Below are 56137 nucleotides of genomic sequence, written 5' to 3' on the forward strand. Positions count from 1 at the left end.
TTGGGGTTGGCAGTGCAAAAGAAATGGGTCTGAAATGGTGATCAGGCCTGGTCGTCTTCAGAGCTGCGGCAGAAGCGAGGCGTGCACCAGCTGCGCCAGCCGCTCCAGGTGTTCGGCCCTGGTGTGGGGGTTGCCGAGCACGGCCTTGAGGTGATGGCGGCCGCCGTACAGGGGCCGCGACAGCATCAACTGCTCGGCCAGAAGGCGCTGGCGGGTTTCGGCGCTCCAGTGGGTGGCCTGCTCGGCGTCATAGCCGGCGGGGCAGAAGGCGAGAAGGTGCAGCTGGCCGTCCTTGAGGTCGAGCCGGTCACCAGAGGCCAGCAGCTGGCGCAGATGTCGCCGCCGCTCGATGGCGCCATCCAGCACCGCTTCGATTCCCGCCAGGCCCAGTTGCCGAAGGCCCAGCCAGAGCTTGAGGATTTCGGCGGGACGGGTGCCCTGCAGCCCTGCCTCGCCGCCATGGCTGCCCCCCCAGCTGGGCTCCATGTAAGGAAGCCCCGTGCCGAACACCTCCTCCAGACCTGCCGGATCAGCCAGCAACAGCAAGGAGGAGGTTTTGGTGATGCCCAGAAGCTTCTGGGGATTGAGGGTGATCGAATCCGCCTGAGCCAGACCCGCCACCCGGTGGCAATGGCGATCACTGAGGGCGTACACCGCTCCGATCGCCCCATCCACGTGCAACCAGATCCCCTGGCGCCGGCACAGATCCGCCACCGGCTCGAGGGGATCCACCGCTCCCCGCACGGTGGTGCCGGCGGTGGCCACCACAGCCAGAACCGGCACTCCCTGGGTTCGCAGTGTCTTCAGCCTGCTCTCCAGAGCCTCGATGGCAAGACCGCCCGAGGCATCGGTCGGCAGCGTGAGCAGGGCCGTGGCCGGCAGTCCCATCACCGTGAGGGCCTTGGCCAGGGACACATGGGCATCCTGGCTGCAGAGCACCACCGCCTGGCCGCAACAGGCCAGGCCAGCGCGGTGGCGTGCCAGTACCAGAGCCATCAGGTTGCTGAGGCTGCCACCGCTGGCCGGGATGCCACCGGCACCGGCCGGCAGACCGATCGCTTCGGCCAGCCAGCTGCAGAGACTGCGCTCCAGCCTACTGAGGCTGGGGGAGAGCTCCTCCGCCAGCAGGTTGTTGTTGAGACCGGCGCAGATCAGATCGCCCACGATCGAGGCCGCCAGGGGCGGGGGGTCCAGGTGGGCCAGGGCTCCGGGGTGGTGGGGGTTGTAGGCCCCATCCATCAGTTGCTGGAGATCGGCCAGCAAGGCTTCCGATGGCAGGCCGAAAGCCTCAGGTACCGCGCTGGGAAGCACACTCAGACCAGGCAGAGGCGAGCGGGCCAGGCTGCTGCCCATCCAGGCCGTGAGCTGGCTGGCAGCCCGATGCAGAAACGACTCCAGGGCCGCATCCGGCTGGGCAGGATCGGCAAAGGGCAGGGGCGAGGCGGCCCGCAGAGCTGGTGGCGCGCTGGCCAACGGCGGACGGTCAAGGTCTCCCATTCTCACCTGAGGGGCGCAGCATGGTTCAGGCCCTGGTTTGGCCGGGCTCGCCCCGCTGCCACGATCGATGCCGACACTCCGTCGGGACGACCGGCCCCCACCAGCCCTTGCCGACCCAACAGCTCCTTGATGATCCGCTCGGTTCGGGGGATCCTCAACTCCTGCCCGATCAGAACCACAGGCCTGCCGAGCTGGCATCAAGAGCACCGATCGAGCACACCAGGCTGGAGAGCTGGATGGATCGGTTGCTGCGCCATGCAGCCGCTGTGGGGGAAACCGGTGAGATTCCGGTCGCGGCCGCGATGCTGGATGCCCAGGGACGCTGCATCGGTTGGGGCAGCAATCGGCGCCATCGCGAGATGGACCCGCTGGGGCACGCCGAGCTGGTGGCCCTGCGCCAGGCGGCGCTGTTGCTCGGCGACTGGCGTTTCAACGCCTGCACCCTGGTGGTGACCCTCGAGCCCTGCCCGATGTGTGCCGGCGCCCTGGTGCAGGCGCGGGTCGGACGGGTGGTCTATGGCGCCCCGGATCCCAAGCGGGGCGCATTGGGGGGGTGCCTGGATCTGGCCAGCGATCCCAGCGCCCACCACGCGATGACCGTGGTGGGCGGGGTGCGCGGCGAGCAGGCTGGAGCTCAGCTCACGGCCTGGTTCAGGCAGCGGCGGAGCGGAAGGCAGGCAGCTCGGCCTCGAACAGATCCAGCAGCCGATCGACGTTCTCGGCGCGACTGTTGAAGCCCATCAGACCGATGCGCCAGACCTTGCCGGCCAGCACACCGAGACCACCACCGACCTCGATGCCATGGGTGTTGAGCAGATGGAGGCTGAAGGCCTTGCCATCCACGCCCTCCGGAATGCGCACGGTCGTGAGGGTGGGCAGCCGCAGCTCTTCAGGGACGTGGGGCTCGAGACCGAGGCGCTCCAGACCGATCCAGAGGCGCTCCGCATTGGCCCGGTGACGGGCCCAGGCATTCTCCAGACCCTCTTCAGCCAGCAGACGCAGGGCCTCGCGCATGCCGAAGTTCATGTTCACCGGGGCGGTGTGGTGATACACCCGGTTGCTGCCCCAGTACTGGTTCAGCAGGCTCACGTCGAGATACCAGTTCGGCACCTTGTCCGGCCGGGCCGCCAGTTTGGCCTCGGCCCGGGGCCCCATGGTGAAGGGACCGAGGCCTGGAGGGCAGCTGAGGCCCTTCTGGCTGCAGCTGTAGGCCAGATCCACCTTCCAGTCATCCAGGAAGACGGGGATCGCCCCCAGGGAGGTCACGGTGTCGAGCAGGAGCAGGCAGTCGTATTGCCGGCAGAGCTCACCGATGCCCTCCATGGGCTGGCAGACCCCGGTGGAGGTTTCGGCATGCACCATCGCCAGGATGGCGGGGCGATGGTGTTGCAGCGCCGCCTCGATCTCCTCCAGGGTGAACGCCTCGCCCCAGGGGCGTTCGATCGTGGCCACCTCCGCCCGGTAGCGGCCGGCCATATCCGCCAGTCGGAGGCCGAAGTAGCCCTTCACGGCCACCAGCACCTTGTCACCCGGTTCCACCGTGTTGGCCAGGGTGGCTTCCATGGCGGCACTGCCGGTGCCGCTCATCGGAATGGTGAGGCGATTGTCGGTCTGCCAGGCGTAGCGCAGAAGCTCCTGCACCTCGCCCATCAACTCCACGTAGAGCGGATCGAGATGGCCGATTGGCGTCCGGGACAGGGCCTGAAGCACCGTGGGATGGGCATTGGAGGGCCCGGGTCCGAGCAGAAGACGATCCGGTGTGGCGATCGGGCCGAGCGTGCAGCGGTGAGATTCGCTGAGCTGGTGATCGCCGACGGGCGGACGGGCAGGAGTGGAGACCAAGACCGAGGGCGGAAGGGGGTGAGACGATTGAGCCTAAACAGAGAGCTGCTGCTGGTCAGCGGGCACGCACGTTGGTGGAGGCCAGACCACGGCAGAGGTGATCAAAAGGAGCCTTCACGACCGAGGCCAGCACGGCCGCCTCAGCAACTCCGGCCTCGGACAATTGTTCACACACCACCTCACCCAGCAGGGCGATCCCCCGGACGGTGGGACCGGTGGGAACCCCAAGGCTCTTGTACGTGTCGTCGAGACCGTTGAGCACCCGTTCGTTGAGGATCGTGGCGTCGTCAGCGATCAGGGCGTAGCTGGCATAACGGAGGAAATAGTCCATGTCCCGCAGACAGGCGGCCAGACGACGGGTGGTGTAAGCATTTCCTCCCGGCAGGATCAGTTCAGGATCCTCTTTCCAGAGCCGTTGCGAGGCTTCGCGAACGATCTCGGCGGCGTCTCGGTTGATCAGCTCCACGGCCGCCAGACGAAGGGCGGACTGGGAGTAAAAGCCCTTGATGCGGTCGATGGCATCGCGATCGAAATAACGACCGAGCTGGTCGTAGCGGCCGATCAAACCAGTGATGGCATCGCGCATGGGTGTTGTGGATCGACGCACCTGCAGCGGAAACTAGCACTCACCAACCGGCAACATTCCTGCTGCCAGGCGCGATCTCGGCAACTTGACAGAAACGGTTACGCAAAGTGGCGCCATCGGACCAGACCTGGCGAGTGAGCTTCGGGGCGATCCCTACCGTTCAGTCAACCCGTGGTCTGCGCGGGCTCCCCCCACCACTTCGTCATGGCCCAAACCGCCCGGGACGTTCTGAGCCAGATCAAGGACGAGGGAATCGAACTGATCGACCTCAAAGTCGCTGATCTTCATGGCAGATGGCAGCACCTCACCGTGTGCGCTGACCAGGTCAACGCCCGGGCTTTTGCCGACGGGCTCGCCTGGGACGGTTCGGTATTCCGCGGCTGGAATCCGGTTCAGGACTCAGCGATCGCCTTGGTGCCCGATCCCGGCACCGCCTGGATTGATCCCTTCCAAAGCCACAGGACCCTCAGCCTGATCTGTTCCATCCAGGAGCCCCGCAGCGCCAAGCCCACAGGCCGCTGTCCCCGCTCCCTGGCCCAGAGGGCCTTCACCTATCTGGGCTCGACCGGTCTTGCCGACACGGCGTACTTCGCGCCCCAACCGGAATTCTTCCTCTTTGACGACGTGCGCTACAGCTCCAGCGAGGCGGGCTGCTCCTACAGCATCGAGTCGATTGAGGCTGCCTGGAACCAGGGCCACGTCGACGACGGCGGCAACCGCAGCGACGCCGATCAGGACTTGCGCAGCGAGATGGTGCTGTTGCTGGGCTCACTCGGGGTTCCGATGGACAAGCATCACCATGCGGTGACGGCATCGGGGCAGCACGCACTGGGCATGAAGGATGCGGAGTTGATCAGCGCGGCGGACAACCTGATGATCACCCGCTATATGGTGCGCAAACTGGCCAGAAAATATGGACGGTCGGCCACTTTCATGCCGCAGCCAGTCTTTGGCGCGAACGGCTCTGGACTGCCTGTCCACCAGAGTCTCTGGAAGGCTGGCCAGCCCCTGTTCTTCGGGGAGGGCACCTACGCCAACCTCTCCCAGACCGCTCGCTGGTACATCGGCGGTCTGCTGCGCCATGCGCCCAGCGTTCTGGCCTTCACCAACCCGGGCACGAACAGTTACAGGCGTCTGGTGTCGGGCTTCCCAGCGCCGGTGAACCTGGTGTATTCCCAGGGCAACCGCTCAGCGGCCGTCCGCATTCCGATCACGGGCCCCAGCCCCAGGGCCAAACGGCTGGAGTTCCGATCCGGCGATGGCCTGGCCAATCCCTACCTTGCCTTCTCGGCGATGCTGATGGCCGGACTGGATGGAATCAGGAACCAGATCGATCCCGGTGACGGCATCGATGGGGATCTGATCGCACTTCCGGCCGATCAACGGGCCCGAATTGCATCGCTTCCGGCCTCCCTCAGTGGCGCTCTCGAGGCCCTGGAGGCTGACCAGGACTACCTGCTGGCGGGCGGCGTGTTCAGCGAGGATTTCGTCGCCAACTGGATCGCGCTCAAGCACGCGGAGGTGCAGCAGCTGCGTCAGCGCCCCCACCCCTGCGAATTCAGCCTCTACTACGACATCTGAAGCCTGAGGCTTGACCGCATCGCAGGAAACCTCGCATCCCAGGGCATTGCAGAGCGCAAGGCTGAGCAGATCTCAAAACGGATCATGTGTACGGATCAGGTCTCAGGAACGGATCCGATCGCGAAGCTGATCAGGATCCTGGCTCACGGATGAGCATTCCAATCCGTTGGAATGCACCCAGACGTTGTCGCTTCGGCCCTTCCATGTCCGATCAGCTCAGCAAGCTGGCTTATCACACCCTGCAGCAGGGCAAGAGTCTGGTCGGGCTGGCCCACAAGGAAGTGAGCAGCCGCCTCATGGACCTGATCAGTCCTGAGGTCAGCGCCCGCACGGTGCCGGTGCCACCGGCCCTGCTGGCCATGCTGCAGGCATCGATGCAACGTCTGCTGGATCGGGACTGGCAGGAGGCGGAACAGGGCCTCTATCCGGCCTCCCTGCTGTTCGATGCCCCCTGGCTTGACTGGGCCAGCCGGTACCCGCTGATCTGGCTCGATATTCCGGCCACCTGGACCCGCCGCCGGGAGCGGAAGGTGCGCGACCTGCCCCGCACCATCGATCCCGCTGCCTACCCGGACTACTACCTCCAGAATTTCCATCACCAGACCGACGGTTACCTCAGCGACCACTCCGCCGCCCTGTATGACCTGCAGGTGGAGCTGTTGTTCAACGGCACCGCCGATCCGATGCGGCGACGGGTCCTCGGCCCCCTGGTTCAGGGCCTCAAGGCCTTCACCGATCGGCCCCCGGGCTGCCTGCGGGTGCTCGACGTGGCCACCGGTACCGGTCGCACCCTGCGCCAGCTGCGTGGTGCCCTGCCCAAGGCCCAGTTGATCGGCATCGATCTTTCCACCGCTTACCTGCGGCAGGCCAATCGCTGGCTCGCCGAGCTGCCTGGCGAGCTGCCCCAGCTGATCCAGGGCAATGCCGAAACGCTGCCCTTCGCTGAGGCCAGCCTGCAGGGCGCCACCTGCGTGTTTCTGCTGCATGAGCTGCCGGGGTCGGCAAGGCAGGCCGTGCTCAACGAGATCCAGCGGGTGCTGGAGCCCGGTGGCGTGCTGGTGCTGGCGGATTCGGTGCAGCTGAACGATTCGCCGGAGTTCGCCGCGCCGATGGAGAATTTCCGGCGGGTCTTCCACGAGCCTTACTTCCGGCACTACATCGAGGACGACATCGACGCGCGGCTGACGGAGGCCGGATTCGAAGACATTGCTGCCGAATCCCATTTCATGACCCGCGTCTGGACCGCCCGCAAACCGCTCTGAGCCGAACCGCTGTCCGGCGGGTGCAGCTCAGCGTTGAAGCCACCAGGCCAGGATCAGGCCGGCACCGGCTCCCCTCAGGCCGACCCAGAAGTGGCGTCCAGCCTGGGGTTGCCGCAGCCCCTGGGGCAGGGGATCGAGCAGGCGCTGGGCAATGGCTAGCCGTTGCCGTTGGCGACGTTGCCAGGCAGCCTGTCCGAGCTGCCGAGGAGCTGCACTGGCCATGGTGAGCACGGCAGCCAGCTGATGCAGGGCACCGATCGGGCGGGTGCGGCGCGTGGGGTGAGGCATCCCGCCAGGATGGGCGCCGCCGTTGTGTGTTGTCCAGTGACCCAGTCAGCTGCTGTGAAACGGGACTGGCCCCCGCAGGCCCTGGAGCAAGCCGTGGCTCTGCATCGCAGCCTCAGCATCGGAGACCGTGACTGGCACGCCCTCAAGGCCCAACGGCCGCGCCGTGGCGCGGAGCAGATTGCGGCGGCCCTGGTGCAGCTGCTCGGAGAGGACAGCCCGGCCTCGACCAGCTCAACCGCAGCGCGGGAGCGGGCGATCGCGTTGTTGGAGCATGGCCTGGCCTGGCTGCGTCAGGAGATCAGTGATCCGGGCTGTCCAAGCCACGGGCGTTGAAGCGGGAGCGCCGAACGGCCAGTTGGAGGCGGTTCCCGCGACCGCTCCAGCGCACATCATCAAAGCAATGGTGGATCAGGAACAGGCCCCGGCCGCAGGGGGTGTCCTCGTGGTCAGGCAAGGCGTGGCCGCGATGGCCTGCCGGCACACCAGGTCCCTCATCCTGCACCTGCCAGACCAGCCAGCGCGGCGTCTGGATGCGGCGAATCCGCAGGCATTTGCGCGGATCACAGCCGTTGCCATGGCGCACGGCATTGACCAGGGCCTCCTGGAGACCCAGATGCAACTCAGCCAGGGTGCGCTCGCAGCGCACCGGCTCCAGCAACAACTCCACCAGCGGAGCCAGCTGCAATGTGGAGGGAGTGATGAAATCGGACCAACGCAACGCCAACAGATCAGGATCCGCAGCTGCCGGAATTGACCCTACCCCGCGGCCTTCTCGATGCGCTGCCGCAGGGCGGGATGGCGCAGCAGTGCATCCATCAGCCGCACCCCTCGCAACTGGTTGACCAGGGGCATGTGTCCCTCGGGGGCCTCGATCGACCAGGTGAAGGAGCCTGGATAGCGTGTCCAGAGGCCCTCGTGCTTCCAGCCCAGGCGTGGCCAGAGCAGCTCCCAGCGACCGCCACAGGCGGCCAGCAGGCGACCCTGAACGGAGAAACCGAAGCGACCGCGTGAATAGACCAGCCAGAGCCGATCGAGGCTCTCCAGGTCCACGCCCGCAATAGCTGGCACCTCGCTGTAATACACGTAGCCCCGTTGCATGGCGCCGCTGCCGGCAAGCTGGCGCAACAGCTCACTGGTGATCCGATCGGCCGCCTCGAAGTCCTGCAGCATCAGATGGCGCTGCAGAGGGGCGTAGTCCAGCCCTGCACCGCTGGTCACCGCCAGCCAGCCGTCCGGATAGCGGGCCAGCACCTGCTCGCGCAGCTCCTGATCGCCCGCCTTGAGCAGGAGTTGCAGCAGAAAACCCAGGGCCCAGTCGTCACCGGTGGCATCCCAGCCATCAAGGCGGTCACCGATCAGCGGAGCCAGCTCGGAGGCGCGGCTCTCAAGCTGGCCCAGCAGGCTGCGCCGTTGACGCGGGGAGGCGGAGAGGAAGCGCTCCAGCAGCTGATCTGGCGCCGCACTGGCGGCGACGGAAACCGGGGAACCGGAGAGCATGGTGGGGAACCAGCCAGAAGGGGAGCCAGTGTTGGCCCACTATGTCAGTCGGGTCTGATGACGCGCAGCGCCCCACCGCCATGAGCCTCCGCGACAGCCGATCCTCTGACCTGCATCCCACGGTGCTGCCTGGGATCGCCAGCACCTCCGCAGAGCCTGCGGCACTGCCGGTCAGTGCCTTTCTGGCGGCGTCTGGACCGATGGTGGATGTGCGCAGCCCCGGCGAGTTCCGCCAGGGCCACATCCCCGGCGCCTGCTCGTTGCCCCTGTTCAGCGATGAGGAGCGCGCCGAGATCGGCACCCTCTACAAACAGCAGGGCCGCCCCAGTGCGGTTCGGCGCGGGCTGGAGCTGGTCGGTCCGAGGCTGGTTGACCTGGGAGACAGGCTGAGCGAACTGGCCAACGCCGATTGCAGCGGAGCACGGAAGGTGTCCGATCTGCGGCTGCACTGCTGGCGTGGTGGCATGCGCTCGGGAAGTGTCGCCTGGCTGGCCTCCACCCTGGATCTGCCGGTGGTCCTGCTGGAGGGGGGCTACAAGGCCTTCCGTCGCTGGGTGCTGCAGAGCTTCGAGCAGCCCTGGCCGCTGCAGCTGCTGGGGGGACGTACCGGCTGCGGCAAGACCGATCTGCTGGAGGCAATGGCCGCCCGGGGGATGGCGGTGATTGATCTGGAGGGCCTGGCCCATCACCGTGGCAGCAGCTTCGGCGGCCTCGGACAACCGGAACAGCCGACCAGCGAACATTTCGAGAATCGACTGGCGCTGGCGCTGCTGCACCAACGCAACGCCGACGCCATCTGGGTGGAAGCCGAAAGCGCCCAGGTGGGACGCTGCCGGATTCCGCGGGCGTTCTGGCAGCAGATGCTGCAGGCGCCGGTGTTGGAGATCCAGCGCACCGAGTCGGAACGGATCGATCGGTTGGTGGCGGTGTACGGCCTCCAGGATCCCGACGGCCTGCGCCAGGCCACCGGACGGATCGCTCGGCGGCTGGGTCCACAGCGCACGGACGCTGCCCTGAAGGCGATCGCAGCCCAGGACTGGGCCAGCGCCTGCAAGGCCATGCTCGACTACTACGACCGCTGTTACGACCACGAGCTGGATCGTCACCCTGCGCCCAGCCTGGGACGGCTTGATCTCAGCGGCCTGAACGACACGGAAGCCGCCATGCGGCTGGAGAGTCACCTGCTGGGCAGCGAGCCAGTGTCTGCCTAGGATCAGTTTTTGCCCGAGCCATCATGGGTGCCGCCATTCAGTTCTTCCGTGGTGTGGATGAGCCGGTGGTGCCCGATATCCGTCTGACCCGCTCCCGCGATGGCCGCACCGGGCAGGCCCTGTTCGTATTCGAAGAGCCTCAGGCCCTGGCACCCGAAGCATTGGGCGACATCACCGGCATGTTCATGCAGGACGAAGAAGGCGAGATGGTGACCCGCGAGGTCAAGGCCCGCTTCGTGAACGGCAAGGCCAGCGCCCTGGAGGCCACCTACACCTGGAAGAACACCACCGACTTCGAGCGGTTCATGCGCTTCGCTGAGCGCTATGCCGACAGCCATGGTCTGGGATTTTCGGGCCAGGAAGACAAGGAAAGCGAGGACGAGGACTCCTGATCCCAGCTGAGGCCAGGCTCGACCAGCAGAGGATGGGATCGTGACCTTCGGCCAGTGGCTCGGGCTTGCTGCCCTGGTGGCCTCCCTGCTGCTCCTCTGGAGCCTGCGGGAGGCCTTGGTTCTGGTGTTCGCCGCGGTTGTGCTGGCGATGGGGCTCTGCACCCTGGTGGGCCAGCTGCGCCATCGATTGCGCTGTCCGCGCCCACTGGCACTTCTGCTCAGCCTCGCACTGCTGCTGGTTGTGGTGCTGGTCGTCGGCACTGCCGTGATCCCTGCCTTCGTGGGGCAGTTTTCAGAGCTCCTGCAGAAGATTCCCCAGGCTGGTCGTGCCTTGCTTGAACTGCTTCGGCAGGCCATGGACAGCGCCAGCAGGATGCTGTACGGCCGAAGCGATGGCACTCTCTCCTGGTTGCAGCAGGGGCTGCAAGGGGCCAATCCCGCCGGTGATCTGGCCTCCCATCTCAGCGGCGGCGCCGTTCGCATCCTTGGACTGGCCGGCAATGTCGGCGCCGGCCTGATCCAGACCCTGTTTGTGGTGGCGGTGGCGCTGATGATCGCAAGCCAGCCGGAGGCGTACCGAGAGGCTCTGCTGCTCCTGGTGCCGTCGTTTTATCGGAGGCGGTTCCGCGCCGTTCTGGTTCAGTGCGGCAATGCCCTCAGTGCCTGGATGGTAGGGGTCCTGATCAGCTCCACCTGCGTGGGGGTTCTGGCGGCCATCGGCCTGTCTCTGCTCGGGGTGAAGCTGGTGGCCGCCAACGCCCTGCTGGCCGGACTGCTGAACGTGATCCCCAATGTGGGCCCTACCCTCAGCACCCTGTTTCCCATGTCCGTGGCCCTGCTGGAAAGCCCCTGGAAGGCCCTGGCGGTGCTTGGCCTCTATGTGGCGATTCAGAACCTGGAGAGTTACGTGATCACTCCCTCGGTGATGCACCACCAGCTCCAGTTGCTCCCGGGCCTCACCCTGATGGCCCAGTTGCTGTTCACGGTGCTGTTCGGCCCTCTGGGCCTGCTGCTGGCCCTGCCCCTGGCCGTGTGCCTGCAGGTGATCGTGCGGGAAATCGTGATCCGCGACATTCTTGATCCCTGGAAGGCGCAGAGGGCCGCTGCGCCATGAGTTCGCGCACCCTGCTCGGTGCCCTCGCCCTGATCGTGCTGGGCCTCCTGACCTGGGAGCTGCGATGGGTGTTGCTGATTCTGTTCGGCGCGATCGTTCTGGCGGTGGCGCTCGACGTTCCGATCACGCTGCTGCGTCGGTTGCTGCCCCTGAACCGACCGGCAGCCCTTGCCCTGGTGCTGCTGGTGCTGCTGGTGGCCGGCACCCAGTTGGGCGGCCTGCTGTTGCCGGAGCTGTTCACCCAGGTGAACGACCTCATCCAGCTGTTGCCCGCCCTGACCCAGAAGCTGGCCGCACTCGCCGCCAACGTGCCCGGCTTTGATCGGCTTGAACAGCAACTGCTGGAGGGCAGCACCTGGGAGAATCTTCAACCGCTCGGAGGCCAGCTGATCGGGGTGGCCGGTGGTGCTGCCAACAGCACCATCCAGCTCGTGTTGATGGTCCTGCTCGCCATCCTGTTGGCCCTGGATCCCCGCAGCCATCAAGGACTGGTGGTGGCGGCCACCCCGCGCTTCTACCGGCTGCGCATGCGGCAGTTGCTGGGAGACTGCCGCGAAGCCCTGGGGGGCTGGCTGGCCGGGATGACCCTGTCGGCCGTAGTGGTGGGTCTGCTCACCTGGGCCGGACTCTCCCTGTTGGGCGTGCCGCTGGCCCTGCTCAGCGCGCTGGTCTGTGCCCTGCTCACGTTCGTGCCCACCATCGGTCCCACGGCTGCCACCCTGCTGCCCCTGGCCATGGCCCTGCTGGTTTCGCCCGCCAAGGTGCTGCAGGTGCTGATGCTGCGGCTGGTGCTGCAGAACGGCGAGGCCTTTCTGCTCACACCGGTGCTGCTCAGCCGAACGGTGAACCTGCTCCCTACCGTGGCCCTGATGGCCCAGCTCTGCCTGGGAGCCCTGTTGGGGCTGCCCGGCGTGCTGATTGCCCTGCCGTTGGTGGTGGTCTTGCAGGTGATCGGTCAGGAGGTGGTAGTGGCCGAGATCATGGATCGCTGGGATGGAACCCGGCCGCGAAGCGATTGAGCCAGCTGACTACCAGCGATCTGACTGAGCGGGAGCGGGAGCTGCAGAAGCGAGCTGGATGGCTGAATCCGTGCTGGCCAACACTCAGCGGCGGTAGTGCCGCCACAGCGACGGTTGCAGCAGCAGCACCAACACGGCCAGGGGATGGGCCCGGATCGCAAACCCCAGTGCCGTCAGGGTCACGTGATCCAGCAACAGCTGCAGTTCGACCCGAAGATCCGCGAGGGCGAACAGCAACAGGGCGATCGGGACAAGAAGGCCTGCCCTGCCTCGCCGCACTGGGGTCTCCATCAACGGGACAGCAGTGGCAGAAGGGTCGGAGCGATGCCGATGCTCGACCAGCTGCCAACAGAAATGCCGATGGTTAGGGCCACAGCGAACCAGAACAGGCTGCTACCTCCGAAGAAGATCAGGGCCAGCAGTGGTAACAGCGTGGTGAGCGAGGTGTAGAGCGAGCGGGTGAGGGTGGCATCCACAGCGACGTCCACCTGATCGATGAGCGAAAACTGGCCAATCAGGGATTTCTGCTCCCGAATCCGGTCGAACACCACCACGGTGTCTGTCACCGAATAGCCGGCCACGGTGATCAGCGATACGGCAAAGAGCGAGTCGACCTCAATCCCTTGGAGCAGACCCAGCCAGGCGAACACCCCACAGGTGATCAGCACATCGTGACCCAGAGCCAGCAGGGCCAGAAAGGCATAGACACGGTCGTACCGGAGGGTGATGTAGGCCGCGATTGCCGCAAAACTCACCAGCAGAGAAATCAGGCTGCCTTGCAACAGCTGCGCTCCGAGCGTGGGGCCGATCGTATTGACCGAGGTACCGGCCTGATCGAGCGGACCCACATCCGCGGCTATCTCCTCAATCACCGCAGCGCTCTGGGCCGGCGCCAGAGCGGGCAACCGCAACACAACGGACTGGCCCTGATCCAGCACCTGCACAGCGACGCTGGAGATGTTCGGTGCCTGCTCCTCTGCTTCGCTGGGGAGGCTGATCCGGGCCAGGCGCTGCTGGATCTCCTGTCCATTGATTACTGAGCAGGCGCCTGGATCACAGGCACGCTCGATCTGGATCTGGGTGCCGCCGGTGAAATCGAGCCCCGGCTTCAAGGGTGCACCGATGGAAGGAGTGAACCAGCAGATGGCCAGGCCGATCAGGCTCAACAGGCAGGCAACCCCAGACCCGATCCAGGCGACGCGTCGATGCCGGCTGATGCGGAAAAAGCGAAGGGGTGGAAGGGAAGCAAGGCTTGCGGTCATGCGGCGGTGCCGGGGAGCTGGGTGGCAGGCAGGAAGTAAGTGGAACGGCGCAGGCTTGGATAGCTCATCAGCAACCGCAGCAGGGTTCGGGTACACGTCAGTGCGGTGAACAGGCTCAGCAGAAGACCGATCCCCAGGGTCACGGCAAAACCCTTGACCAGGCCGGTGCCGAGCGCGAACAGGGCGACGCAGCTGATCAGTCCCGTGACGTGCCCATCGAGGATCGACGACAGGGCAAGGGAGAAACCGGAATCGATCGATCGGATCAAGGTGGTGCCCTGGCGCAGTTCCTCCTTGACCCGCTCGAAGATCAAAACGTTGGCATCGACCGCGATGCCGATCGACAGGATGAAGCCTGCGATCCCCGGCAGGGTCAGGGTCACCGGAATCAGGGCGTAGATCGCCAGGTTGAACAGGGCATAGAGGCTCAGGGCCACCACCGCGACCAGGCCCGGCAGGCGATACACCCAGACCATGAAAACCGCCACCAGAGCCAGGCCTGAGAGAGCGGCCAACAAGCTGGTACGGACGTTTTCAGCCCCAAGGGACGGACCCACCGTTCTGACCTCCACCACCTTCACAGGCAGGGGCAGAGAGCCGCCGCGGAGCTGCACTTCCAGATCCCTCGCTTCCTCGGCACTGAAGTTGCCGGTGATGCTGGCGGAGCCACCGGCGATGCCGGCAGCCTTGAACTCAGGTCCCACGGTGGCCTCGCTGATCGATCGACCGTCCAGCACGATCCCAAGCAGGCGACCTGTGCCGGCGATCGACTGGGTGAGGGTGGCGAACTTCTCCCCGCCTTCGCGATTGAACCCGAGGGTCACTTCCCAACCCGCTCCGCTCTGCTGCTGCTGGCGGCCGGCAGTGACCAGATCCTTACCGGTGAGGCCTGTGGGTTCAAACAGGTCGACAACCCGGCTGTTGACCGCTTCCAGGAGCAACCTGAGCTGGTCAATTTCGCTGCTGCCGGCTGGAACGGTGAGGCCCATGCTGCGCATGGCATCGGCCAGTTCGTCGGCCTGGAAATCAGGCGGCGGCTCCGGATTCGGAGCTCCAGGGGCAGTGGGCGGCTCGTTGACCTCTGCGGTGCGGCGCTCCTTGCTGCGTAGAACGGCTTCGGATTGGCGTTTGAGCGCCAGCAGGCCGCGCAAGGCCTGCTCAGTCCCGGGCTTCTGGGTGCGGAACTCAAGCAGGGCCGTGGTGCCGAGCACTTTGGCGGCACGACTGGGATCCTGCTCGCCGGGCAGCTGCAGAACCATCTGGTCGTTACCCACCGTCTGGAGAGTGGATTCGGCCACGCCCAAGCCATTGATGCGGCGATCGAGCACCTCCTTGACAGCCTCGAGCTGTTCCTTGTCGACTGTCTTGATGGCACCGGCCGGCAGCACCTGCAAGGTCAGCTGGCTGCCGCCGCGCAGATCCAGACCGAGCTGCAAGGGATAGCTGGCAAGAAGGGCTCCAGCGGCGATCGCCAAAGCCAGGATCAGGGCGAACCACCCCTGTTGTCGTGCCATCTCAGATCAGGCCCGCCTTGAGCTGCCGAGCAGCGTCCACGATCTGGTGGGGCTGAATGATCGTGAGATTTTCCAGGGCACCGTTGTAGGGGGTGGGGATGTCCTGGGAGGACAGCCGCACCGGCCGCGCATCGAGATCGTCGAAGCAGTGCTCCGTGATCAGGGCGATCAGTTCGGCGCCGATGCCGCCGGTCTTCATGCACTCCTCCACCACCAGTACCTTGTGGGTCTTGCGGATGGAGCGGGAGATCGTCTCCATGTCGAAGGGCTTGAGGCTGATCAGGTCGATCAGCTCAACGCTGACCCCCTCGGCTTCCAGTTGCTCCACGGCCTTGAGGCAGTGGTGACGCATGCGCGAATAGGTGAGGATCGTCACGTCGCTGCCCTGCTGCACAACCTCGGCCTGGTCAAGGGCGCAGACGTAGTCGCCGGCGGGGATGTCCTCGGAGAGGTTGTAGAGCAGCACATGCTCGAAGAAGAGCACCGGATTGTTGTCGCGGATCGCGGCCTTCATCAGGCCTTTGGCATTGGTGGGGGTGCTCACCGCCACGATCTTGATGCCAGGCACCGCATGGAAATAGGCCTCGAGGCGCTGGCTGTGTTCCGCGCCCAGCTGCCTCCCGACCCCACCGGGGCCGCGCACGACGGTGGGAATGGTGTAGTTGCCACCGCTGGTGTAGCGCAGCATCCCCATGTTGTTGGAGATCTGGTTGAAGGCCAGCAGCAGGAAGCCCATGTTCATGCCCTCCACGATCGGGCGCAAGCCCGTCATGGCAGCGCCCACGGCCATGCCTGTGAAGCTGTTTTCGGCGATGGGCGTATCCAGCACCCGCAGTTCGCCGTACTTCTCGTAGAGATCCTTGGTGACCTTGTAGGAGCCGCCGTACTGGCCCACGTCTTCTCCCATGACGCAGACGTAGGGGTCACGGGCCATCTCCTCGTCGATGGCGTCGCGCAGGGCGTTGAACAGAAGAGTTTCAGCCACTGCCAAGCGGTGTCCAGATTCGCGCCAACTTATCTCAGCCGCCCGCTGCAAAGGTGCTCAGCAGCAGCACCGAGAGCAGCAGGCCCGGCAGCAGCAACGTGACCAGCAGGCCCAGGTCGTGGGGAGTCATCGGATCAGGTCCACCATCAGGGAAGACCGTGCGAGGTCCCCGAGCTTAAGGACTCTGCTCGCTTCCGGCAGGCACCAGGCTGCGCAGGAACACCAGAAACAGCCCCAGGCCGATGAAGCCAAAGCTGAAGGTGGCCAGAAAGCACATCCCCACCACCAGGGTTTTCACGGCGGTGGCGATGCTCTGGGCCATCGCCGAGCCGTAGCTGGGCGGATGGTCGATGTAGTACCCCACGACCCGCTGGCTCACCCCCAGGCTGAGCCAGCCCAGCAGGGCACTGGTGAGGGCACCCGAGAGAAAGCTGAGCGGGCCCTTGCGGGGCTGGGTGGTTGTGGAGGGCGTCGCCTCCTCGGGTTCACTCATCGGTCGGCACAGGCGACTGGGTCCAGGCTGACACCGGAGCTGCTGCAGCGGCAGCACCAGGCCTCGAAGCCAGCGTCCCTCAGTGGCGTCGCCAGGTGTTCCAGGGCCCTCTCCGCATCGGCCACCGTGCTGAACAGGGCAAACAGGCTTGGACCAGACCCACTCATCGCCACCTGCTCGGCCCCCGGGGCCTGCCGCAGCAGAACCAGCCCCTCACGGACGCAGGCCACCTCTGGCTCCACCACCGTCTGGAGATCGTTGCGCAAGGGCGGCCAAGGGCCATGGCCCTGCAGAGCCGCCAGCAGTGGCCCCTGCCGCAGGGCCTGACGGCGCTGCTCAAAAGCGGATTCACCCTCCACATAGGTGGCCTGCCTCCGCAGGCGGCATAACCCGTAGGCCCAGGGGGTCGACACGCTCACATCGGGATGCTTGATCAGCAGCACCCCGAGGCGCGGCGGCTCGGGCAAGGGCACCGGCTCCAGCCGCTCACCTCGCCCGAAACAGAGCTGGGTACCGCCGACCAGGCAGTACGGCACATCGGAGCCGAGCTCTGCCGCCAGATCCAGCAGTTCGGAGCGATTCAGTTGCAGATTCCAAAGGGCATCCAGGCCCACAAGGGCCGCCGCCGCGTCACTGCTTCCTCCCGCCAGCCCCGCTCCGATCGGGATCCGTTTCTCCAGGCGCATGGACGCGCCGAGGTCGAGCCGACCCACGTGGCGCCGCAACCGATCCGCAGCCTTCACAATCAGATTGTTGCCATCACTCGGAAGGTCAGACCGATCACTCGACAGGGTCAGTTCCGCATCAGGGCGCGCCTGCAGACACAGCCGGTCTTCCAGATCGAGGGTCTGCATCACCATGGCCAGCTCATGAAAGCCATCCGGCCTCAGACCCAGCACTTCCAGGTGCAGATTGATCTTGGCGGGGGCCCGCACAATGAGCTCAGCCATGGCAACAGGCGGCGGCGGCATCTGCCGCGTGGACTGGGCCTGAGTCTGCAGGAGCTGGGTTCAGCACTCAGTGGAGCTCGATTCTCCTCCGCTTGGTTGAACCTGAGAGCCATAGGGCTCCAGGGCCGTAGCCAGGGCCACCCATTGGGCAGGTGAGAGCATCTGGGGTCGGTCCTGAAGGTCGATCCCGGCCTCTGCCGCCACGGCAAGCAACTCCTGGTCACCCACAAGGCCGCAGAGACTGTTGCGCAACATCTTGCGCCTGGCGGCAAAGCAGCGGCGCAGCAACGACTCCACGGCCCGGGCCAGACGGGGTTCAAGGCGGTCGGAAGCCGCCATCGGCTCCAGGGCAATCACTTCGGACATCACCTTCGGCGGCGGCTGAAAGCACCGAGGCGGCACACTGCAGACCGAATGGCAATGCGCCAGCAACTGCATCCGCACACTCAGCGCCGAGTAAGCACTGCTGCCGGGACGGGCTCGGATCCGCTCTCCCACCTCCTGCTGCACCAGCAACACCAGGCGTGCGTAGGGCGGCTCCACGGGCCGATCGAGGCGGCCCAACAGCCTGTCCAGCAGGGGTCCCGTGATGTTGTAGGGGATGTTGGCCACCACTTTGTCGGCTGCTGGCAAGGCAACCACGAGGGCATCGCCTTCGATCAAATGAAAGCGGTGATCATCTGAAAAGCGCTGTCGCAGGCCTTGAACCAGGTCACGATCCAGCTCCACCGCCTGCACAGATGCCGCCGGCGAAGCCAGAAGCCGTTCCGTCAGGGCTCCGCGTCCAGGCCCCACCTCCAGGACCCGATCTTCAGGCCCAAGCTGAGCGGCGGCCACGATGCGATCCAGAACGCTCTGATCGATCAGCCAGTGTTGGCCAAAGCGTTTGCGCGCCCGGTGGGCAGCGAAAGTCATGGCAGGCCGGGAACAAGCATCCAGATTGCAGCGCCACAGGCCCAGCCTGGCTATAAAGAGAGAAGCCTTGCTCGTCGTTGCGAGAGATCGTCCATGCTCCGCCACCCTCCGAACCTGATCTGCATCGGCTGCGCTCTGATCGGCACGGTGCTGTCCTGGCCGTCACCGGCCCAGGCCGGCAGTGCAACCGCTGAATCGGTCTGGGACAAGTCCAATGCCCTGCAGCGGGCCATGGAGCAGATCCCTGCCGGAGCCACGGTCACAGGGCAGCGCTGCGAAGAATTCGGGGTGGGATTCAACAACACCCGCTACCGCTGCTCGGTGGAATACACCACTGATCCGCCCCCGACCCAGGCGCCCTAGGAGCGGTGGTTGCCAGCAGACCACCCTCAACCCAGACCAGCCTCAATCCGCAACCAGCGCACCGCATCCAGCCCCACCGGCAGCGGTACCAGGGCCAGCACCACCTCCACCGGCCGATCTCCCAGATGGGGATGGGCTGCCAGCCAGCACGCCCATGCCCGGGCCAGACGCCTCCGCTTGATCACGCCGAAGGCCGCTACACCGCCTCCATCACGGCCTGAACGCCGCCGCGCTTTCACCTCAACCAGCAGCAACCGCCGGGGCTTTGCCAACACCAGGTCCAACTCACCCCAGCGGCACCACCAGTTGCGGGCAAGCACGGTCCAGCCATGTCGCTGCAGCAGCAACGCCGCCCAGTCCTCTGCCCCCTGACCCCGCTCCCGGGTGGAGGCTTTGCATCGTCGGTGGAGTCCCATCGATCCAGAGCATGGGGTGACTTGAGCAGAGTTCCCCAGCGGTGTCATCGCGGCAGGAAGACCGTCCCAAACTTTTCCTAGGGTTGGACCACCCGTCGATTCGCTATGGCCAGGGCCTCCCAAGGAGCCTCTCCGAGCCTGCTGGACCTGGTGCCATGCCACTCCGCAGGGCTCAAACTGGAACGTCTGGGCCGCTTGCTGGCTGGATGCCTGAGCGCCATCGTGATGCTGCTGGGTGTTCTGAGTTGGGCAGCACCTGCTCCAGCAGCGATGGACTATGCCAAGCAGGTGCTGATCGGGGCGGATTTCCGGGAAGCGGATCTGCGTGGTGTCACCTTCAACCTCACCAACCTGCGCGATGCCGATTTCACTGGAGCCGATCTCCGCGGCGCCAGCCTGTTCGGCGCAAAGCTGCAGGACGCAAGCCTGAGAGGAGCGGATCTGCGCGAAGCCACTCTGGATTCGGCGGTCTTCAATGGAACCGACCTTCGCGATGCGGTGCTTGAAGATGCCTTTGCCTTCAACACCCGCTTTCAGAGTGTGGCCATCGATGGTGCCGACTTCACCAATGTTCCATTGCGCGCCGATGCGCTCAAGACTCTCTGTGCCTCAGCCAGCGGCACCAACCCAATCACTGGTCGCAACACCCGCGACACCCTGGGATGCTGACCATCATGAGCTTTGATGCCCATAGCCTGGAACGATTGAAGCAGCTGGGACGAGCCTTACCACAGCCGCTGCCTTTGCCTCAGCCCAAGCCAGCGCCTGGCCATACGACCAGTGAGCGACGCCATCAAGTTGAAACCGAAGAGGACCCGGCCGAACTGTTTCGCCAGCTGATGCGGGTCAGTCCCGACGGGACAGTGCCGCCCCATCTCATGGATCGGTTACGTCAGATGGAGGTGAAGACATCCAGCAACCCTGAGCCCGTGAAGGCAGACGCTCTGGATGACAATCGGCGAGTCCGGTCCAGCGGCCAACAACGGCAAGGGCGGCAGGGGAAGCAGCGAGGCAAAACAACCGAAAAAGCCGGACGACATGAAGCCGAACTGAAGAGTCAGAATCAAGAACTGTATGCCGCTTTTCAGCAGCTTCTGCTAGAAGACGATGATGGTTGATGGTTGATGGTTGATGGTTGATGGTTGATGGTTGATGGTTGATGGTTGATGGTTGATGGTTGATGGTTGATGGCTAACTAAATAGGAAAGACCATATCGCTGATGCTTTGTTGCGCATGTCATCAAAAATGCGAGAAGAAGCCCCCAACAAAAGAGGATCAAGAAACATGTGTCTTATCTCCTGATTCAAAGAAACTCCTAACCTTTAAGGGCCTCCCCTGTCGACAATAAAAATCACCGATCCGGAGAGCAAGCCCAGGAGCGGTGATTGAATCAACTAAATTCTGAAACCCTAATGAGGATTATCGGAATTTAAAGTTCACTTTGCAGAAGATGCAAATTCAGGATAAGCTTCCATGCCATGCTCGCTAATGTCGAGACCTTCGATTTCTTCAGACTCTGACACCCGAATGCCTCCAAACATGGCACCAATGATCGACCAAACGATCAAAGAGGTGATCACAGCGAAAATGCCATAGGCAAGGACGCCGACGATCTGATAGCCGAATTGGGTGAAGCCATGGCCGTAGAACAGGCCTTTCTCCTGATTGAACAGCCCAACTGCAAGGGTTCCCCAGATTCCACAGGTGCCGTGCACGGAGAAGGCACCAACAGGATCATCAATCTTCAGGCCGTCGATGAAGGCAACCGAGAAGACCACGAGGCCGCCACCGATGAAGCCCATGACCCAGGCACCAGCCATCGAAATGCCGTCACATCCCGCCGTGACACTGACCAGACCGGCAAGGATGCCATTGATGGTCATGGTGAGGTCGGGCTTTCCACCTCGAATCTGAGAGATGACAGTTCCGGAGATCGCACCACCAGCAGCACCCAAAGTGGTGGTCACGGCGATGTAAGGAACAGCCTGATCCATGGCGAGTTGGGATCCAGGGTTGAATCCATACCAACCGATCCAGAGGATCAGGCAACCGAGAGTCGCAATGGCCATGCTGTGACCAGGCAAAGCCATCGGCTTGCCGCCCACGAATTTACCGATCCTGGGACCAAGCAGGATTGCACCGACCAGGCCAGCCCAGGCTCCGAAGGAGTGAACGATCGAGGATCCAGCAAAATCAATGAAACCACCGGCTTCACCACCGAGACTGGAAAGCCATCCACCATTCCATTGCCAAGCGCCGGCAATGGGATAGAGAAATCCAACCAAAATCAGCGAGAAAACAACAAACTCGCCAAACTTGATCCTTTCAGCAACAAGGCCGGAAACGATTGTGGCCGCCGTAGCAGCAAATGCAACCTGGAAGAAGAAGTCAACAGAAGGAACAAGGCTGCCTTCGGTGACCATTTCAGCAGTTACTTCGGGATCAAAGAAAAGCCCGTTGAAGTACAGCCAACCATCAACCAGCGCATCGCCGTACATCAGCGAAAAGCCAATCAACCAATAGGCGCTTGCCGCAAGAGCAAACACAATCAGGTTCTTCAGCAGAATGTTGACAGCATTTTTTTGCCGGCACATTCCCGCCTCCACCATGGCGAAACCGGCGTTCATGAAAACGACGAGGATCGCGCAGACAAAGATGAACATGTTGTTGGCCAGGAACGCTGGCGTGAGCTCAGGGAGCTCAGCCGCGTGGGCCGACAGGTTGAAAACGCCCAAACCAAGCAAGGCCAGTGGCACGCAGGCCAGCCAGGTGAGGGAGCGTTGGGATGAGAGACCCCGAATGCTGCGAACAATCAGCGACGGAGCCTCAATGAGACTGGCCTCCTGCAGACACCTCGAGGCGGTGCGTCTGGGGGCGCGCGGAGCAACTGTCATGGAGCGTGATGACTCAAAAAAAAGCAGAGGCTGCACGGGAGTGGAAGGCCATGAAGCCCTTCCCTGAGGTCCAAAAGTGCTCGTTAAGGCACCTTTGCTAAGTGTCCGTCGCTACCAAATCGCCAATCCGTGCCTCCAGGGGCCTGTCATTCCTCAATCCACACCGTCTGGCTGATTCCCATGCAAGCGGCAGCTGTGTCAGCGATTCGTCGCATCTGTCGTTGCATCTGGCAACATTTGCTACACACCTCCGGGCGGACCCTGACAAAGTGGAGATCCAGCCACTTGCCAAAGCCTTGAAACAGATTCAGGCCATCATCCGTCCCGAAAAGCTCGATCCCGTCAAGGACGCACTGGTGGAACTGGGCATCAATGGGATGACCGTAACCACCGTCCAAGGCTTCGGCAAACAGATGGGGCACACAGAGGTGTATCGCGGTGTGAAGGTGGAAGCACGTCTTCTCTCCAAGACTCTCCTGACCTTGGTGGTGACTGACGATAGCTGTGACAAGGTCGTGGAGGCTCTGCTCAAGAACGCCCAGACCGGTGAGATTGGCGACGGCAAGATCATTATTACCAACGTCGAAAATGCTATTCGCATCCGGACCGGTGAATCCGGAGATGTCACTCTGATCTGAAGCTCACTGATCTGATTGCTTACTGAAAATTCCTTTATTGATCAGTTCGCTCCTTAGTCCTTCTGGGCTGAGGGGTGTTTTTATTATGTGGCTGGTTTTGTGAGCGTCACGAGTAGAGGCTCGATACTCCATGATTGTTGTCATGCCTTCCGAACTTTCGCCAATCCCATTCGAGGCCTGCTTGCCACTTGACTGGCTCAGCCTCGAGACGCTTGCAGCTTCACTGGACGATCCTGTTGAAGGTCTGACCAATTCCCAGGCGACCTTGAGGCTGTTCGGGCAACCTGAAGCTGCCCTGCGGGTCACTCTGTATCGCGACCACCACGCCTGGTGTCCCTATTGTCAAAAGGTCTGGCTGTGGCTGGAAGAGCGACGGGTTCCCTATCGCATCCGCAAGGTCACGATGTTCTGCTACGGCGAGAAGGAGTCCTGGTTCCGCCAACGGGTTCCCTCGGGGATGTTGCCCGCCCTCGAGATCGACGGACATCTGCTCACCGAAAGCGACCGCATCCTGGAGGCTCTGGAAACAAGTTTTGGTCCGCTCGGTCCAGGCATGAACGATCCCACTGTGCTGCCCCTGCGGCGCCTGGAACGCCTGATCTTTCGATCCTGGTGTCAGTGGCTCTGCACACCGAGCCGTTCCATCGAAGAGGAAAGCCGCCAACGTGATGGGTTTCGCCATGTCGCCCAGTCCATAGAAGCAGCGCTGCAGCACACTCCGGGGCCCTTCCTGCTGAATGACTTCAGCACTGCTGACCTCGTCTTCGTGCCTTATCTCGAGCGGATGGCGGCGAGCCTTCTGTACTACAAGGCCTACGCCTTGCGTCAGGAGCATCCCGCCATCGATCGCTGGTTCCAGGCCCTTGAGCAACGCCCCACCTACCTCGGGACCCAGAGCGACATCCATACCCACGCCCACGATCTGCCCCCCCAGATGGGTGGCTGTTATCCCAGTGGCACGGCTGAACAGCAGGCCATCGCCAGCCGCATCGATCGGGGTCCCTGGCCTATTGCGGAACCCGATCCGGAAACGTCCGCGCCCATGCCGCCAGATGCCGCAGCCATAGCCCTCGCCAGGGTTCTGCGCCATCGGACTGTGCTGCTGGAGCGCCATCCTGCCAACAGCGGCTTTGATCAGGCCCTGCGCGCCACCCTCACCCGCCTGATCCAGGGCACAGCATGTGTTCCACCTCCAGGCAGTGCCGTCCAGCTGCGTGACCTGCGGGATCACATCTGCGTTCCGCGTGATATGCCGCTGCATTCAGCCCGGCTGCTGCGCCAGGCCCTTGAAGAAACAGCCAAGCTCGATCCACGCAGTCCCGACGCGCAACCACCAGCCATCCCACAGCGCCACCGCCGGGATCAGGATCCGCGTCCATTCCTGACAGCCAGTCGCTGAAGCTGTCCCTGCCACTGGACGGTGGCGCTGATCCCGCGCACCGTGCGGATGTTCCGGCCGTTCCATGCGAACGGGTGTTGTGATGGCCGCTTCAGGCTCGCTGGCCCTGCTGCTTGTTGTCCTGGGGTCGGTCCCAGCCTGGGCTTCATCGGACGAGGCCCCAGCACCAGGAAGTCCCTCCAGACCAGAGACCATTCCTACGCGTCTGGCCGTGGCCGACGTGCTGCCATCAGCGGGCCCGTCGGGCGATCGGCCTGGGCGGCACATCGAACCGGTTCCAGGTGCACAACCCATTCCTCCTCTGCTGGATCCCCTGGGCGGAGCGACCCAGCAGATGGATCCATGGGGTTGGCGGTTTTCTGAAGCCCGCGGGGCCTGGAGAATGCATACGGGCCTCGATCTCGCCGCACCCGCTGGCACAAACGTGCGGGCCAGCCTTGCCGGAACCGTTGTTCTGGTTGAAGCCGTTGGTGGTTATGGCCTCACCGTGGTGCTGGCTCACACCAACCAACTTGAGACCCTTTACGCCCACCTGGAAGCCACGGATGTCCAACCTGGCGACGCCGTACAGGCTGGCCAGTCGATAGGCCGTGTCGGCATGAGTGGGCAGGCCACCGGGCCCCATCTCCATTTTGAACTGCGTCGCCGTGGCAGCGTTGCGGTTGAGGCGCTCGACCCCACACCCCATCTGACTCGGCTCCTGCCTCCACCAATTCTGCCTCCCCTTCCAGAGTCCGCACCGGGAAGGTTGGCGGCACTCGCAGAGTCCAGCCCTGCAACCCGTGAAAAAACGCCATGACCACCAGTTTCAATGTGACAAGGCGGCGGCCCTGGAAAGGGTACCGGGTTGGATGGGTGCTGTTGTCCTGTCTGGCTTGCGGGGTGGTACTCCAGCCCTCGATGGTTGGAGCTGTCGAGCTACGCGGCAGCACGGTCTTCCTCAGGGCCCCCTGGAAAGTGGATCTGAGGAGTTATTACACCAATGTCTTTGAGCGCTGGGCGGAGTACTACTTCACCATCACCCTTGCCGAGGATGCTGGTGCATCACTTGGAGGACTCACCATTCAGCAGACCCGCGGTGCCGACTGGCAATTCCCCTTCAGCCCGGAGCGAACCCGGGCCTTTCTAGGGAAGCCCCGTCAGGAAGGGGCTCCGATCGCCGTGGAAGCCAGCTTTGACCCCGATCTCCGCCGCTTCAGGTTGAGTTTCCCGGAGCCGATACCGCCGGGAAACACGATCACGGTGATGATCAAACCCTGGCATAACCCGGCACAGGCTGACACGTATATGTTCCAGGTGGAGGCGATTCCGGCTGGACCCAACCCAGTACCATCAGCCGTTGGATCAGGAACCTTGCGGATCTATTCAATCGATCGCTATTGATTCAACAGCCTGGGTATCTCAGTGTTCGCCAGTCACCATTGCTCGTACTCACTTCAACGCCAATTCCCACCGGACCGCCTACGGCGCCACCCATTTCCTGCCACCAACTGATCGCTTCACTCCAGGCTGCTTCCAGAGAGTCATAGAGATCATCCAGAACCGGGTGGGGCAGGCCCTGCAGGTCGACCAACCGATACAGGCGTGGACCAGCGGACTTGAAGCCACCACCTCGCTCCAAGGGGCGCGGGGGTGCGGTAGACGTGCTGCTGCGCAAGGAGGGAGAACGAGAAGCGCTGGCAGGCGACATCGATGCAGACATCGGCAAGCAACAGAAAGACCATGAACGATCATGGCCCCTGTGACAGCTGCAGACTGTCACCTTTACGACATCTTCAGAAGTTCAAGTCGCCAGGGCCAGCCCAGGGCCAGCAAAAAGCCCCGAAGGAGTCCTTCGGGGCTTAGCGAGCATGGGTGGCAATGAGCCAGCTCAGCCGAACCTCAACGGACGAACAGCATCTCCTGGTAGGAAGGCAGGGGCCAGAGATTGTCGTCCACCAGGGCTTCCAGCCCATCCACTGCAGTGCGCAGGTCTGACATCAAGGGCAACAGAGTGTCTGCACAGTGCCGCATGTGGGCCTCGGTGCCGTGGGGGGGCTGATCGATCGCCGCCTGGAGGGAGCCGCTGACTTCCATCAAGGTCTGGCTGAGAGAAGCAACAGCATTCTGGGTTTCAGGAGACACCTGCAGGCCCATGGCGGTCTGCAACTGCAGCGAGCCAGCCAATTCACCCAGGTAGCGCATGGCGGCAGGGTAAATCTGAGACCGTGCAATCTGGACAGCCAGCTTGGCTTCCACTTCAATCGCAAGAATGTATTGCTCTGCGTAGACCTCGAAACGGCTCTCCAGTTCGACCGGTGTCAGCACACCGGTGTGCTCAAACAGTTCACGAGTGGAAGCACGTTGCAGCACCGGCAGGGCATCCGCCGTAGTCCGCAGATTCTCGAGGCCCCGCTCCTCCACAGCCATGCGATGCCAAGCATCGGAATAACCATCACCACCGAAGACCACGTTGCCGTGCTTCTCCATGACCTCTTTGAGCACAACCAGACTGGCTTCTTCCACGGAGGTTCCACTGGACAGCTTGGCTTCCAGCTGATCGGACACCCAGGCCAGTGAATCGGCCAGGATCGTGTTCAGAGACACCAGCGGTCCAGCCACAGACTGGCCCGAGCCCACGGCACGGAATTCGAAGCGATTACCGGTGAAGGCAAAGGGAGACGTGCGGTTGCGGTCGCCGGCATCCTTGGGGAATTCGGGAAGGGTCGCCACACCGAAATCCATCATTCCGCCGATGGAGGAACTACTCAGGCGTCCCTCACGGATCTGGTTGAACACATCCTCAAGCTGACTCCCCAGATAGACCGAAATGATCGCCGGGGGTGCTTCGTTGGCCCCAAGGCGATGGTCATTGCTGGCTGTGGCAATCACCGCCCGCAGCAGCGGCCCATAGAGATGGACAGCTCGGATCACCGCACCGCAGAACAGCAGGAACTGCAGATTCTCGTGAGGCGTGTTGCCGGGATCGAGGAGGTTGCCCTGGGTTGCGTTGCCGATCGACCAGTTGACATGCTTGCCGGAGCCGTTGATGCCGGCAAATGGCTTTTCATGCAGCAGGCACACCATGCCGTGCTTCTTGGCCGTGTTGCGCAGCACGGTCATGGTCAGCTGCTGGTGGTCGGTGGCTACATTGGCCGCCTCAAAATAAGGAGCAATCTCGAACTGGGAGGGAGCCACCTCGTTATGGCGGGTCTTGGCGGGAATGCCGAGCTTGTAGAGCTGACGCTCCACGTCTTGCATGAACACCTGCACCCGCTCGGGGATCGCGCCGAAGTAGTGGTCATCGAACTGCTGGCCCTTGGCAGATGACTTGCCGAACAGGGTGCGGCCAGCCAGCAGCAGGTCGGGGCGTAGCGGCAGATAGGCGTTATCGATCAGGAAATACTCCTGCTCAGCACCACAGCTTGAATTCACCGGGGCGATCTCGGCCTCGCCCAGCAGTCCCAGCAGACGCTGGGCCTGGGCATTGACAGCGGCATTGGAGCGGAGCAGAGGGGTCTTCTTGTCGAGGGCCTCACCCGTCCAGGAGACAAAGACGGTGGGGATGCAGAGGGTGACGCCGTTGGCCGTCTCCATCAGATAGGCCGGACTGGTGATGTCCCAGGCGGTGTAGCCGCGGGCCTCGAAGGTGGAGCGGATGCCGCCATTGGGGAAGGAAGAACCATCCGGCTCGCCCTGCACCAGCAGCTTGCCGGTGAACTCGGTGATGGCGCTGCCGTCTCCCTGGGGGGAGATGAAACCATCGTGCTTTTCGGCGGTGGAGTTGGTAAGGGGATAGAAAACGTGGGAGTAATAGAGGGCTCCCCGTGAGGTAGCCCACTCCTTCATCGCCTGGGCCACCACATTGGCCACCGACACATCAAGCTTGCTGCCGTCCTTGATGGTGCGCTGCACCGACTTGAAAATCTCCTTCGGCATCGCCGCCTTCATTTTGGCCAGCGTGAACACGTCGCTGCACCAGAGCTCTTCAAGGCTCTGGACCGGAGCGGTGGCCACCGGCTGTCGTTGCTGAATCTGCTGTGCAACGGCGAAGCGCTGGGGGCTGGGCATGGTGAAGGACGAGAGGCGCATAAATGACATCCAATCCCGGAACCCCTCCCTGTCCTTGCAGCGGTTGCTACCGAACTCAGCCCAGGTAGTGGCGATGCACTGGCCGGCACCAATAGACCAGCACCGCCACGTTGGCGATCCACACCAGGGGGAGCAGCAGGGCCAGCAGCGGTCGGCCAGAGGCGACCAGAGCAAGCCGCACGATCCCGTAGGACAGGCTGGTGGCCAGACTCATGGACAGGGCCACGATCGCCAGAATCTGACCCCAGCGTCGCCAGCGCAGCAGGGCGATACAGGCCACAAGACCCACGACGATCGTGGGCAGGACAGCGCTGCTGATCACCACCAGATTGGCGACCTTCAGGTCTGGATCCAACAGAATCACCGCCAGGCCGAGCGGGATCGCCAGGATGTTGGCGATCAGTCCGGCCCAGGCCAGGCTCTGATAGCCACTTGGGGGATCCTGCATGGGGGGCGTTCAGTGCGGTGGACGGGACGGCTCAGATGGCTTGCACCGGGCCATAGTCTGCGCTCCAGCGCGCCCTCTCCAGGCAGACCAGGGCCTCCGCTTCCGTGCTGGCCTGGCGGGCCAGGCCCTCGGCCACAGCGGTGAAGGCCACAGCTTCGGCGACTGAGGCGGAGATCGACTGCACCTCACAAAGCGCCGGCATCAGCGGCGCGTCCGGATCCCTGGCCGCCGGGATCCTCTCCGCCAGGGCCAGGGTGGCGGATTCAATCATCGCCTCACTCACCTGGCGCGCGCCCACGGCCACCGCCGCGAAACCCAGACCTGGATAGAGGAAGCAGTTGTTGCATTGGCCGATCCGTCGCCTCTGACCCTCGACAACCACGGGATCAAAGGGGCTACCCGTGGCCACCAGGGCCCTCCCATGGCTCCAGGCGAGCAGGTCGGCCGGGGTGGCCTCAGCCAGGGTGGTGGGGTTGGAGAGGGGAAGGATCACCGGACGGGGCACCACGGATCCCGGCAAGGTGGCCCCTCGGGCTGACCCGTCGCCGTCGAGGTCATGCAGCATCGTCTGCACCACCTCTTGAGTGAAGGCCCCCGCCACCGTGGAGGTGCCGATCAGCACGCTGGGCCGCACCGCTTCCACCACCGCCAGCAGGCCAATCCGGCCTGAGGCATCCCGGCGGAAGCTGCCGGCCTCCTGGCGGGGACGGCCGAAGGCCGCAGCGGCCTCACCCTCGTCGCCGTCCAGCAGCAGGCCGTCGCGATCGATCGCCCAGATGTGGGCCCTGGCCTCCACCTCCCCCATCCCCTCCGCCCGCAGCAACCGCACCAGCCGATCGGCGATCCCGCAACCGGCGGTGCCAGCGCCGAACACCACAATCCTTTGCCCGCTCAGCTGCCGCCCCTGACCGCGGCAGGCCGCCAGGATCGCCGCTGCGGCCACCCCACTGGTGCCCTGGATGTCGTCGTTGAAGCTGGCAATCCGCTGCCGGTACAGCGCCAGGTTGTGGCGCGCCTGGCGTGTGCCGAAATCTTCCCAGTGCAGCAGGCATGCCGGCAGGGTGGCTTCCACTGCGCTGACGAAGCGCTCGATGAACCGCTCGTAGGCCACGCCCCGCAGCCGCGGCTGCCGCAGCCCCGGATAGAGGGGGTCATCCAGCAGCGCCTGGCGGTCGGTCCCCACATCCAGCACTACCGGCAGCATCTGGGCCGGATGGAGGCCGGCACAGAGGGTGTAGACGGCCAGCTTGCCCAGGCAGATCTCAATGCCCCCGACCCCCTGATCCCCGATGCCGAGGATGCCTTCTGAATCGGTCACCAGCACCAGATTCACCGGTCGGCCCGCCGCAGCCTGTTGCAGCAAGGTCTCAAGCTGGTCCTGCTGGGACGGCAGCAGATAGACCCCCTGACTGGGACTGCGATAGCGGTGGCCGAAACGCTGGATGGCGCGCCCCACGGTGGGGGTGTAGACCACCGGCAGCACCGCCTCGATGTGATCGCTGAGGAAGCGGTAAAACAGCACCAAATTGCTCTGGCGCAGCTGAGCCGCAAAGTCGAATTTCTGCAGGTCGTCGTCGAGAGCCTCGAAGATCCGCCAGGCACGCTCGGCCTGTAGCTCCAGCGATTCCTCCTGCCAGGGGAGCAGCGCCTCGAGGCCGAGCTCACGCCGCTCCTGCCTGGTGAAGGCCGTGTCCTTGTTGAGCAGCGGATCGGCCAGAACGGCGGCCCCCCGCAGACGCGTGGCCTGCACCGGATGGATCGCGTGGGACGGAACAGACACCGGAGACGACCTGGCAACCGACAGACAGCGCTGCCGGAGGGGGTCCTCACCCTGCCATGGGCCCGGGCTGGGTGATCAACGCAGCTCGAAGAGCAGCACGTCGGCGGGCTCCCTCCCCGCACGGAAGGCCCCGATCGAGGCGGCGTCAAAGCCGAGACCGTCACCCGCCAGCAAAGGAGCGCCAGCCTCGGCAATCTCGAGACTGCCCTCGATCATCTGGATCCATCCCTGGGTGCCGGGCTCGAGCGGGTTGGCCAGACGATCGCCCGGCTGGGGCCTGGCCCGCCAGAGCCGTACGGGGCGCTCGATCGCCATGGCACCGCCAGATCCTTCCGGATCGAGCAGGAGGGTCCAACCAGCGCCGATGGCGAAGGGCTTCTGCTCGTAGGCGGGCGGAATGCCGCGGCGGCTGGGCTCGATCCAGATCTGCAAGAGCCGGCAGGGCGTGGAGCCGCCATTGATCTCGCTGTGGACCACACCGGTGCCGGCACTCATCCGCTGGACTTCACCAGCTCGCAGGATCTCGGCATGGCCCATCGAGTCGCGGTGATGCAACTCCCCCTGCACCATCACGGTGATGATCTCCATGTCGCGATGGGGATGCATGCCGAAGCCCCGGCCGGCGGCGATGGTGTCGTCGTTGATCACCTTCAGTGGGCCAAAGCCCATCCAGGCGGGATCAAAGTGATGCGAGAACGAAAACGTGTGCCAGCTCTCCAGCCAGTCGAAGCTGCTGTGGAACCGCTCGCCAGCACGGCGACAGAGCAGCAACGGAGAGGGCCTGGTCTCAAGGGGAACGGCGGGCATGGGGGTCAGGCGAACGTCAGGAAACTCTGCGATCCCTTGCCGTGCCTGGCAAGTCTTCAACCCAGCTCCTCTGGGGGATCAGGCTGCGCTGAAACCAGGTGTCGGGCCCGCAGGGGCGCAGCAGCAACCGCAGCACCGCCGGCAGGGCCAGCAGCTCGAAGGGCGCCGTGCGCTGCGGCCAGAGCCGATCACGGCGGTACAGAAGCGTCTGCAGCTGGTCACGCTGCTGCGGCGACAGTGCTCCCCAGCGCCCCGCCAGGCGCCAGCCATCCCGCCGCCGGTCGCCCAGCGAGGAGATGAACAGCGGCGACTCCAGAAGCTCCAGGGGCACTGCGTCCAGACCGGGCAAGCCCTCCAAGGTCCAGACAACGTCTGACGACGTGATACAGGATTCTGCAGCCGGCGATGAGTGAGCAGGGGCCTCCAACTCGATCCCCTCTTCACTGATCGCCATCACGCTCAGGCTCAGCGGTGGCAGCGGAGCCCCCTCCTGGATCGGGGTCAACCGGATCAGCGGCTTCGGCTCGAGCCGGAACCAGGGGAGATCGCTGTCGGCGCTGCGATCCCAGCAGCAGCGCACCGCCAGCAGCAGGAGCAGCAGGTTCGTGCAGGCCCAGACCATGGTCACAACCCTGGTGGCGGGCGGAAGCGGATCCAGAGCCGCGAGCTCTGGGCCGGTGAGGGGCCCGTTCAACAGATGCACCAAAGCGATCAGCTGGAGGCTGAGCAAAAACAACAAGGGGAGCAGCAGTTGTCGTGACGGTCCAAGCCGGCGGCCCCAGGGACGCTGCTTGGGCGTCACATGAAAGCGAAGGGGGCGCCCGAACAGGGTGGACAGCACCGCGCCAGCCAGAGGGACGACAAACAACCAGCGGTACAGCTCAGGCAACAGGGCCGTGCGCGCATGGCCACTCAACCAGCGGCTGAGAAGCATTTGCGCCAGAAAGAAAGGCAGCGCTTCACTGAACAGGCCGGCGGCAGTGAGACGGATTGGTGCCACCCCGAGCAAGCCAAGGCTCAGCGGAAACAGCAACAGCAGCAGCTGAGGCAGCACATTGAACCAGTGCAGGATCCCCTCGAGATAGGCCAGGCGCTGCAGTGGGGTCAGGCCACGGATGCGGAAGGGGCTGGCTCCGGTGCGCAGGATCTGCAACGTGCCGCTGGCCCAGCGGCAGCGCTGGCGAGTCATGGCGGCTGCGGTGAGCGGAGCCAGGCCGGCGCTGAGCTTTTCGGACACGAAAATGTTGCGGTATCCGGCGGCTGCAATCTGGATTCCCGTGGCCAGATCTTCCGAAGATGTGGCGGTAACGAAGCCGCCCACCTGCTCAAGGGCGCTGCGGCGCATCACGAAGGATGTGCCGGCACAGACCACGGCACCGAGGGCCTGCCGAGTGGGTTCGATCCAGCGATAGAAGGTTTCCTCGTCAGGCAGCAGCCATCGCTCCATGGACGCATTGCGTACCACGGGATCAGCATTCATGTAACTCTGCGGGGTCTGCACAAACCCAACGCTGGAGTCATCGAACAGCCCTACGGTGCGCCGAAGGAATCCATTCAGTGGAACCACGTCGGCATCGAAGACAGCCACGAGGTCACCACTGCTGTGCAGAAGGGCATGGTTCAGGTTGCCGGCCTTGGCATGGAGCCGTTCGCCACGACTCAGGTAGAGGCATCCCAGCCGGCGGCAGAGCAGCTCCAGCTCAGGGCAGGCAGCGTCATCGAGCAACCAAACGGTCTTGATGGGATAGTCCATCGCCAGACAACCGCGCAGGCAGCGTTCCACCAGGCCAAGCGGCTCGCCATAGGTGGGGACGAACACATCGACCCTGAGCAGAGGGTTTGCCGAGAGGGAAGCAACCGCCGACTCCTCATCGCAAAGATGCAGTACGGACGGTGGGTCGCTCTCAGTTTGCCTCGCTGTCTGGATGCATGGAACAGCGACAGGGGTGTCCCGACGGTCAGCCGCAGAAGCAAGGGCATGCTGGGTCATCCGGCCTTCCAGCCGGGCGGCGGCGGCGGCCACAGTGGCCGTCACAGGAGGAGGGGGTATCAGGGTGAACCAGAGCTGCAGGAAGGTGGTGGCCAGCAGCAGCAACTCAGCCGCCAGCAGCAGAAGGCTCAGGCCAGTTGACAGGGGTGAACTGAGGTTGAGCGTGCTGCCGCAACGCCAGATCAGATAACGCGCTGCCAGAACGGTGAGCAGCGCCACAGCCCAGGGAAGACGCATCAACCCGCTGGCGGCTGGAGCGGCGGGCAGACCTGACGAACAAAGTCGCAGGTCGCAATGGCGGGTTTCTGCCAGTTCAGGGGGATTTCCAGCAGATCGCGCGGCCCACTGATGCCCTGGGCAAGAAGCAGCAGACCCGCCAGGGCACTGGCAGTCAGGTGAAGGCGACGCCAGCGGAGGCTGCGAAGAATCTCGGGGCGTGCCGCGACACCGAAGAGCAGCAGGCCGGTGAGTCCGACCCCTCCCCAGAAGTGGGATTGCCAGAAGGCCGGGTCAAGTGGATTGTCGCTGAGTCGCCAGACCTCAGGCTGCATACCCAGGCCGATGACGCCGATCCAGCACAACAGGGCAAACGTGGCCCTGTAGGGAGCGGCCTTGGCCCGCCAGAGCAGCACGAGGGCAGCAGTTGTACCGAGCAGCACCAGCACGAGCAGGACCAGGCGTCCTGCGCCGCCTTCGAAGGCGGAGAGGGGATGCTTTGTCGCGATCACCACGCTGAGAGCCACCAGCTCGATTGCCACCACCGTTGTGGCCAGCCAACGGCCCAGATCGGCATGGTCTCGGCCACTGGTGGGAGGGGTCTTGGCCTGCTTGAGGCGCCGCTGGCGGGTCTGCTGAGCCAGACGGAGCACGATGCCGAGCAGTGGATAGACCACCACCACAGCCAGCACGGGATGTATCAGCCACAACCAGTCGATCGTCTGCATGGTGGAAGCTTGACTCGTGAAAACCGTAGGGGAATTACCGCTGAGTTTCAGCAACGGATTTTCCTGAGGGAGGACTCCTGCGCTCTGGTCCAGCCCTGGCCCACCGCCCCCGGACGGTGTGTAGTACGGCGAACAGCGACGACGCCCGTAGAGCGAGCGCCTGGCAGGGGGCTGATGTTTTGCCGGAGCCGTTTGCAGCAGGCATCGCAGACTCCCAGAACCGCTGGGGGGCGCTGCCTGCTGAAATGTGGGAAGCTCTGGCTGAATACCGTCGGATCACAGCCACATCTATGGTCGAGCAGCCAAGGCGGGAAGAGAGATTTCTTCTGCCGGCCATCACGATCTGGATCGGTGCCATCTTCACCGTGAATGACCTACAACACCACGGCAGACTCTGGGATATCAGCTGGTCGGGATGCTGCCTGCTATTTCCTCCTGGCGAAAGAGTGAATGCCAGTCAGAAGGGATCACTGTTGATTTCCCATCCCAGCACCAACAGTGTGATCCCCACCGCAGTTATGGTGATGTGGGTGGACAGGGAAGCTGGCGGCACCTATGCCGGCTGTCGCTTTTCCCGAAGGGTTGATTTCAGTCAAACCTTTCTCAGGGGCCTGATGGTTCCTCATGAAGCAGTCCGTCCCCCGGGAGGTCGTCTTCTCTGAGATTTCAGCACCTTAGGGCTCCTTGGCTACAGGGACCCCATGGCGCGCCATTCCCCGGAAAGAGTTCAGTAATGAAGCGGCATGGTTCAGCTGTTGACTCATAAAGATCTGCATCCGACCGACGAGCGCCTGCAACGACCCTTGGAAAGGTTGGAAACATTGCAAGGTCACTCCGGGGGGAACCCCATCCAGCTGTTGCATGGCTTTGCCAACCAATTCAGCCAGTCACAGATCTTGGGATTGCGACGGCGGAAACCCTGATGGTGACTTCTTCTACCAAGGTTTCATCAACTCATTCACGTCATGGTTCCGCACTGGCATTGATTGATGCGAAGTCTGATTGCAACCTTGCCACGCAGAAGGTCCGGCACTAGAAGCGCCGGACCTCATTGAGCAGCCTTAAAGGTTCGGCGCCGATCGTGAGCCGAATCTCTGCTGCTTGCCTGGATTGTCAATGGATCAGGCCGTCGGCCTGGCAAAAGTCCGATCACGGCAATCGAATCATCCCGCAAGGAGATCAAGAAGGATGATCAAGGGTGTCGTAGTTTCGGGGCAAATTGTATTGACTCTAACTCTGAATTCAATACCTCCAAGACTGTGATGTGGAAGGTGAAACGTTGACAACAAACAGAATCACGAAGGAAGGCGGTATGCAAGAAGCAGAGAAGACGTAGAGCAACTGGCTTGCGATCCTGGGGCCGATGGTTCAGGCGAACATCTGCTGAGCCCAAGGGCACCTGTCGCGATGCGAAGGGCGATAGCGAATTGCAAAAATCCAGACGATCGTTCCTGGGTCAGCCAGAGAAAAATCGCTTCGGAGAGCAGTTCAGACCATCGTGCAGATGTTGATCTTTAGTTGAGACTGTTGGAGCAGGACGCAGGATGTCAGTTGACTCTGAACTGATGACGCGGTGGAGTTTCATCCATCTCTGGGCCTCCGAATCTTGATGGCTTCAGTCTTGCTCTGAGCACCAGTTCCGTCCATAGGTATTGATGCCTCAGCTTGTCGTCTTTCCCTGGGCCTGCCGCGGGCAAGGCGCTCCGGCAAGATTGGGATGCCCTCGCCCCGAACCATGGCCCGCTTGATGGTGGTGCTGAAGCCCGTCGTCGCCTGTGCGGCCGGGGAGTTGATCCCCCAGCTTGAGCCGGTGCTTCAGGCCCTTGAGGCCACTGTGGACGAGCGCAGTGCCACGCACCTGGGCGGAAGCTTCGTGCAGGCGCCCGTGGGCCTGAAGGTTCAGCTCTTCGGCGACGTGCAACCCCGCTCCGATGGATACGAACTCGAAATCGTGTTGATGAGTGGCGAGCCGATGGCAGGAGGGTCCCGCAACACCCGGCTGGCCCTTGAAGGTCTGCTGAGCGAAGTGGAGACCCGTTCCCCTGGCCTGAAGGTGGTGTTCCGCTCCGATCGGGATGGCCCCTGCCGCCCCCGTTAGAGCTGCCACCCCCGGCTGGAGCAAAGGATGTCAGGCGGCGGCGGCATGGCGGCCGCTGCGTGCCATGAGGCCTTCCTGATCGGCAGGCACCACCAGAATCTCCAGGGGGCTGAGCCAATCGAGGGCTTCCTCCAGCTCCTGCCTGGGGCGGCGGTCGTGCTTGCCGATGCCACCGGTGAGCACCGGCACATCCACCCCTGCCAGGCTGGCCGCGCCCTTCGCGGCTGACGTAGGGGATGGCGATCGCGAAACTGAAGGATGTTTCCACAGGGTGGCCGCGTTCTCTGAGGACGCCGCAGCATCCCTGGGTTGATCAGCCTTGCCTGATCAGGGAGGAGAAACCATTCATGTCATGGCTCGACCGGTGTCCTGGGGAACAGGCCCAGCATGGTCGAGATGGTGACCAATCCGCTCGATGTGGAGGCAGACCCGTTCCAGCCAACGCATCGCCTCGAGCTCTCGCGTGCCCTCCTCCACATCGAGATGACCCAGGGCCACCTCCTGCATCACCTGGTGGCGGCAGTGGTGCTCCTGGCTTGCCAGAGTGCGCACCAGGGCTCCACTGGCGCTGGAGATCCCAGCCCAGTCGTGCTGCACGGCCCTGAGAACCACAGCGTCGAGCAGAGCGGCAAACTGCTGCCGTTCTTCAGCCAGCTGGCTGGAGCCGATCAGGGTGGCGAGGCGATCGGGTTCCTCCTCGCAGCGCTCATGCAACCGCTGCAGGTGGTCGAGCCCATGCAGCAGGTGGATCAGGCGCTGACCGCTGTGGCGTTCCAGATGATCGAGATGGATCTGATCGAGGTAGGTCTCGGTGCGGTCAAGATCAGCCTGGAGGTTGGCGAGCTGGTGTGGCAGCCGCGGTGGCGGCTGGGCAGCTGCCGGCGGACCGGCTCCCCCCAGAGACCGGCGCAGCAGCTCCAGCAGCTCGCGCAGCTCCTGTTCGACCGCGCGGCGTGCCTGATCAATGGCCAGGTGGGCATCGTCGGGGGGAGCCTGGTCCAGGGCATCGGCCCAGGAACGGGGACCCGATGGCACCAGGGCGCGGATCAGGTGCGCGAAGGCGCCCGTGAAGGGCAGGGCGAGAGCCACCCCCAGCAGATTGAAGCCGCTGTGAAAACTGGTCAGGGCAAATTCCGGCTCGGCGGCCAGGCGCTGCGGCCAGATCTCCTGCCAGAACCAGACCACGGGGTTGAGCAGAATCAGCCCCACCAGAGCACTGAGCAGGTTGAAGCAGAGGTGAGCCATGCCGGTGCGACGGGCGCTGATGCTGCTGCCCAGGGCCGCCACGACCGCACTGACCGAGGAGCCCACGTCCATGCCCACCACCAGGGCTCCGGCCTGGCCCAGATCGAGTCCCCCCGCGGCGAGGGCCATCAGGGTGCTGGCCACTCCGGCGGCGGAGCTCTGGGTGATCACAGTGGTGACCAGACCCAGGGCCACCAGCTGCAGGCGGCCGAGCCAGTGGCTGCCATCGAATCGCGTCGGATCGAGCAGCAATCCCTGGCCAGCCATGGCGGCCTTGATGCCGTCGAGCCCCAGGAAGAGAAGGCCAAAGCCCGCCAGGGCGAAGCCGATCACTGCCCAGCGCCCCCGGCCGAAGATGCGCAGCAGCGCGCCCACCAGAATCAGCGGAAGCAGGGCGCGACCCAGAGACCAGCGGATCCCCAGCAAAGCCACCAACCAGCCGAGAGCGGTGCTGCCCAGGTTCGCCCCGAAAATGATGCCGAGCGAATCGGGGAAGCGGATCAGCCCTGCCCCGACAAATCCCACGGTGGTGACCGTGGTGGCGCTGGACGACTGCAGCAGCGCCGTGGCAACGGCACCGGTCACCGCCCCGCTCAGGGGAGTGCGGGTGAAGCGCAGCAGGGCGGTTCGCAGCTGGGCTCCAGCCAGGTTCCGCAGGTTCTCGGTCAGCACCGACATGCCGAGCATGAACAGGCCGAGCCCTCCGAGTGCGCTCAGCAGTCGGGTCCCCGCGTCGATGGATCCAGCTCCTGAGGATGGCCTGTTGCTGCACTGTTGCAACGGCTGCGGCTGACCACCTGACTTGGCAAAGGAATGCAGCGTGCGCGCCTCCAGGCGGACACGCCACGTCAGAGGGAGCAGCGCCCCTCGCGTTCACAACAGAGCTGATCAAGGGACGGCCGGCCGGTGAGCCGCAGCCGCCAGAGGGCCCACAGGCGATAGAGGCCATCGGCGATGCCACGCAACAACGGCCAGCGGCTGGGGGCATAGAGCCAGCCCAGCCCCACCAGCGCATAGGCCCGTCGGAAGACCTCCACATCACGCACCACCTCGCCACTGCCGGTCAGGCCATGGATGCGCTCCATCGCATCGCGATAGCTGATCTCGCCATGGCTGGAGGGGTCGTAATCGACCGCAGCGACATCGACGAAGGCGAGCCGTCCATGCTCACCGTCACGCCTGCGCAGGAAGCGCACCTCCCGCAGGCAGAGCGGACAGCCTCCGTCGTAGAGGATCGTGAGGTCTGCAGCAGCGGCACCGGGGGCGGGGAATGGACCGCCGGAAGGGCTGGCGACGGTCTGGAGGGGGGTCTGGCTCATTTCTTGCAGAAGAAGGACCTGGTTCACTTCTTGCGGCAGTAGCTCCCGCCCACGTTCATCCATCCTTCCGGACAGGCTTCACCGTTGGTGGGCCGCACGGTGTAGTTCATCAGGCCCAGGGTGCTGCACTTGCCATTGAGGGTGTCGACGTAGCCCATCGGGCAGATCGAGCCGATCTTGGGCACCACCCGCTGCGCCTGGGCCGGCAGGGCCAGGAGCGCCAGGGCCGAAAGGCCAAGCATCCATGCAAACGGATTGCGCATCGAGGAATGGAGCGTCTGCTTCTGATCCGATGCTATGCAGCGCAACCGCCCGATTCGAACCGTGCTCCGCCAGAGCCTGCACCGCCTCAGCGTCACCACCTGCGGCGACGGCTTCACCGATCTCACCGCCGAGCTGCAGCTGCGGATCGCCAGCAGCGGCCTGCACAGCGGTCTCGCCACCCTGGTGGCACTGCACACCAGTTGCAGCCTCACCATCAATGAGAACGCCGACCCAAGGGTCCTCGATGACCTGGCCGCCTACCTGAGGGCGCTGGTGCCCCAGGAAGGGGTGCGGCCGATCAGTGGCGAAGGTGGCCGCTACCGCTACCGCCACGACGATGAGGGCCCCGACGACATGCCGGCCCACATCCGCACCAGCCTCACAGCGACCAGCCTCAGCCTTGCGTTTGAGGAGAAGCGCCTCGTGCTGGGAACCTGGCAGGCGGTCTATCTCTGGGAGCACCGGGCCGTGCCCCACCGCCGCCAGCTGAGCCTTCACCTGATCGGTGACTGAGGCTGATCGGTGACTGGGGCGGCCCAGCCTTCACACCACCCTCACACCAGCACCGGCAGGCGGGCCGCTTCAGCCAGGCTGATCTTCAGCCGCTCGGCCTCCACCTCCACGGCGATGGTGGAGCCGGCCGGAAAGCTTCCGGCCAGGATCGCCTTGGCGATCGGGGTTTCCAGTTCCCGCTGGATGGCCCGCTTCAGCGGCCTGGCGCCGTAGACGGGGTCGTAGCCCACGGCCGCCAGCCAGTCGAGGGCTTCGGTGGAGAGCTGCAGCGAGAGCTTGCGCTCCTCAAGGCGCCTGGCCAACCGCTGCACCTGCAGATCGACGATCTGGCGCAACTCCTCGGCCTTGAGGCTGTGGAAGATGATCGATTCATCGAGGCGGTTGAGGAACTCGGGGCGGAAGTGGCTGCGCAGGGCCTCATTCACCCGCTTCTCCATCTCTCCATGGCGGGCGGGATCGCCGGCCAGATCCAGAATCGAGGCGCTGCCGATGTTGCTGGTGAGAATCAACACGGTGTTGGTGAAGTCCACCGTGCGTCCCTGACCATCGGTGACGCGGCCGTCGTCGAGCACCTGCAGCAGCACATTGAACACATCCGGGTGGGCCTTCTCCACCTCGTCAAACAGGATCACGGCATAGGGGCGGCGCCGCACCGCTTCGGTGAGCTGACCACCCTCTTCGTAGCCCACGTAGCCCGGAGGAGCTCCGATCAGGCGGCTGACGGCATGCTTCTCCATGTACTCGCTCATGTCGATGCGCACCATCGCCTCTTCCGAATCGAAGAGCTGCGAAGCGAGCGCCTTGGACAGCTCCGTTTTGCCGACGCCGGTAGGACCGAGGAACAGGAAGCTGGCGATCGGCCGGTTCGGATCACTCAGGCCGGCCCTGGAACGCTGAATCGCATCGGCCACGGCCGTGACGGCCTGCTGCTGGCCAATCACACGGGTGTGCAGATCCTGCTCAAGGTTGAGCAGCTTCTCCATCTCGCTCTGCACCAGCTTGGCCACCGGAATGCCGGTCCACTTGGCGATCACCTCAGCGATGTCGTCTTCGGTGACCTCCTCCCGCAGCAGCGTTTTCTCCCCATCACCGGCGTTGAGCACGGCCTCCTTGGCGGCCAGCTTCTTGTTGAGTTCGGCCAGGGTGCCGTATTCGAGTTCGGCGGCCTTGTTGAGGTCGTAGTTGCGCTTGGCCTGCTCAACCTGCAGCTGCACCTGCTCGATCTCCTCCTTGATGGCACCGAGTTCATCGATCGAGCCCTTCTCCGCCTGCCACTGAGCATTGAGGGCGCTCTGCTGTTCACTCAGATCCGCCAGCTCCTTTTCAAGCCGCTCCAGCCGATCCTTGCTGGCCGGATCGGATTCACGGCCGAGCGAGAGCTTCTCCATCTCCAGCTGCAGGATGCGGCGATCGAGTTCATCGATCTCCTCAGGCTTGGAGGTGATCTCCATCTTGAGGCGAGCAGCGGATTCATCCACCAGGTCGATGGCCTTGTCCGGCAGGAAACGATCGGCGATGTAACGACTCGACAGCACGGCGGCGGCCACCAAGGCGTTGTCGGCGATGCGAACGCCATGGTGCACTTCGTAGCGTTCCTTCAGGCCCCGCAGGATCGAGATCGTGTCCTCCACCGTGGGCTGATCCACGAACACCTGCTGGAAGCGGCGCTCCAGGGCTGGGTCTTTCTCAATGTGCTGGCGGTGTTCATCCAGCGTGGTGGCACCGATGCAGCGCAGTTCGCCCCGGGCCAGCATCGGCTTGAGCAGATTGCTGGCATCCATGGCGCCGCCGGTGGCCCCGGCTCCCACCACGGTGTGGATCTCGTCGATGAACAGCACGATCTGGCCCTCGGAGGCGGTCACCTCCTTGAGCACGGCCTTGAGCCGCTCCTCGAACTCGCCGCGGTACTTGGCGCCGGCAATCAGGGCACCCATGTCGAGGGAGACGAGCTGGCGGTTCTGCAGGGCCTGGGGCACGTCACCGTTGACGATGCGCTGGGCCAGACCCTCGACGATGGCGGTCTTGCCGACGCCGGGTTCACCGATCAGCACGGGATTGTTCTTGGTACGCCGCGACAGGATCTGGATCGTGCGGCGGATTTCCTCGTCGCGGCCGATCACTGGATCGAGCTTGCCCTCGCGGGCTGCGGCCGTGAGATCGCGGCCGTACTTCTCCAGAGACTCGTACGTGCCTTCGGGATTCTGGTCTGTCACTGTCTGGCTGCCGCGCACGGCTTCAATACTGGTCTTCAGCGTCTTGGCGTTGACGCCGCACTGGCTGAGCAGCTGCCGGCCGCAGCGATCATCCGCCACCAGGCCGAGCAGAAGATGTTCGATCGAGATGTAATGATCGCCGAATTCGGCCTTGGCCTGATCGGCACGGTCAAAGCAGACATTCAGGGCCTTGCCCAGGTACACACTCTCGGGGGCAGCCCCAAGGCTGGGCTGAGAGGCCAGAAAAGCCTCCACCTTCTGGCTGAGGGTTCCCACATCCACGCCGGCCTTCTCAAGGATCCGGCCGGCCAGTCCCTGCTGGCTCAGCAGGGCCGCGAACAGATGCTCGGTTTCCATCTGCTGCTGGCGCTTCTGCTGGGCCAGCTGCTGGGCCGCCACGACGGCGCCCCAGGCCTTCTCGGTGAACAGCTCAGCGGTGGGATGCATGGCGAAACCTTCCTGATCGGGTGCTTGAGAAAACCGTATGGGCAGACCACAGAGCCCAGGGAGAGGAGCACCGAACCGGATCGGTCGGTGCTCCCCCTTCAGGTTGGGCAGGCCGTAGCCAAATGGCGAAAGAACCGATCCGCGAGGGAGCCGTTGCCGCGTGGCACCGGCGGGGCAGACCATCGAATCCGCACATCCTTGGCTAGCTATGGATCAAGAGTGTGCGCACTCCGTTCCCCCGTCGCTTTGCTCCCGCCATGGCTTGCCTGCCACGCCGCTGTTTTGCCGGAACCCGCAGGGCTGGTGTCCTGGCCCTGGTGGCTGTTCTCAACCTCTCAGCGATCAGTGCCCAGGCCCGAGGTGGCGGCGGCGGTGGCCATGGGGGCTGGGGCGGAGGTGGGGGTGGTTATCACTTCAGCGGTGGGGGAGAGGCCTGGCGTGGAGATGGCGACGCCTGGCGCGGTGGCTACCGGGGCTACCACCCGATGTACGGCCCTGGTGCACGCCCGGGCTGGGACAGCATCGACGTGAACCGAAATCTGAACGTCGAGAACAATTTCTATAACCGCCCTTATAACGGCTGGCATTCCAACTGGGCCAATGGCGGTTACTGGAACAACCGACCCTGGAACCACGGCTGGTATGGCTGGCAACCCTCCACCTGGGGCTGGTGGGGAGCCAATGCAGCCGCCTGGGGGGTCGCCGGGCTGGCAACAGGAGCTGCCATCACCAGCCTGGTGAATACGGCCTCCCAAGAACAATCGCCGGTGATCGTGGTGCCCCAGACCAGCATCCAGCTCAACTACGGCTCCGTGGATCCGGTGGGCACCTACGGAGTGAGCTTCACCTACTCCATGGACGATGGCGCCACCTTGTTGGGAGCGGCCAACTGTCAGGCCGGTCTGTTGAACGGCCAGATTCCTGACACCGTCGACCAGGCGCAGCTGCTCAATACCGTCTGCCATGTGGCCTACGGCAGCGGCAGCTGAGAAGCGGCCTGCCGGTCGGAAACCTCAACGGGCAGCTGGCGCTATGGGGTTTCCTGATCCTGGAGGGGTCAGCTGGAAGGCGCCGCTGTCACGCGGGCACAGACGGGTCGGGCAGCCATTGGAGCCGTAAATGGCATCGGCCTGCGAGAGGCAGCCGCGGGCGTTCTTAGAGGCAACCTGACTGGGCCTGAGTCGCAGGGGTTGAAACAGGGACTGGCTCTTGGGAACCACCAGGGGGCAGGGCGGGTAGGCAGGCAGGCCCTGGACGGCGTAGGGCTGATTCTGGGCCAGGGCGAGTGCCGGCCGCAGCAGGGGCAGCAGCGCCGCCGCAACCAGCGAGCCCACCAGTCCTGAGCGAAGTCCCATCATCCACATCAAGGGCCACTCTGGGCATGATGGGCCGGATTGGGGATCCTGTGGGGGTTGCTCTTCCAGGTCCGAGCCATTTGTGGCCGAGCCGACGCTGTCAGAAGCCACTCTGGCGACAACCAGCGTGTATGCAACGCAGCCATCGGCAACTAGCGTCTCTGAACTCATCGATTCTGAACCCAACGTCTCCGTAACCACCATGTCTTCAACCCCGCCACCCAAGCAGGACCTGGCAGAACCCACTCCCCCTGTCCCCGACGCGCAACTGGTGCAGGATCTGGTCGAGGCCTCGCGGGCTTTTGATGCCACGGCAGCCGATCCAGAGAGGAACTGCTGGATGGCCGTTCATCAACACGTGCATGGCGTGCTTCCCAGCGAATACGACATTCGCGAGGTACCCGAAGATCTTTATCTGGCGGTGCTCGCCTGCCGTCGCGCCGCCAGCTGAGCGGCCTGACTGGGCAACACCGGTGAGGAACCCCACAGGGATCCGATCGCGGAGACCCTGCTGGCTTCCAGGAAGCTGGCGGCATGATCAGCCGAACGCGCATCCTGCAGATCCGTGACCTGGATCTCGTATCCGCGCAAACGCGCCTTGCCCACCACTGAAGTCCAGCTCTGGCCCGCGGCAAAACAACCCCGCAGCTCCTCTCGAAGGGCGGGATCGCGTTCGGCATCGGCAACCAGCCGGATGAGTTGCTCTCGTGACATCGCCTGGATTCCCTGGCTTGAGGTCAGGATGGCGGGCCAGTCGAACGGGCGCCAGCCATTGACATAAATGGCAATAGGCCATCAGGGATCGAGGATCGAGGGGCAAATTGGTCGGCAAGCAAAAAAGGTGTGATCGAGGCAAATGATTGCCTGATCACACCCGAATGAAGCTTTTGAATGGCGAGAAGCCAGATGCAGATCAGGCCCAGCCTTTGGACGACATGTCTTCAACGTAGGCGGCCACATCAGCGATATCGGCTTCGGACAGTTTACCGAGGAAGGCAGGCATGGCGTTCTTGCCATTCGTCACCTGAGCGGCGATGGCAGCCTCATGATCGCTGCTGTAGTTGGCCAGATAGGCCTCCAGGGCATCCTGCTTCAGGGTGCGCTCAGCATTGACCACATTGCCACCACCCATGTGGCAGGCAGCACAGTTGGCGGAGAAAATCTGGCCACCGTGGGCCACGTCAGCGGCGAAGCTAGGTGCTGCCCCCAGCACCAGCGCCAGGCACAGAGCGAGCAGTGAAAAAAGACGGCGCATCAAAGCAGGTGCAACCAGACAAAACTAAGGGGCAGAGGTCGGCAATGTTGCGGCTGCAAGGCAGATCTGCAACATTTTCTTGTGCTTGCAGCCTGCTTCAGTCCATCCGGCCGCGGTGGGGAACGGCCGCGGTCTCCAGCACCGCCTCCAGGGTGGGGGCGAGGCTCACCCTGCCGAAGCGCTCCGGCGGACTCACCGGCTCATGCACGAAGTGGCGCTGTCGGATCGAGAAGCGATCCCAGGCATTCACCTCGATTCGCAGCAGGCGGATCAAGGCCTCGATCAGCCAGCCCTGCAGATCCACCCCGATCGAGGGCCACCAGCAGCGCCGCCAGCGGCAGAGGATCCTCACGGTGTCGTTGATCTGGATCGGTGCCTGACCCAGCACCAGGCGTCTCACCACACCTTGGCCAGGCTCGGGATTGGGCTCGTGGGGGTGGGTGGCCAGATGGGCGCAGACCGTGGCGATGTCGGCCGCATGGATGAAATGGAAGCTGGCATCGGTTCGCAGCCAGCGGGCCAGCCATAACCAGCCGATCGCCTCCTTGAGGCCCGCCGTGAGATAGCTGGTGGGATGGGGGTCGCCGGACGTGACCCTCCCCCCGAACACCAGCGTGGGGAAGACGGCCACGATCCGCTCAGCCAGGGGATGGCCCTCCAGCTGTTCGAGGCACTGGGCCTTGGTCTGGATGTATTCCGTGCCATAGGCCATGGCTTCCGGCAGGAGTTTCAGCTGTCGATCGAGGATGCTGGCGGTGGAGAAGTAGATCACCTGTTCCAGCCGCGCGGGATTCACCAGTTCCAGCAACCGCTTCACCGCCACCACATTCACCTGGCGGGCCCGCTCCGGATCCCCCCAGGCCGTTGCGGTGTGGATGACGCGGGTGGCGCTGGCGATGGCGTCGGCATGGGGATCCAGTTCACGAAGATCACCCACCAACAGCGTGATCCTGGGATCGTTGGGATCCACGACCTTCAGCTTGGAAGGATCGCGCAGCAGTAGCAACAGATCCGCATCGCTGTTGCGGTAGAGGGTTTCGGTCATGTACTGACCAACGCAGCCGCTGGCACCGGTGATCAGGATCCGAGCCTTGGACGGCACGCCGGGATCGGCGATGGCACGGCCGGCTTCAGTGGCCGTGGTGCTCAAACGGCCGCTCCGAGCAGCTCATGGACGGCCTTGCCGGTCTCGAAGAACACACGGGCGTTCTCCTCTGGAGTGCCGGGCAGGATGCCATGGCCAAGGTTGAGGATGTGTTTGCGGCCCTTGGCCTTGCGCACGGTGTCGAGGATGCGCTCGCGGATCGCCTCCGGGGTGCCGAACAGCAGGCCGGGGTCGACATTGCCCTGAACGCCGAGGTGCTGGGGCAGCCGGGCACAGCCATCGGCCATGTCCACGGTCCAGTCCAGCGACACGATGTCGACACCGGTGCGGCCCATCCGCTCCAACACACCGGCACTGCCGGAGATGTAAAGAATCAAGGGAGTGTCGGGGTGGGTGGCTTTCACCTGATCGATCACCCTCTTCTGGTAGGGAGCCGCGAAGACGTCGTAATCGATCGGGCTGAGCTGACCGGCCCAGGAGTCGAACAGCTGCACCACCTGGGCTCCCGAGTCGATCTGGTAGCGCACGTAAGCGGCGATCGAATCCGCCAGGTGGCCCAGCAACTGGTGCAGCAGCGCCGGCTCCCGGAAGGCCATCGCCTTGATCACGGAATAGGTCTTGGAGCTCTTGCCCTCCACTGCGTAGGCCGCCAGGGTCCAGGGCGCGCCGACAAAACCGAGAACGGTGGCCGCGTTGCCCACATCCTGGCGAAGGCGAGACAGCACCTCACCAACAAAGGGGAGGGCCTCGGCGGGATCCAGGGGACGCAGGGCATCCACCTGGGCCTGGGAGCGAATGGCGGGCTCGATGATCGGCCCCTTGCTCTCGATGATGTCGAAGTCGATCCCCATGCCAGGCAGGGGCGTGAGGATGTCGGAGAACAGGATCACGCCATCGGGCTGGAAGGCGTGAAACGGCTGCATCGAGATCTCGTAGGAGAGATCCGGGTTCTCGGAGCGCTCGCGGAAGCCGGGATGACGATCGCGCAGATCGCGGTAGACCTTCATGTAACGGCCTGCCTGGCGCATCATCCACACCGGCGGACGCTCCACCTGCTCACCTCGGGCGGCGCGCAGCAGCAGGGGGAGGGTGTCGGCCATGGGGGTCGTCAGGGCAGGGGAATCGCGATCGGAAACCTAGCCGAGAGCCTCGGCGGAGGACTCATGCCCAGGGGGCGCCACGACCGACTTGACGGTCACTCCAGAGCTGAGAGGTTGAAATAAAGTGTATCAATAGCCGAGCTAGCTATACTCTACTGGAAGATTCTTCGTGGTAATGCTATGTCAGAGGCCAGGGAAATTGAGGCGGAATCTCCTGGATGATTGAACCGTCAATAGTCAGGTTCCAGCACTCCAGAAATCTCTGAATGTAGCCATCAAGCACTGCTGCTCACACTTCTGCAATCAATTGACAAGGACTGCCGCCAGGATTCAGTCACTGGGGGTCAGCGTTCGATCTTGCGGAGAAAAATCTCCCCTGCAGAAGCCCGTCCTGACGGACAGGTCTTGCCTGCGAATCTGGGGATAGTCTAAGAGCCGTCTCAGTGGATTCTGCTCTCTCCGACCCGAAATTCACTCAGGCAAATTCATTCCAGGGCTGACCCTGGATTCTGGAAGCAGCCAGACAGCTGGGTATGCAGATCTCTTCTGTGGAGACTCAGGCTTCCTCTGTCGCTTCAGCGGCTGAAGAGATCTGACTGCGGGCCTCATCGCGGCGAAGAATCAGCACACTCAAGGGCGGCAGGCAGAGATCCAGCGCCTGGTCGTAGCCGTGGATACTCCAGGGATCAGTGAATTTTCCTCCGAGGTTGCCAAGATTGCTGCCGCCGTAGCGAGCACTGTCGCTGTTGAACACTTCGGCGTAGAAGCCCTCGATCGGGACTCCCACCCGGTAGTGGGAGTGGCTCTGGGGCGTGAAGTTCGCCACCACCAGCAGCCAGCCACCACCGGTGCTGTCGCGGCGCATGAAGCTGATCACCGAATGGCGGTTGTCGTTGCAATCGATCCATTGGAAGCCGTACTCATTGAAATCATCGCGCCAGAGTGCTGGTTCCGCCTTGTAAAAGGCATTGAGATCATCCACCAACCGCTGCAGGCCCAGGTGCGACTCGTACTGGAGCAGGTCCCATTGCAGATCTCCCCAGACATTCCATTCAGCCCGCTGGCCGAACTCCATGCCCATGAAGATTGTCTTCTTGCCCGGGTGGGTCCACATGTAGGTCAGAAGGGCCCGAACATTGGCAAACTTCTGCCAGTCATCGCCGGGCATCTTGTGGAGCAGGTTGCTCTTGCCATGCACCACTTCATCGTGGCTGAGGGCGAGCATGAAATTCTCGGTATAGGTATACCAGATTGAAAACGTGATGTTGTTCTGATGGAACTGCCGGAACCATGGATCGAGCTCGAAATAATCGAGCATGTCGTGCATCCAGCCCATGTTCCACTTCAGGTTGAAGCCAAGGCCACCGATGCTGGTGGGCTGGGTCACCATCGGCCAGGTGGTGGATTCCTCCGCGATCGACAGAGCACCTGGGAAGTGCTGGAACAAGACATAGTTCGCCTGCTGCAGGAAGCGCACAGCTTCGAGGTTCTCACGTCCGCCATTCTCATTCGCCAGCCACTCTCCATCCGGGCGCAGATAGTCGCGATAGAGCATCGAGGCGACCGCATCCACACGGATGCCATCGATGTGGAACTGATCAAACCAGTACACCAGATTCGCCACCAGGAAGTTGCGAACCTCATTGCGGCTGTAGTTGAAGATCAGCGTGCCCCACTCCTTGTGCTCGCCGATGCGCGGATCGGCGTGCTCGTAGAGGTGCGCGCCATCAAAAAAGGCCAGGCCATGGCCGTCCTTGGGAAAGTGGCCGGGAACCCAGTCGAGAATCACACCGATGCCCTCGGCGTGGCAGCGGTCCACGAAGGCGCGGAACTCATCAGGGCTGCCGAAGCGGCTGGTGGGCGCATACCAGCCGGTCACCTGATAACCCCAGGAGCCATCGAAGGGATGCTCGGAGATCGGCATCAGTTCAATATGGGTGAAGCCGCGGGCCTTCACGTAGGGGATCACCCGATCGGCCAGCTCCGGGTAGGTGAGCAGCCGGGCACCCGGTTTGAGATCGGCCGCAGCCACCGGCTCCCTCACCGAGCCGTCAGGTTCCACATAGGGCTGATCGGCGCTGGCGTGCATCCAGCTGCCCAGATGCATCTCGTAGACCGAGATCGGCTGATCGAGTGGGTTGGCCGCATCCCGCCGAGCCATCCAGTCGGCATCGCTCCAGGCGAAGCTGGCCAGCCCTGCGATCCGTGAACTGGTGTTGGGCCTCACCTCGTGCTGGAAGCCGTAGGGATCGGCCTTCTGGTAGCAGTGGCCCGCCTGGGTACGGATCTCGTACTTGTAGAGCTCGCCGCGGCGCAGACCCGGTACAAACAATTCCCAGCAGCCGCCCAGCCGCGATTGCATCGGATGATGGCGACCGTCCCAGCTGTTGAAGTCGCCCAGGATCGCCACACTGCGGGCGTTGGGCGCCCAGAGGCAGAACTGCACGCCGGCGACGCCATCCCGCTCGCCGGGGTGGGCCCCCATGCGATGCCAGATGTGGTGGTGGTTGCCTTCCGCGAAGAGATGGCGGTCCATCTCACCCATCCATTCCTGGCGGAACGCCCAGGGATCGTGCTGAACGTGCTCGATGCCGCCCCGTTGCACCCGCACCTGATAGGTGCAGCCGGGATCCCCCTCGACCTCGGCCTCAAACAGCCAGGGATGGTTCGGGGTCGCCATCGCCAGGCTGCGGCCGTTGCACAGGAGTTCGACCTGATCGGCCTCAGGCATCCAGATCCGCACCACCCAGCCGCCATCCGGCAGGGGCTGGGGCCCAAGAACCGCAAGGGGGTGATCGTGCCTGCACTCCGCTAGCCGTTGCCCGTCTTCAACCATCCAATCGAGGCAGACCAGGGCCATATCCATTGACGTGCTGGGCCGGAGCTTAAGCCGCTTTGCCGGGGCCAAGCGGCGGCTGGGCCCCGCTGTTGAGGATCAGAAGGCGTCGAGGGGGAAATCGACCCCGATCACCTGGCCCTGCAGGTTGAGAATCACGAAGAGGTTGTCGGTGAGCCGCCCGAACTGGGTGGTGACCAACACCAGCTGCTGCGCCTCATCCCGGCCGGCGAAAACGCTGCCCCGCACCCGCTGGAACGGACCGGTGAGCTTCTGCAGACCCTGCCAGCGCTCCTGCAAGGCGGCCGGCAGCATCTCCTCCTGCATGGCGGCGGACATCAGGCTGCGGGCCGTCAGCACCCGCCCAGCGGCCAGATCCTCAATGAATTTCACGGCGGTGTCCTCGACGGGGATCTGGCTGCGATCGAGCTCCCAGCCGAGAATCTTGCCCTCCCCATCCAGAATGAGCGTGAGGGGCCGGGTGCCACGGGGGGTGACCAGTTCCGCCTCCACCGTGCCGTCATCGGCGCCGAGCACCAGGGATTCGATCCGGGTGCTGCGCACGCCACCCAGCGAGGCGAGGCGCTCCTGCATAGCGGCAGGGGTTGTGAAGCGTCGCACGGGCTCAGCCAGATAGCCATAGAGAGCCCTGGCATCGCTTTGCTGGATGGCGAGCAGGATCCTCTCGGCGGCCTTGCGCAGCTTCTGCTTGGTCTGCTTGCGTTGGGGGCTTGCGACTTCAGCCACCAGGGTGGGGGCTCCATCCCCGTTCCCCTCCAGCGAGCCGAGGCCCGCAACAACCGGTCGAGCACCGAGACAGAGCGGAGTGACCACGCCACCCAGCAGCAGCAATGACAAGGGCAGAGCAGGACGGCGGTGAAGCACGGCAGGGGGTGCGCGGTGGCGACAGTTTGGCCGAAACCGGGATGGTCGAAGCACGTTGCCCTAATCCAGCCCCTCTGATGCCAAGGAACGCAGGCGCAACCGGGCGCCCGGAAGCCTGAACTGAAGAGTGATCACCCGATGGCGGTGGGTCACCGGCCCGGGCGCAACATCCGGGTCTCCCGAGTTCACTCCGATCTGCGGCCAGGAGGAAGCCCCCAGGGACAGGCGCAGGCGCTCGCCGGGCCGCAGCGCCAGCAGCACCGGCTGAAACAGGAGGATGCGGGGCTGGGGCAGGCCTGAGAGGTTGTTCCGGCAGCGGAGAACCCCGGTGCTCCATTGCCGCACCCCCATGCCATCCGCAGCCACCACGGAGAGGGCACCGCAGAGGTCGTAGCTGGCTTGATCAGCAGCCACGTCGATGCAGAGCTCGGGCTGGCCGAACAGCTCCAGGGGCTCGGCCAGGGGGGGCGTGCTGAAGCAGGCCACATCGCTGCGGGCGTCCAGATCAGCCCGGTCGACCGGACCGGCATCCAGGCCCAGATGGCCGCCCCGGCCAGGCAGTGGCCTCCAGGGATCGTGCACCAGGGTCAGGGTGCATGCACCGGCACCATCCGCAGGCCCCTCAGTGCTGACCCCGGGGATGAGTTGGCCTTCGTCGACGCGGACGGCCGCCAGCCCCTGACTTCGGAGCCACCAGGCGTCGGCAGAGGGAGCGGCAGGATCTGGGGATCGCCAGGCACCGTCTCCCAGGCGCTCGAGCAGCAGCGGCGGGGGCAAGGGTCCCGGGGGGCTCATCGAGACCTCCGATGCCTTCAGGTGCCGATCGAAGAAGGCCAGCTGCAGGGCATCGAGCCCGCCGTGCCAGTTCAGATGAGACCAGGCACCGATGCGCAGCCACGGATCACCCCCCGCCGCCTGGGACCGCCGCCACAGATCCAGCACGCCGCGAAGATGGGGGTCGTACCAACCGCCGATCAGCAGCATCGGTCGGCGTAGCAGCTCCAGGGGCGCTTGATGGCAGGTCCAGCCCGCCGAGATGGCAGGTTCACGGCCTAACCAGGTCAGACCCATTCCCAAGGGGTCGTGGCGCTCAAGCAGGTTCACACCCTCCTGTAGAAATGTGCCGGTTTCGAGGCTGCGCCGGATCTCCAGCCAGCCCTCTCCGTCAGAACGACGGGCACAGCCCTGGGCCGCCAGCTGCAGGGCCCAGCCCAACCCCAGGGCCCACCAGTGCGCCCCCCCCTCACTGGCCCAGTGGCAGCGTTCATCAAGACCGCAATGGGCCGGTGCAAGGGCATCGGGGAAGTCCTGCGGGACGCTCCCGTCCGAGAGCACCTGGGTGAGCCCCTGATAGGAGAAGCCGTACGTCCCCACCCGTCCATTGGCGTGGTCCAGGTGGCGAGCCCAGCGCACACAGTCAGCACCATCGGAAGCCTCCTGGGCGAAGCCTCTGAAGTGGCCACCGGACTCCCCTCGTCCGCGCACATCGACCACTACCACCTGATACCCCTGAGCGGCATACCAGGCGGGATGGGCGTAGGTCACCGTTGAGGCGATCGCCCGGCCGTAGGGCTGACGCATCAACAGAACAGGCCAGAAACCGGATCCCCGCGGCCGCCAACGCCGGGCTGCCAGGCTCACCCCGTCGCGACACAGGAGGCGGAGGTCCTCCTGGGCCACTGCCAGTGGTGCGGAGGTCAGCGAACCTCAGGGCAGTGAAGCCCGATCACGTAGGTGGTGAGCACCTCGGCATCGACGGGGGTGAGACCCCGCTGCTGCGCGATGCGACTCACCGCCTGCGGGGAGGTGGCTGACATGCCCTGGCTGTTGAACTGCCGCAACTGAGCACAGATGCTCTGCGCCAGGGCAGGGTTCTGCTTCACCGATTCGAGGAGGGGCGAAGCAGCCAAGCCAGCGCTACCGAGGGGGTAGGTGGCAAAACCGAAAAGGAGAGCCCCGGCGCCAGTCAACAAACGATGCAAGGCGGGGCGTGAGGAGTTCAGGAGTTTGGAGCGGTTCGGCATGGTGCCACCCATCGGGGGCTGCATCCATTCCAGTCAGCGGCAACCGGCATCGGGTCGGTACGGGTGTCAGTTCCGGGAGCGACCGAGGCCTTCCCGGGCGGCGGCGATCCACTGCCGCAGTGTGGATAGTTCCAACGCCGGAACCGCCATGCCGGTGAGGCTGCGCTGCAGGCGGCCCATCTGCACCCACAGGCGCTGGGGATCGGCCTGGGCAAGGCCGCGACGGTCCGCAATGCCGGCGTAGAGCAGCAGCGCCGCCTCTGAAGGGTGAAGGCCCACCTCGCAGACCAGTCGCGCCTGGGCACGAAGCTTGATCAGTTGCTTCTCGCTGGCGCCACCGCCGCTGCCGAGATCCCGCAGGGCACGATCGTCCAGCCCGGCCAGTTGTTCCCAGGCCACGATGCCGGCCTGCTCCAGCCGACGCTGCTCGCGATGACAGTGGCGGGGCAGGGGCAGCAAGCGATCAGCCTGCCAGCACGACCGAACCATCCCGCAGGCTGCGGGTGGCCTCACCCAGCACCACCGGACGGCTCAGGCCGGGCGCCACCGTTTCGAGTCGGCGCAGCCTGACCCGCACAAACCCATCCGCGGAATTGCGGCCGCTGCCCCGCAGGTTGCTGGCCACCTGCTCCAGGGTCGGGGCCACAGCGGCCGGGTCGAGATTGGCGGGCGCCGCAGCGATCACCAGATCACCGCCGTTGTCGAACACCACGGGTACGGGCACCGCCCCCTCGATCGACACCCGCGGGCTGTAGCTCACGGCAAAGGCCAGGCAGGAAAGCGACAGCAGGGCGGTGAAGCTGGTGATCCCCACCAGACGGAAGCGAATCCCCCAGGTGGCCAGGAAGCCGATCCCGGTGAGAAGGGCCAGGCCGCCGCTGGCGGCGCCGAGCCATTGGCCCGCCGTGAACAGGATTGGATCGGCAGGCATGGGGGCTGGTCAAGCGGCAGATGACTTTTATATTGCGCCCGTCGAAGACACGGGCAGACCCAGGGGCATGGCGGGCTTGCCGGATTCATCACCATCGGCGGCCAGCTGGTACCGGACGACGACACCCCTCTCCTGCCGGCTGCCCTGGCTGCTCGGCCTTGGCGCTGCCGCGGGTCTGGCCTGGTTTGGGGCTGACCACCTGGCCCGCACCGTCTTCGACCACTGGAAACCACGGCTGGAGCGACAGCTGAGCCAGGTGCTGGGCCATCCGCTGCAGCTCGGGCCTTACCAGGGAATCGGCCTCTCGGGGCTGCAGGTGGGACCCTCGAGCCTGGGGCAAGGTGCCCAGGACCGCTCCGAGGCCAGGGTGGCGGGCCTGGGTGTGGCTCTCGACCCGTTTGCGAGCCTGCAACGCTGGACTCCGGTGCTGGATCTGCAGGTGCGCGGTGCCGAAGCCGATCTGCGCCGCAATGCACGCGGTCAGTACTGGGTCCTGGGTAGCACGACTCGCAACCAGAAGCCACCATCACTGGAGCTGCGGATCAACCTTGCTGATCCGGCACAGCTGCGGATCGCCCCTGCCGGTGTCGACCTGCGCCTCGGCGGCAGGGTCGGCCTGATGCTCCAGGAGCGTCGGATCGACCTGAGCGGCCGTCTGCAGCCGGCCGAAGGTCCTGGGCTGGTGGCGATCGAGGCGGGGGGGCGCTGGGATCGCCAGCGCTGGCAGGCACAGCTCAACCTCCAGCGCCTGCCGGTGAACCTCCTGCAGCGGTTCACGCCCCTGCAGGGCCACACCACCGGGCAGCTGGACGGCCGCCTGGTCCTGGCCCTGAGCCAGGGACGGCCCAGCTGCCGCGGAGCCGTCAGTCTCAAGCAGCTGCGCTGGCGACCCCCTGGGGCGAGCCCCGGCAGCACCACCGGAACGGGAAAACGAGCCGCAACCGATATCAGCAGCCCCACCGCAGACCTGCGCTGCGAAGGCGACAGCCTGGTGCTGGAGCGGAGCATCTGGGGATTGGGAGGCTGGAGCGGCAGCCTGGCCGGTCGGGCCCACCTGCCCCGCCAGCAGGTCAGCCTCAGCTTCAAGGCCCAACCACCACGTCGGGCTCGGGGCAGCCGCACCGCAGCGGCCTTGCCGGCCTTGCCGGCCTTGCAGGGAACGGCGGCCGGCCGCTGGAGCCGTCAGGGCCTGGCGGTCTCCTCTCTGCAGGTGAAGGGCGGTCGCTCCCAGCTGTCGGCCTCCGGCAGGGTGGGGCCGCTGCTGGCGTTGAACGGAACCTGGCGGCTGGATCCCAGCGACCTGCCACTGCCACCCAGCGCCCCCTCCTGGCTGACCGAGCAGACGCTGGCGGGCAGTCTCCAGCTGAGCGGGACTGCGGCGGCACCGGCGTTGGCGGTGCAGGTGCCCCGGCTCACCAATCCCCTCACGGGAGACCTACGGGCTTCTCTGGTGTGGCGTAAGGGGTTGCTGCGGCTGGATGACCTCAGGGGTCCCTACCTGCAGGCCAGCGGTCAGCTGCCGTTACAGCCCTCCCATGAAGGCGGTCTGCGCACCGGGCCGCTGGAAGCTCAGCTGCAGCTCACAGCCTTTCCCCTGCAGAGGCTGGATACCCTCGTCGGCACAAGCCTGCGGGGTGAGCTCAGCGCCTCCGGCCGGATCCACGGCCCGCTGCAGGATCTCAGCCCCGACCTCGACCTCGAGCTGGCTGGCCCCGGTGCCGGTCCCCTCAGCCTGAGCGAGACCTGGCAGGGCCAGCTCAAGGGCACCGGTGCAGGCGCCAGTGCCCTGCAGATGCAGGCCAGCACAGCCAGCGGCGGCAGCCTCAAGGCCGGCCTGGACCGTTCCTGGATGCCGGTGGCCCTCGAACTGACGCGAGGTGGTGGAACGCTCACTCTGACGGGCCGTCCAAGCGCCTACCGCTGGCAGGCCAGCGCCTTCCCTCTTCAGGGCCTGACCCTGGCCTTGGGCCCCCGCAAGCACCCCCAGCCATTGCAGGGCGAGCTCAGCGGTGACGGCAACCTGGCGTTGCAACCACTGGCCTTCGGCGGCTGGGTGACCCTCGCCCAACCGGTCTTCCTTGGTGTGCGGGCCCAGGAGCTGCAGGCCGGATTGCGCTATGCCGACCGGCGCTACCGGCTCACGGCTGATCTGGAACCCCTGGCAGGCGGCTCCATCGCCGCCACCCTCACCGGCCGATGGCAGGGTGCCTACCGGGCCCAGCTGGAGGGACGGGGCCTCACCACCGATCTGTTCCGTCAGCTGGCCCAGGCCCTCCCTCTCTGGCGTGGTGAGGAAGGTCCTCCCCAGGGCAATGCCGCCGACCTCGGCGATCTGGTGATCGATCAGCTGGGGGGCAGCCTGCAGGACCAGCTCATCGCCCTGCAGCG

General features: G+C 64.4%; 58 protein-coding genes (1 of these 58 only partly in view). 21 read left to right on the top strand and 37 right to left on the bottom strand.

Annotated features, from left to right (window positions below; translation table 11 throughout):
- Nucleotides 1-57: 57 nt before the first annotated feature.
- Complete coding sequence (locus VB777_RS07335; protein ID WP_416238321.1) at nt 58-1473, bottom strand: pyridoxal phosphate-dependent decarboxylase family protein; 1416 nt, start codon at nt 1471-1473, stop codon at nt 58-60.
- A gap of 260 nt (nt 1474-1733) precedes the next feature.
- Here VB777_RS07335 and VB777_RS07340 point away from each other — a divergent pair, with 260 nt between their 5' ends.
- Entirely contained in the window at nt 1734-2231 is a 498-nt protein-coding gene (locus VB777_RS07340; protein WP_197172421.1) for a nucleoside deaminase, read from the top strand.
- On the opposite strand, the gene VB777_RS07345 is transcribed toward VB777_RS07340, so the two are convergent.
- Both VB777_RS07345 and VB777_RS07350 read right to left on the bottom strand, forming a co-directional pair.
- Nucleotides 2149-3339 carry a pyridoxal-phosphate-dependent aminotransferase family protein gene (locus VB777_RS07345; RefSeq protein WP_416223825.1) on the bottom strand — a complete coding sequence of 397 codons (1191 nt, stop codon included), beginning with the start codon at nt 3337-3339 and terminating at the stop codon, nt 2149-2151. The two genes, VB777_RS07340 and VB777_RS07345, sit on opposite strands and share 83 nt — an antisense overlap.
- Before the next feature lie 55 nt (nt 3340-3394).
- Nucleotides 3395-3925 (bottom strand): allophycocyanin subunit beta, encoded by a 531-nt coding sequence (locus VB777_RS07350; RefSeq protein ID WP_197170178.1) that lies wholly within the window; start codon nt 3923-3925, stop codon nt 3395-3397.
- A gap of 204 nt (nt 3926-4129) precedes the next feature.
- Here VB777_RS07350 and glnA point away from each other — a divergent pair, with 204 nt between their 5' ends.
- Both glnA and VB777_RS07360 read left to right on the top strand, forming a co-directional pair.
- Complete coding sequence (gene glnA, locus VB777_RS07355) at nt 4130-5506, top strand: type I glutamate--ammonia ligase (RefSeq protein ID WP_323248018.1); 1377 nt, start codon at nt 4130-4132, stop codon at nt 5504-5506.
- Between the two features lie 203 nt (nt 5507-5709).
- A complete protein-coding gene (locus tag VB777_RS07360; RefSeq protein WP_322756974.1) occupies nt 5710-6768 on the top strand; it encodes a class I SAM-dependent methyltransferase in 1059 nt (352 codons plus the stop codon).
- 27 nt (nt 6769-6795) lie between these two features.
- On the opposite strand, the gene VB777_RS07365 is transcribed toward VB777_RS07360, so the two are convergent.
- The gene (locus tag VB777_RS07365; RefSeq protein ID WP_197155343.1) at nt 6796-7056 is read right to left on the bottom strand and encodes a hypothetical protein; all 261 of its coding nucleotides are present in this window, start codon (nt 7054-7056) and stop codon (nt 6796-6798) included.
- 9 nt (nt 7057-7065) lie between these two features.
- Between VB777_RS07365 and VB777_RS07370 the strand changes: the two genes are divergently transcribed.
- Nucleotides 7066-7389 carry a DUF6439 family protein gene (locus tag VB777_RS07370; protein ID WP_323248022.1) on the top strand — a complete coding sequence of 108 codons (324 nt, stop codon included), beginning with the start codon at nt 7066-7068 and terminating at the stop codon, nt 7387-7389.
- On the opposite strand, the gene VB777_RS07375 is transcribed toward VB777_RS07370, so the two are convergent.
- Nucleotides 7355-7780: an ATP-binding protein gene (locus VB777_RS07375; protein ID WP_197170175.1), complete on the bottom strand. Its 426-nt coding sequence runs from the start codon at nt 7778-7780 to the stop codon at nt 7355-7357. The two genes, VB777_RS07370 and VB777_RS07375, sit on opposite strands and share 35 nt — an antisense overlap.
- Nucleotides 7781-7812: 32 nt before the next feature.
- A complete protein-coding gene (locus VB777_RS07380) occupies nt 7813-8553 on the bottom strand; it encodes a GUN4 domain-containing protein (RefSeq protein WP_322756975.1) in 741 nt (246 codons plus the stop codon).
- 80 nt (nt 8554-8633) lie between these two features.
- On the opposite strand from VB777_RS07380, the gene mnmH reads away from it, so the two are divergent.
- Genes mnmH through VB777_RS07400 form a run of 4 tightly spaced genes read left to right on the top strand, consistent with a single transcriptional unit; the run spans nt 8634 to nt 12289 of the window.
- Nucleotides 8634-9764 carry a tRNA 2-selenouridine(34) synthase MnmH gene (mnmH, locus tag VB777_RS07385; RefSeq protein ID WP_323248025.1) on the top strand — a complete coding sequence of 377 codons (1131 nt, stop codon included), beginning with the start codon at nt 8634-8636 and terminating at the stop codon, nt 9762-9764.
- A gap of 23 nt (nt 9765-9787) precedes the next feature.
- Nucleotides 9788-10156 (top strand): photosystem II reaction center protein Psb28, encoded by a 369-nt coding sequence (gene psb28 / locus VB777_RS07390; RefSeq protein ID WP_197155328.1) that lies wholly within the window; start codon nt 9788-9790, stop codon nt 10154-10156.
- Between the two features lie 40 nt (nt 10157-10196).
- Nucleotides 10197-11270 (top strand): AI-2E family transporter, encoded by a 1074-nt coding sequence (locus tag VB777_RS07395; protein ID WP_323248027.1) that lies wholly within the window; start codon nt 10197-10199, stop codon nt 11268-11270.
- Nucleotides 11267-12289, top strand: coding sequence for an AI-2E family transporter (locus VB777_RS07400; RefSeq protein ID WP_197155316.1), 1023 nt, complete (start codon nt 11267-11269; stop codon nt 12287-12289). Before VB777_RS07395 ends, VB777_RS07400 begins: the two co-directional genes overlap by 4 nt.
- Nucleotides 12290-12373: 84 nt before the next feature.
- Here the strand turns inward: VB777_RS07400 and VB777_RS07405 are convergent, their stop codons facing one another.
- The 7 genes from VB777_RS07405 to rsmA form a co-directional block, all read right to left on the bottom strand.
- Nucleotides 12374-12526, bottom strand: coding sequence for a hypothetical protein (locus VB777_RS07405; protein WP_323248030.1), 153 nt, complete (start codon nt 12524-12526; stop codon nt 12374-12376).
- Between the two features lie 53 nt (nt 12527-12579).
- Nucleotides 12580-13551, bottom strand: a complete 972-nt coding sequence (gene secF, locus VB777_RS07410; protein WP_323248032.1) for a protein translocase subunit SecF — start codon at nt 13549-13551, stop codon at nt 12580-12582.
- Complete coding sequence (gene secD, locus VB777_RS07415) at nt 13548-15065, bottom strand: protein translocase subunit SecD (RefSeq protein ID WP_197155304.1); 1518 nt, start codon at nt 15063-15065, stop codon at nt 13548-13550. Before secD ends, secF begins: the two co-directional genes overlap by 4 nt.
- Nucleotide 15066: 1 nt before the next feature.
- A complete protein-coding gene (locus tag VB777_RS07420) occupies nt 15067-16050 on the bottom strand; it encodes a pyruvate dehydrogenase complex E1 component subunit beta (protein WP_197170169.1) in 984 nt (327 codons plus the stop codon).
- A gap of 175 nt (nt 16051-16225) precedes the next feature.
- Nucleotides 16226-16543, bottom strand: a complete 318-nt coding sequence (locus tag VB777_RS07425; RefSeq protein ID WP_197170168.1) for a DUF3082 domain-containing protein — start codon at nt 16541-16543, stop codon at nt 16226-16228.
- The gene (ispE, locus tag VB777_RS07430) at nt 16540-17493 is read right to left on the bottom strand and encodes a 4-(cytidine 5'-diphospho)-2-C-methyl-D-erythritol kinase (RefSeq protein WP_322756980.1); all 954 of its coding nucleotides are present in this window, start codon (nt 17491-17493) and stop codon (nt 16540-16542) included. The genes VB777_RS07425 and ispE overlap by 4 nt, the downstream gene beginning before the upstream one ends.
- Before the next feature lie 60 nt (nt 17494-17553).
- Nucleotides 17554-18408, bottom strand: a complete 855-nt coding sequence (rsmA, locus tag VB777_RS07435) for a 16S rRNA (adenine(1518)-N(6)/adenine(1519)-N(6))-dimethyltransferase RsmA (RefSeq protein WP_323248039.1) — start codon at nt 18406-18408, stop codon at nt 17554-17556.
- 93 nt (nt 18409-18501) lie between these two features.
- Here rsmA and VB777_RS07440 point away from each other — a divergent pair, with 93 nt between their 5' ends.
- The gene (locus VB777_RS07440) at nt 18502-18771 is read left to right on the top strand and encodes a hypothetical protein (RefSeq protein WP_197155283.1); all 270 of its coding nucleotides are present in this window, start codon (nt 18502-18504) and stop codon (nt 18769-18771) included.
- Between the two features lie 26 nt (nt 18772-18797).
- Here VB777_RS07440 and VB777_RS07445 read toward each other — a convergent pair whose 3' ends face one another.
- Nucleotides 18798-19187 carry a YraN family protein gene (locus VB777_RS07445; RefSeq protein ID WP_197155281.1) on the bottom strand — a complete coding sequence of 130 codons (390 nt, stop codon included), beginning with the start codon at nt 19185-19187 and terminating at the stop codon, nt 18798-18800.
- Nucleotides 19188-19412: 225 nt separating this feature from the next.
- On the opposite strand from VB777_RS07445, the gene VB777_RS07450 reads away from it, so the two are divergent.
- Together VB777_RS07450 and VB777_RS07455 are read left to right on the top strand one after the other, a co-directional pair.
- Nucleotides 19413-19856, top strand: a complete 444-nt coding sequence (locus tag VB777_RS07450; RefSeq protein ID WP_197159257.1) for a pentapeptide repeat-containing protein — start codon at nt 19413-19415, stop codon at nt 19854-19856.
- Nucleotides 19850-20305 (top strand): hypothetical protein, encoded by a 456-nt coding sequence (locus tag VB777_RS07455; RefSeq protein ID WP_231605257.1) that lies wholly within the window; start codon nt 19850-19852, stop codon nt 20303-20305. The genes VB777_RS07450 and VB777_RS07455 overlap by 7 nt, the downstream gene beginning before the upstream one ends.
- A 319-nt stretch (nt 20306-20624) precedes the next feature.
- Here VB777_RS07455 and VB777_RS07460 read toward each other — a convergent pair whose 3' ends face one another.
- Nucleotides 20625-22082 carry an ammonium transporter gene (locus tag VB777_RS07460; RefSeq protein ID WP_323248043.1) on the bottom strand — a complete coding sequence of 486 codons (1458 nt, stop codon included), beginning with the start codon at nt 22080-22082 and terminating at the stop codon, nt 20625-20627.
- Between the two features lie 296 nt (nt 22083-22378).
- Here VB777_RS07460 and VB777_RS07465 point away from each other — a divergent pair, with 296 nt between their 5' ends.
- The 4 genes from VB777_RS07465 (at nt 22379) to VB777_RS07480 (ending at nt 25502) form a co-directional block, all read left to right on the top strand.
- Nucleotides 22379-22720 (top strand): P-II family nitrogen regulator, encoded by a 342-nt coding sequence (locus tag VB777_RS07465; RefSeq protein WP_197172415.1) that lies wholly within the window; start codon nt 22379-22381, stop codon nt 22718-22720.
- Nucleotides 22721-22862: 142 nt separating this feature from the next.
- Nucleotides 22863-24119, top strand: coding sequence for a glutathione S-transferase family protein (locus VB777_RS07470; protein WP_416238322.1), 1257 nt, complete (start codon nt 22863-22865; stop codon nt 24117-24119).
- A gap of 382 nt (nt 24120-24501) precedes the next feature.
- On the top strand, nt 24502-24918 hold the full coding sequence (locus VB777_RS07475) for a M23 family metallopeptidase (protein ID WP_323248046.1): 417 nt from the start codon (nt 24502-24504) through the stop codon (nt 24916-24918).
- A 101-nt stretch (nt 24919-25019) separates the two neighbouring features.
- Nucleotides 25020-25502 (top strand): DUF2808 domain-containing protein, encoded by a 483-nt coding sequence (locus tag VB777_RS07480; protein ID WP_323248049.1) that lies wholly within the window; start codon nt 25020-25022, stop codon nt 25500-25502.
- 498 nt (nt 25503-26000) lie between these two features.
- On the opposite strand, the gene VB777_RS07485 is transcribed toward VB777_RS07480, so the two are convergent.
- From VB777_RS07485 to VB777_RS07510, 6 genes are all read right to left on the bottom strand, one after another.
- Complete coding sequence (locus tag VB777_RS07485) at nt 26001-28169, bottom strand: glutamine synthetase III (protein WP_323248052.1); 2169 nt, start codon at nt 28167-28169, stop codon at nt 26001-26003.
- A gap of 76 nt (nt 28170-28245) precedes the next feature.
- Nucleotides 28246-28638 carry a Hepatitis C virus core protein gene (locus tag VB777_RS07490; RefSeq protein WP_323248054.1) on the bottom strand — a complete coding sequence of 131 codons (393 nt, stop codon included), beginning with the start codon at nt 28636-28638 and terminating at the stop codon, nt 28246-28248.
- A 31-nt stretch (nt 28639-28669) separates the two neighbouring features.
- Entirely contained in the window at nt 28670-30418 is a 1749-nt protein-coding gene (locus VB777_RS07495; protein WP_323248055.1) for an NAD-dependent malic enzyme, read from the bottom strand.
- Nucleotides 30419-30493: 75 nt separating this feature from the next.
- Nucleotides 30494-31225: a pirin family protein gene (locus tag VB777_RS07500; protein WP_197155260.1), complete on the bottom strand. Its 732-nt coding sequence runs from the start codon at nt 31223-31225 to the stop codon at nt 30494-30496.
- A gap of 16 nt (nt 31226-31241) precedes the next feature.
- Nucleotides 31242-33452, bottom strand: a complete 2211-nt coding sequence (locus VB777_RS07505) for a cellulose synthase catalytic subunit (RefSeq protein ID WP_323248057.1) — start codon at nt 33450-33452, stop codon at nt 31242-31244.
- Complete coding sequence (locus VB777_RS07510) at nt 33452-34159, bottom strand: DUF4079 domain-containing protein (protein WP_322756990.1); 708 nt, start codon at nt 34157-34159, stop codon at nt 33452-33454. Before VB777_RS07510 ends, VB777_RS07505 begins: the two co-directional genes overlap by 1 nt.
- 179 nt (nt 34160-34338) lie before the next feature.
- Here VB777_RS07510 and VB777_RS07515 point away from each other — a divergent pair, with 179 nt between their 5' ends.
- Both VB777_RS07515 and VB777_RS07520 read left to right on the top strand, forming a co-directional pair.
- On the top strand, nt 34339-34821 hold the full coding sequence (locus VB777_RS07515) for a PilZ domain-containing protein (protein ID WP_197155256.1): 483 nt from the start codon (nt 34339-34341) through the stop codon (nt 34819-34821).
- A 1055-nt stretch (nt 34822-35876) separates the two neighbouring features.
- A complete protein-coding gene (locus VB777_RS07520) occupies nt 35877-36257 on the top strand; it encodes a hypothetical protein (protein WP_197155254.1) in 381 nt (126 codons plus the stop codon).
- A gap of 30 nt (nt 36258-36287) precedes the next feature.
- Here the strand turns inward: VB777_RS07520 and VB777_RS07525 are convergent, their stop codons facing one another.
- The 4 genes from VB777_RS07525 to VB777_RS07540 form a co-directional block, all read right to left on the bottom strand.
- Complete coding sequence (locus VB777_RS07525; protein ID WP_323248061.1) at nt 36288-36452, bottom strand: hypothetical protein; 165 nt, start codon at nt 36450-36452, stop codon at nt 36288-36290.
- 150 nt (nt 36453-36602) lie between these two features.
- Nucleotides 36603-38189, bottom strand: a complete 1587-nt coding sequence (locus VB777_RS07530) for a Na/Pi cotransporter family protein (protein WP_197155251.1) — start codon at nt 38187-38189, stop codon at nt 36603-36605.
- A 161-nt stretch (nt 38190-38350) separates the two neighbouring features.
- Nucleotides 38351-38821, bottom strand: coding sequence for a thiol-disulfide oxidoreductase DCC family protein (locus VB777_RS07535; protein WP_197155249.1), 471 nt, complete (start codon nt 38819-38821; stop codon nt 38351-38353).
- 23 nt (nt 38822-38844) lie between these two features.
- A complete protein-coding gene (locus VB777_RS07540) occupies nt 38845-39084 on the bottom strand; it encodes a hypothetical protein (protein WP_197155247.1) in 240 nt (79 codons plus the stop codon).
- Between the two features lie 34 nt (nt 39085-39118).
- Between VB777_RS07540 and VB777_RS07545 the strand changes: the two genes are divergently transcribed.
- Nucleotides 39119-39598, top strand: a complete 480-nt coding sequence (locus VB777_RS07545; protein ID WP_197155245.1) for a secondary thiamine-phosphate synthase enzyme YjbQ — start codon at nt 39119-39121, stop codon at nt 39596-39598.
- A 41-nt stretch (nt 39599-39639) separates the two neighbouring features.
- Here the strand turns inward: VB777_RS07545 and clpB are convergent, their stop codons facing one another.
- Nucleotides 39640-42258: an ATP-dependent chaperone ClpB gene (clpB, locus tag VB777_RS07550; protein WP_322756992.1), complete on the bottom strand. Its 2619-nt coding sequence runs from the start codon at nt 42256-42258 to the stop codon at nt 39640-39642.
- A gap of 257 nt (nt 42259-42515) precedes the next feature.
- Between clpB and VB777_RS07555 the strand changes: the two genes are divergently transcribed.
- Nucleotides 42516-43247, top strand: a complete 732-nt coding sequence (locus VB777_RS07555) for a hypothetical protein (protein WP_323248064.1) — start codon at nt 42516-42518, stop codon at nt 43245-43247.
- Nucleotides 43248-43271: 24 nt separating this feature from the next.
- On the opposite strand, the gene VB777_RS07560 is transcribed toward VB777_RS07555, so the two are convergent.
- A complete protein-coding gene (locus VB777_RS07560) occupies nt 43272-43592 on the bottom strand; it encodes a hypothetical protein (RefSeq protein WP_197155236.1) in 321 nt (106 codons plus the stop codon).
- A gap of 223 nt (nt 43593-43815) precedes the next feature.
- Between VB777_RS07560 and VB777_RS07565 the strand changes: the two genes are divergently transcribed.
- Nucleotides 43816-44064 carry a hypothetical protein gene (locus tag VB777_RS07565; protein ID WP_231598312.1) on the top strand — a complete coding sequence of 83 codons (249 nt, stop codon included), beginning with the start codon at nt 43816-43818 and terminating at the stop codon, nt 44062-44064.
- Here VB777_RS07565 and VB777_RS17370 read toward each other — a convergent pair.
- The 10 genes from VB777_RS17370 to VB777_RS07610 all read right to left on the bottom strand — a co-directional run bounded on the left by VB777_RS17370 (nt 44025) and on the right by VB777_RS07610 (nt 53749).
- Nucleotides 44025-44327: a Nif11-like leader peptide family natural product precursor gene (locus VB777_RS17370; RefSeq protein WP_197155234.1), complete on the bottom strand. Its 303-nt coding sequence runs from the start codon at nt 44325-44327 to the stop codon at nt 44025-44027. The two genes, VB777_RS07565 and VB777_RS17370, sit on opposite strands and share 40 nt — an antisense overlap.
- Before the next feature lie 199 nt (nt 44328-44526).
- Nucleotides 44527-44868 (bottom strand): c-type cytochrome, encoded by a 342-nt coding sequence (locus tag VB777_RS07570; RefSeq protein ID WP_322756995.1) that lies wholly within the window; start codon nt 44866-44868, stop codon nt 44527-44529.
- A gap of 97 nt (nt 44869-44965) precedes the next feature.
- Nucleotides 44966-46018 carry an NAD-dependent epimerase/dehydratase family protein gene (locus tag VB777_RS07575; protein ID WP_416223828.1) on the bottom strand — a complete coding sequence of 351 codons (1053 nt, stop codon included), beginning with the start codon at nt 46016-46018 and terminating at the stop codon, nt 44966-44968.
- Nucleotides 46015-47073, bottom strand: coding sequence for a uroporphyrinogen decarboxylase (gene hemE / locus VB777_RS07580; protein WP_197155225.1), 1059 nt, complete (start codon nt 47071-47073; stop codon nt 46015-46017). Before hemE ends, VB777_RS07575 begins: the two co-directional genes overlap by 4 nt.
- A gap of 556 nt (nt 47074-47629) precedes the next feature.
- Complete coding sequence (gene glgB / locus VB777_RS07585; protein ID WP_416223829.1) at nt 47630-49933, bottom strand: 1,4-alpha-glucan branching protein GlgB; 2304 nt, start codon at nt 49931-49933, stop codon at nt 47630-47632.
- 75 nt (nt 49934-50008) lie between these two features.
- Nucleotides 50009-50794, bottom strand: coding sequence for a DUF3887 domain-containing protein (locus tag VB777_RS07590; protein WP_322756997.1), 786 nt, complete (start codon nt 50792-50794; stop codon nt 50009-50011).
- Between the two features lie 60 nt (nt 50795-50854).
- Complete coding sequence (locus VB777_RS07595; protein ID WP_323248066.1) at nt 50855-52474, bottom strand: CocE/NonD family hydrolase; 1620 nt, start codon at nt 52472-52474, stop codon at nt 50855-50857.
- Between the two features lie 17 nt (nt 52475-52491).
- The gene (locus VB777_RS07600) at nt 52492-52704 is read right to left on the bottom strand and encodes a Nif11-like leader peptide family natural product precursor (protein WP_197155220.1); all 213 of its coding nucleotides are present in this window, start codon (nt 52702-52704) and stop codon (nt 52492-52494) included.
- 180 nt (nt 52705-52884) lie between these two features.
- Entirely contained in the window at nt 52885-53277 is a 393-nt protein-coding gene (locus VB777_RS07605) for a DUF4332 domain-containing protein (RefSeq protein WP_231605251.1), read from the bottom strand.
- 4 nt (nt 53278-53281) lie between these two features.
- Nucleotides 53282-53749, bottom strand: a complete 468-nt coding sequence (locus tag VB777_RS07610; protein WP_197155217.1) for a Ycf51 family protein — start codon at nt 53747-53749, stop codon at nt 53282-53284.
- A gap of 67 nt (nt 53750-53816) precedes the next feature.
- Here VB777_RS07610 and VB777_RS07615 point away from each other — a divergent pair, with 67 nt between their 5' ends.
- On the top strand, nt 53817-56137 hold the 5' portion of the coding sequence (locus VB777_RS07615) for a translocation/assembly module TamB domain-containing protein (protein ID WP_323248069.1). It continues 2113 nt past the right edge of the window; 2321 of the gene's 4434 nt are visible here — the first part of the coding sequence; it begins with the start codon at nt 53817-53819; its stop codon lies beyond the right edge, outside the window.

This window comes from Synechococcus sp. CCY9202 (assembly GCF_034931685.1).
Classification (GTDB): domain Bacteria; phylum Cyanobacteriota; class Cyanobacteriia; order PCC-6307; family Cyanobiaceae; genus CBW1002.

Coding starts and splice junctions, on each gene's coding strand:
- VB777_RS07540 (WP_197155247.1), bottom strand. CDS start 39,084: ATGCGCAATCCGTTTGCATGGATGCTTGGCCTTTCGGCCCTGGCGCTC.
- clpB (WP_322756992.1), bottom strand. CDS start 42,258: ATGCATCCCACCGCTGAGCTGTTCACCGAGAAGGCCTGGGGCGCCGTC.
- VB777_RS07460 (WP_323248043.1), bottom strand. CDS start 22,082: ATGACAGTTGCTCCGCGCGCCCCCAGACGCACCGCCTCGAGGTGTCTG.
- VB777_RS07610 (WP_197155217.1), bottom strand. CDS start 53,749: ATGCCTGCCGATCCAATCCTGTTCACGGCGGGCCAATGGCTCGGCGCC.
- secD (WP_197155304.1), bottom strand. CDS start 15,065: ATGGCACGACAACAGGGGTGGTTCGCCCTGATCCTGGCTTTGGCGATC.
- VB777_RS07350 (WP_197170178.1), bottom strand. CDS start 3,925: ATGCGCGATGCCATCACTGGTTTGATCGGCCGCTACGACCAGCTCGGT.
- VB777_RS07545 (WP_197155245.1), top strand. CDS start 39,119: ATGCAGCGCAACCGCCCGATTCGAACCGTGCTCCGCCAGAGCCTGCAC.
- psb28 (WP_197155328.1), top strand. CDS start 9,788: ATGGGTGCCGCCATTCAGTTCTTCCGTGGTGTGGATGAGCCGGTGGTG.
- VB777_RS07380 (WP_322756975.1), bottom strand. CDS start 8,553: ATGCTCTCCGGTTCCCCGGTTTCCGTCGCCGCCAGTGCGGCGCCAGAT.
- VB777_RS07520 (WP_197155254.1), top strand. CDS start 35,877: ATGCCCTCGCCCCGAACCATGGCCCGCTTGATGGTGGTGCTGAAGCCC.
- VB777_RS07565 (WP_231598312.1), top strand. CDS start 43,816: ATGTCTTCAACCCCGCCACCCAAGCAGGACCTGGCAGAACCCACTCCC.
- VB777_RS07445 (WP_197155281.1), bottom strand. CDS start 19,187: ATGGGACTCCACCGACGATGCAAAGCCTCCACCCGGGAGCGGGGTCAG.
- VB777_RS07500 (WP_197155260.1), bottom strand. CDS start 31,225: ATGCCCGCCGTTCCCCTTGAGACCAGGCCCTCTCCGTTGCTGCTCTGT.
- glgB (WP_416223829.1), bottom strand. CDS start 49,933: ATGGCCCTGGTCTGCCTCGATTGGATGGTTGAAGACGGGCAACGGCTA.
- VB777_RS07400 (WP_197155316.1), top strand. CDS start 11,267: ATGAGTTCGCGCACCCTGCTCGGTGCCCTCGCCCTGATCGTGCTGGGC.
- VB777_RS07530 (WP_197155251.1), bottom strand. CDS start 38,189: ATGCTCGGCATGTCGGTGCTGACCGAGAACCTGCGGAACCTGGCTGGA.
- VB777_RS07455 (WP_231605257.1), top strand. CDS start 19,850: ATGCTGACCATCATGAGCTTTGATGCCCATAGCCTGGAACGATTGAAG.
- VB777_RS07440 (WP_197155283.1), top strand. CDS start 18,502: ATGCTCCGCCACCCTCCGAACCTGATCTGCATCGGCTGCGCTCTGATC.
- VB777_RS07365 (WP_197155343.1), bottom strand. CDS start 7,056: ATGCCTCACCCCACGCGCCGCACCCGCCCGATCGGTGCCCTGCATCAG.
- mnmH (WP_323248025.1), top strand. CDS start 8,634: ATGAGCCTCCGCGACAGCCGATCCTCTGACCTGCATCCCACGGTGCTG.
- VB777_RS07470 (WP_416238322.1), top strand. CDS start 22,863: ATGCCTTCCGAACTTTCGCCAATCCCATTCGAGGCCTGCTTGCCACTT.
- VB777_RS07490 (WP_323248054.1), bottom strand. CDS start 28,638: ATGCAGGATCCCCCAAGTGGCTATCAGAGCCTGGCCTGGGCCGGACTG.
- VB777_RS07555 (WP_323248064.1), top strand. CDS start 42,516: ATGGCTTGCCTGCCACGCCGCTGTTTTGCCGGAACCCGCAGGGCTGGT.
- VB777_RS07425 (WP_197170168.1), bottom strand. CDS start 16,543: ATGAGTGAACCCGAGGAGGCGACGCCCTCCACAACCACCCAGCCCCGC.
- VB777_RS07480 (WP_323248049.1), top strand. CDS start 25,020: ATGGTTGGAGCTGTCGAGCTACGCGGCAGCACGGTCTTCCTCAGGGCC.
- VB777_RS07340 (WP_197172421.1), top strand. CDS start 1,734: ATGGATCGGTTGCTGCGCCATGCAGCCGCTGTGGGGGAAACCGGTGAG.
- VB777_RS17370 (WP_197155234.1), bottom strand. CDS start 44,327: ATGTCACGAGAGCAACTCATCCGGCTGGTTGCCGATGCCGAACGCGAT.
- VB777_RS07510 (WP_322756990.1), bottom strand. CDS start 34,159: ATGCAGACGATCGACTGGTTGTGGCTGATACATCCCGTGCTGGCTGTG.
- VB777_RS07370 (WP_323248022.1), top strand. CDS start 7,066: ATGGGCGCCGCCGTTGTGTGTTGTCCAGTGACCCAGTCAGCTGCTGTG.
- ispE (WP_322756980.1), bottom strand. CDS start 17,493: ATGGCTGAGCTCATTGTGCGGGCCCCCGCCAAGATCAATCTGCACCTG.
- hemE (WP_197155225.1), bottom strand. CDS start 47,073: ATGGCCGACACCCTCCCCCTGCTGCTGCGCGCCGCCCGAGGTGAGCAG.
- VB777_RS07535 (WP_197155249.1), bottom strand. CDS start 38,821: ATGAGCCAGACCCCCCTCCAGACCGTCGCCAGCCCTTCCGGCGGTCCA.
- VB777_RS07360 (WP_322756974.1), top strand. CDS start 5,710: ATGTCCGATCAGCTCAGCAAGCTGGCTTATCACACCCTGCAGCAGGGC.
- VB777_RS07475 (WP_323248046.1), top strand. CDS start 24,502: ATGCATACGGGCCTCGATCTCGCCGCACCCGCTGGCACAAACGTGCGG.
- VB777_RS07485 (WP_323248052.1), bottom strand. CDS start 28,169: ATGCCCAGCCCCCAGCGCTTCGCCGTTGCACAGCAGATTCAGCAACGA.
- VB777_RS07570 (WP_322756995.1), bottom strand. CDS start 44,868: ATGCGCCGTCTTTTTTCACTGCTCGCTCTGTGCCTGGCGCTGGTGCTG.
- secF (WP_323248032.1), bottom strand. CDS start 13,551: ATGACCGCAAGCCTTGCTTCCCTTCCACCCCTTCGCTTTTTCCGCATC.
- glnA (WP_323248018.1), top strand. CDS start 4,130: ATGGCCCAAACCGCCCGGGACGTTCTGAGCCAGATCAAGGACGAGGGA.
- VB777_RS07450 (WP_197159257.1), top strand. CDS start 19,413: ATGCTGCTGGGTGTTCTGAGTTGGGCAGCACCTGCTCCAGCAGCGATG.
- VB777_RS07505 (WP_323248057.1), bottom strand. CDS start 33,452: ATGCGTCTTCCCTGGGCTGTGGCGCTGCTCACCGTTCTGGCAGCGCGT.
- rsmA (WP_323248039.1), bottom strand. CDS start 18,408: ATGACTTTCGCTGCCCACCGGGCGCGCAAACGCTTTGGCCAACACTGG.